This window comes from Thermosynechococcus sp. QKsg1, assembly GCF_031586415.1.
In the GTDB taxonomy this organism is placed as follows: domain Bacteria; phylum Cyanobacteriota; class Cyanobacteriia; order Thermosynechococcales; family Thermosynechococcaceae; genus Thermosynechococcus.
Window position 1 is genome coordinate 683,208 of record NZ_CP134200.1, and the last position, 54,888, is coordinate 738,095.

The 54,888-nt window shown below is 54.3% G+C and carries 65 protein-coding genes (2 of these 65 running past the window's edge); 37 read left to right on the forward strand and 28 right to left on the reverse strand.

The window, feature by feature from the left end; all coding sequences use genetic code 11:
* The 10 genes from RHP47_RS03415 to RHP47_RS03460 all read right to left on the reverse strand — a co-directional run.
* Positions 1–711: the 5' portion of a M23 family metallopeptidase gene (locus RHP47_RS03415; RefSeq protein ID WP_310841045.1), read on the reverse strand. 144 nt of this gene lie to the left of the window's left edge; only the first 711 of its 855 coding nucleotides appear in the window; it begins with the start codon at positions 709–711; its stop codon lies off the left edge, out of view.
* Positions 712–842: 131 nt separating this feature from the next.
* Entirely contained in the window at positions 843–1,598 is a 756-nt protein-coding gene (locus tag RHP47_RS03420; protein ID WP_310841047.1) for a phycobilisome rod-core linker polypeptide, read from the reverse strand.
* Positions 1,599–1,631: 33 nt separating this feature from the next.
* The gene (locus RHP47_RS03425; protein WP_149818191.1) at positions 1,632–2,372 is read right to left on the reverse strand and encodes a phycobilisome rod-core linker polypeptide; all 741 of its coding nucleotides are present in this window, start codon (positions 2,370–2,372) and stop codon (positions 1,632–1,634) included.
* Positions 2,373–2,375: 3 nt separating this feature from the next.
* Complete coding sequence (locus tag RHP47_RS03430) at positions 2,376–3,209, reverse strand: phycobilisome rod-core linker polypeptide (RefSeq protein ID WP_149818193.1); 834 nt, start codon at positions 3,207–3,209, stop codon at positions 2,376–2,378.
* Between the two features lie 15 nt (positions 3,210–3,224).
* Positions 3,225–3,866 carry a HEAT repeat domain-containing protein gene (locus RHP47_RS03435; RefSeq protein WP_225901515.1) on the reverse strand — a complete coding sequence of 214 codons (642 nt, stop codon included), beginning with the start codon at positions 3,864–3,866 and terminating at the stop codon, positions 3,225–3,227.
* Positions 3,863–4,693, reverse strand: a complete 831-nt coding sequence (locus tag RHP47_RS03440) for a HEAT repeat domain-containing protein (RefSeq protein WP_149818197.1) — start codon at positions 4,691–4,693, stop codon at positions 3,863–3,865. Before RHP47_RS03440 ends, RHP47_RS03435 begins: the two co-directional genes overlap by 4 nt.
* 7 nt (positions 4,694–4,700) lie before the next feature.
* Positions 4,701–4,937 carry a phycobilisome linker polypeptide gene (locus RHP47_RS03445; protein WP_149818199.1) on the reverse strand — a complete coding sequence of 79 codons (237 nt, stop codon included), beginning with the start codon at positions 4,935–4,937 and terminating at the stop codon, positions 4,701–4,703.
* Positions 4,938–4,980: 43 nt separating this feature from the next.
* Positions 4,981–5,844 carry a phycobilisome linker polypeptide gene (locus RHP47_RS03450; protein WP_149818201.1) on the reverse strand — a complete coding sequence of 288 codons (864 nt, stop codon included), beginning with the start codon at positions 5,842–5,844 and terminating at the stop codon, positions 4,981–4,983.
* A 113-nt stretch (positions 5,845–5,957) separates the two neighbouring features.
* Positions 5,958–6,446, reverse strand: coding sequence for a phycocyanin subunit alpha (cpcA, locus tag RHP47_RS03455; protein WP_149818203.1), 489 nt, complete (start codon positions 6,444–6,446; stop codon positions 5,958–5,960).
* Between the two features lie 68 nt (positions 6,447–6,514).
* The gene (locus RHP47_RS03460) at positions 6,515–7,033 is read right to left on the reverse strand and encodes a phycocyanin subunit beta (protein WP_011057792.1); all 519 of its coding nucleotides are present in this window, start codon (positions 7,031–7,033) and stop codon (positions 6,515–6,517) included.
* 433 nt (positions 7,034–7,466) lie between these two features.
* Here RHP47_RS03460 and RHP47_RS03465 point away from each other — a divergent pair, with 433 nt between their 5' ends.
* The gene (locus RHP47_RS03465; protein WP_149818205.1) at positions 7,467–8,174 is read left to right on the forward strand and encodes a uracil-DNA glycosylase family protein; all 708 of its coding nucleotides are present in this window, start codon (positions 7,467–7,469) and stop codon (positions 8,172–8,174) included.
* A gap of 1 nt (position 8,175) precedes the next feature.
* Here the strand turns inward: RHP47_RS03465 and RHP47_RS03470 are convergent, their stop codons facing one another.
* From RHP47_RS03470 to RHP47_RS03510, 9 genes are all read right to left on the reverse strand, one after another.
* The gene (locus tag RHP47_RS03470; protein ID WP_149818207.1) at positions 8,176–8,535 is read right to left on the reverse strand and encodes a PadR family transcriptional regulator; all 360 of its coding nucleotides are present in this window, start codon (positions 8,533–8,535) and stop codon (positions 8,176–8,178) included.
* Positions 8,536–8,926: 391 nt separating this feature from the next.
* Complete coding sequence (locus RHP47_RS03475; RefSeq protein ID WP_286626599.1) at positions 8,927–9,487, reverse strand: 2'-5' RNA ligase family protein; 561 nt, start codon at positions 9,485–9,487, stop codon at positions 8,927–8,929.
* A complete protein-coding gene (locus RHP47_RS03480; protein WP_149818211.1) occupies positions 9,487–10,143 on the reverse strand; it encodes a class I SAM-dependent methyltransferase in 657 nt (218 codons plus the stop codon). Before RHP47_RS03480 ends, RHP47_RS03475 begins: the two co-directional genes overlap by 1 nt.
* Positions 10,144–10,146: 3 nt before the next feature.
* Entirely contained in the window at positions 10,147–10,737 is a 591-nt protein-coding gene (locus tag RHP47_RS03485; protein WP_149818213.1) for a DUF3177 family protein, read from the reverse strand.
* 63 nt (positions 10,738–10,800) lie between these two features.
* Complete coding sequence (gene yvcK / locus RHP47_RS03490; RefSeq protein WP_190278196.1) at positions 10,801–12,150, reverse strand: gluconeogenesis factor YvcK family protein; 1,350 nt, start codon at positions 12,148–12,150, stop codon at positions 10,801–10,803.
* Complete coding sequence (locus RHP47_RS03495; protein ID WP_149818217.1) at positions 12,134–12,544, reverse strand: hypothetical protein; 411 nt, start codon at positions 12,542–12,544, stop codon at positions 12,134–12,136. The genes yvcK and RHP47_RS03495 overlap by 17 nt, the downstream gene beginning before the upstream one ends.
* A 73-nt stretch (positions 12,545–12,617) precedes the next feature.
* Entirely contained in the window at positions 12,618–13,559 is a 942-nt protein-coding gene (locus RHP47_RS03500; protein ID WP_149818219.1) for a folate-binding protein YgfZ, read from the reverse strand.
* Positions 13,556–14,746: a bifunctional 2-polyprenyl-6-hydroxyphenol methylase/3-demethylubiquinol 3-O-methyltransferase UbiG gene (locus RHP47_RS03505; protein WP_149818221.1), complete on the reverse strand. Its 1,191-nt coding sequence runs from the start codon at positions 14,744–14,746 to the stop codon at positions 13,556–13,558. The genes RHP47_RS03500 and RHP47_RS03505 overlap by 4 nt, the downstream gene beginning before the upstream one ends.
* A complete protein-coding gene (locus RHP47_RS03510) occupies positions 14,743–15,798 on the reverse strand; it encodes a thiamine phosphate synthase (protein WP_310841049.1) in 1,056 nt (351 codons plus the stop codon). Before RHP47_RS03510 ends, RHP47_RS03505 begins: the two co-directional genes overlap by 4 nt.
* Positions 15,799–15,882: 84 nt before the next feature.
* Here RHP47_RS03510 and RHP47_RS03515 point away from each other — a divergent pair, with 84 nt between their 5' ends.
* From RHP47_RS03515 to bioA, 11 genes are all read left to right on the forward strand, one after another.
* Positions 15,883–16,440 carry an SPOR domain-containing protein gene (locus tag RHP47_RS03515; protein ID WP_190278198.1) on the forward strand — a complete coding sequence of 186 codons (558 nt, stop codon included), beginning with the start codon at positions 15,883–15,885 and terminating at the stop codon, positions 16,438–16,440.
* Between the two features lie 141 nt (positions 16,441–16,581).
* Positions 16,582–17,898: a DNA methyltransferase gene (locus tag RHP47_RS03520; RefSeq protein WP_310841050.1), complete on the forward strand. Its 1,317-nt coding sequence runs from the start codon at positions 16,582–16,584 to the stop codon at positions 17,896–17,898.
* 74 nt (positions 17,899–17,972) lie between these two features.
* The gene (locus RHP47_RS03525) at positions 17,973–18,689 is read left to right on the forward strand and encodes a hypothetical protein (protein WP_310841052.1); all 717 of its coding nucleotides are present in this window, start codon (positions 17,973–17,975) and stop codon (positions 18,687–18,689) included.
* On the forward strand, positions 18,679–19,287 hold the full coding sequence (locus RHP47_RS03530) for a DUF4033 domain-containing protein (RefSeq protein WP_226972039.1): 609 nt from the start codon (positions 18,679–18,681) through the stop codon (positions 19,285–19,287). The genes RHP47_RS03525 and RHP47_RS03530 overlap by 11 nt, the downstream gene beginning before the upstream one ends.
* Before the next feature lie 87 nt (positions 19,288–19,374).
* Positions 19,375–20,385, forward strand: coding sequence for an ArsJ-associated glyceraldehyde-3-phosphate dehydrogenase (locus RHP47_RS03535; protein WP_286649883.1), 1,011 nt, complete (start codon positions 19,375–19,377; stop codon positions 20,383–20,385).
* Positions 20,386–20,395: 10 nt separating this feature from the next.
* Entirely contained in the window at positions 20,396–21,649 is a 1,254-nt protein-coding gene (gene arsJ, locus RHP47_RS03540) for an organoarsenical effux MFS transporter ArsJ (protein WP_149818233.1), read from the forward strand.
* Between the two features lie 161 nt (positions 21,650–21,810).
* Positions 21,811–22,110, forward strand: coding sequence for a hypothetical protein (locus tag RHP47_RS03545; protein ID WP_310841054.1), 300 nt, complete (start codon positions 21,811–21,813; stop codon positions 22,108–22,110).
* A 215-nt stretch (positions 22,111–22,325) separates the two neighbouring features.
* Positions 22,326–22,787 carry a ribosome maturation factor RimP gene (rimP, locus tag RHP47_RS03550; RefSeq protein ID WP_310841056.1) on the forward strand — a complete coding sequence of 154 codons (462 nt, stop codon included), beginning with the start codon at positions 22,326–22,328 and terminating at the stop codon, positions 22,785–22,787.
* Between the two features lie 40 nt (positions 22,788–22,827).
* Complete coding sequence (gene nusA, locus RHP47_RS03555) at positions 22,828–24,015, forward strand: transcription termination factor NusA (RefSeq protein ID WP_149818240.1); 1,188 nt, start codon at positions 22,828–22,830, stop codon at positions 24,013–24,015.
* A gap of 2 nt (positions 24,016–24,017) precedes the next feature.
* Complete coding sequence (locus RHP47_RS03560) at positions 24,018–24,284, forward strand: YlxR family protein (RefSeq protein WP_286626612.1); 267 nt, start codon at positions 24,018–24,020, stop codon at positions 24,282–24,284.
* The gene (gene bioA, locus RHP47_RS03565; protein WP_310841057.1) at positions 24,277–25,587 is read left to right on the forward strand and encodes an adenosylmethionine--8-amino-7-oxononanoate transaminase; all 1,311 of its coding nucleotides are present in this window, start codon (positions 24,277–24,279) and stop codon (positions 25,585–25,587) included. The genes RHP47_RS03560 and bioA overlap by 8 nt, the downstream gene beginning before the upstream one ends.
* Here the strand turns inward: bioA and RHP47_RS03570 are convergent.
* Positions 25,563–25,955, reverse strand: a complete 393-nt coding sequence (locus tag RHP47_RS03570) for a DUF1823 family protein (RefSeq protein WP_149818246.1) — start codon at positions 25,953–25,955, stop codon at positions 25,563–25,565. The two genes, bioA and RHP47_RS03570, sit on opposite strands and share 25 nt — an antisense overlap.
* 75 nt (positions 25,956–26,030) lie before the next feature.
* On the opposite strand from RHP47_RS03570, the gene lepB reads away from it, so the two are divergent.
* Positions 26,031–26,600: a signal peptidase I gene (gene lepB / locus RHP47_RS03575; RefSeq protein ID WP_286626616.1), complete on the forward strand. Its 570-nt coding sequence runs from the start codon at positions 26,031–26,033 to the stop codon at positions 26,598–26,600.
* On the opposite strand, the gene RHP47_RS03580 is transcribed toward lepB, so the two are convergent.
* Positions 26,597–26,911, reverse strand: coding sequence for a hypothetical protein (locus tag RHP47_RS03580; RefSeq protein ID WP_302679847.1), 315 nt, complete (start codon positions 26,909–26,911; stop codon positions 26,597–26,599). The genes lepB and RHP47_RS03580 overlap by 4 nt on opposite strands.
* Positions 26,912–27,328: 417 nt before the next feature.
* Here RHP47_RS03580 and RHP47_RS03585 point away from each other — a divergent pair, with 417 nt between their 5' ends.
* From RHP47_RS03585 to cruF, 8 genes are all read left to right on the forward strand, one after another.
* The gene (locus RHP47_RS03585) at positions 27,329–28,162 is read left to right on the forward strand and encodes a DUF975 family protein (protein WP_149818252.1); all 834 of its coding nucleotides are present in this window, start codon (positions 27,329–27,331) and stop codon (positions 28,160–28,162) included.
* Between the two features lie 4 nt (positions 28,163–28,166).
* Positions 28,167–29,492, forward strand: a complete 1,326-nt coding sequence (locus tag RHP47_RS03590; protein WP_310841058.1) for an aspartate aminotransferase family protein — start codon at positions 28,167–28,169, stop codon at positions 29,490–29,492.
* Positions 29,493–29,540: 48 nt separating this feature from the next.
* A complete protein-coding gene (locus RHP47_RS03595; protein WP_310841060.1) occupies positions 29,541–29,849 on the forward strand; it encodes a hypothetical protein in 309 nt (102 codons plus the stop codon).
* A gap of 109 nt (positions 29,850–29,958) precedes the next feature.
* Entirely contained in the window at positions 29,959–30,426 is a 468-nt protein-coding gene (locus tag RHP47_RS03600) for a VOC family protein (protein ID WP_286626621.1), read from the forward strand.
* On the forward strand, positions 30,423–30,701 hold the full coding sequence (locus RHP47_RS03605) for a glutaredoxin family protein (protein WP_286626622.1): 279 nt from the start codon (positions 30,423–30,425) through the stop codon (positions 30,699–30,701). The genes RHP47_RS03600 and RHP47_RS03605 overlap by 4 nt, the downstream gene beginning before the upstream one ends.
* Positions 30,702–30,840: 139 nt before the next feature.
* Complete coding sequence (locus RHP47_RS03610) at positions 30,841–31,554, forward strand: TrkA family potassium uptake protein (protein WP_149818262.1); 714 nt, start codon at positions 30,841–30,843, stop codon at positions 31,552–31,554.
* Between the two features lie 10 nt (positions 31,555–31,564).
* Entirely contained in the window at positions 31,565–32,251 is a 687-nt protein-coding gene (locus RHP47_RS03615) for an energy-coupling factor transporter transmembrane component T (RefSeq protein ID WP_310841061.1), read from the forward strand.
* Between the two features lie 79 nt (positions 32,252–32,330).
* Entirely contained in the window at positions 32,331–33,245 is a 915-nt protein-coding gene (gene cruF / locus RHP47_RS03620) for a gamma-carotene 1'-hydroxylase CruF (protein WP_286626625.1), read from the forward strand.
* Here the strand turns inward: cruF and priA are convergent.
* A complete protein-coding gene (priA, locus tag RHP47_RS03625; RefSeq protein WP_310841063.1) occupies positions 33,201–35,627 on the reverse strand; it encodes a primosomal protein N' in 2,427 nt (808 codons plus the stop codon). The genes cruF and priA overlap by 45 nt on opposite strands.
* A gap of 128 nt (positions 35,628–35,755) precedes the next feature.
* Between priA and RHP47_RS03630 the strand changes: the two genes are divergently transcribed.
* From RHP47_RS03630 to RHP47_RS03640, 3 genes are all read left to right on the forward strand, one after another.
* On the forward strand, positions 35,756–35,935 hold the full coding sequence (locus RHP47_RS03630) for a hypothetical protein (RefSeq protein WP_149818268.1): 180 nt from the start codon (positions 35,756–35,758) through the stop codon (positions 35,933–35,935).
* 77 nt (positions 35,936–36,012) lie between these two features.
* Positions 36,013–38,955 carry an L-glutamate gamma-semialdehyde dehydrogenase gene (gene pruA, locus RHP47_RS03635; protein WP_286626629.1) on the forward strand — a complete coding sequence of 981 codons (2,943 nt, stop codon included), beginning with the start codon at positions 36,013–36,015 and terminating at the stop codon, positions 38,953–38,955.
* Positions 38,955–40,118 carry a class I SAM-dependent methyltransferase gene (locus RHP47_RS03640; RefSeq protein ID WP_310841064.1) on the forward strand — a complete coding sequence of 388 codons (1,164 nt, stop codon included), beginning with the start codon at positions 38,955–38,957 and terminating at the stop codon, positions 40,116–40,118. The genes pruA and RHP47_RS03640 overlap by 1 nt, the downstream gene beginning before the upstream one ends.
* On the opposite strand, the gene RHP47_RS03645 is transcribed toward RHP47_RS03640, so the two are convergent.
* Positions 40,115–41,254 carry a glycosyltransferase family 1 protein gene (locus RHP47_RS03645; RefSeq protein ID WP_310841065.1) on the reverse strand — a complete coding sequence of 380 codons (1,140 nt, stop codon included), beginning with the start codon at positions 41,252–41,254 and terminating at the stop codon, positions 40,115–40,117. The genes RHP47_RS03640 and RHP47_RS03645 overlap by 4 nt on opposite strands.
* A gap of 105 nt (positions 41,255–41,359) precedes the next feature.
* Between RHP47_RS03645 and RHP47_RS03650 the strand changes: the two genes are divergently transcribed.
* The 3 genes from RHP47_RS03650 (at position 41,360) to RHP47_RS03660 (ending at position 43,651) form a co-directional block, all read left to right on the forward strand.
* On the forward strand, positions 41,360–41,941 hold the full coding sequence (locus RHP47_RS03650; RefSeq protein ID WP_302679857.1) for a PAP/fibrillin family protein: 582 nt from the start codon (positions 41,360–41,362) through the stop codon (positions 41,939–41,941).
* 104 nt (positions 41,942–42,045) lie between these two features.
* Positions 42,046–43,041, forward strand: coding sequence for a hypothetical protein (locus RHP47_RS03655; RefSeq protein WP_286668943.1), 996 nt, complete (start codon positions 42,046–42,048; stop codon positions 43,039–43,041).
* 61 nt (positions 43,042–43,102) lie between these two features.
* Positions 43,103–43,651, forward strand: coding sequence for an NADPH-dependent FMN reductase (locus RHP47_RS03660; RefSeq protein ID WP_149818280.1), 549 nt, complete (start codon positions 43,103–43,105; stop codon positions 43,649–43,651).
* On the opposite strand, the gene hemB is transcribed toward RHP47_RS03660, so the two are convergent.
* The 5 genes from hemB to RHP47_RS03685 all read right to left on the reverse strand — a co-directional run bounded on the left by hemB (position 43,648) and on the right by RHP47_RS03685 (position 48,021).
* Complete coding sequence (gene hemB, locus RHP47_RS03665) at positions 43,648–44,634, reverse strand: porphobilinogen synthase (RefSeq protein ID WP_149818282.1); 987 nt, start codon at positions 44,632–44,634, stop codon at positions 43,648–43,650. The genes RHP47_RS03660 and hemB overlap by 4 nt on opposite strands.
* 154 nt (positions 44,635–44,788) lie before the next feature.
* A complete protein-coding gene (locus RHP47_RS03670) occupies positions 44,789–45,337 on the reverse strand; it encodes an NUDIX hydrolase (RefSeq protein ID WP_149818284.1) in 549 nt (182 codons plus the stop codon).
* Positions 45,338–45,342: 5 nt separating this feature from the next.
* Positions 45,343–46,167 (reverse strand): type I methionyl aminopeptidase, encoded by an 825-nt coding sequence (map, locus tag RHP47_RS03675; protein ID WP_149818287.1) that lies wholly within the window; start codon positions 46,165–46,167, stop codon positions 45,343–45,345.
* Between the two features lie 72 nt (positions 46,168–46,239).
* The gene (locus RHP47_RS03680; protein WP_149818290.1) at positions 46,240–47,682 is read right to left on the reverse strand and encodes a deoxyribodipyrimidine photo-lyase, 8-HDF type; all 1,443 of its coding nucleotides are present in this window, start codon (positions 47,680–47,682) and stop codon (positions 46,240–46,242) included.
* A 21-nt stretch (positions 47,683–47,703) separates the two neighbouring features.
* On the reverse strand, positions 47,704–48,021 hold the full coding sequence (locus tag RHP47_RS03685) for a hypothetical protein (RefSeq protein WP_286626640.1): 318 nt from the start codon (positions 48,019–48,021) through the stop codon (positions 47,704–47,706).
* A 128-nt stretch (positions 48,022–48,149) separates the two neighbouring features.
* On the opposite strand from RHP47_RS03685, the gene RHP47_RS03690 reads away from it, so the two are divergent.
* From RHP47_RS03690 to RHP47_RS03735, 10 genes are all read left to right on the forward strand, one after another.
* The gene (locus tag RHP47_RS03690; protein WP_226972000.1) at positions 48,150–48,560 is read left to right on the forward strand and encodes an STAS domain-containing protein; all 411 of its coding nucleotides are present in this window, start codon (positions 48,150–48,152) and stop codon (positions 48,558–48,560) included.
* Between the two features lie 54 nt (positions 48,561–48,614).
* Positions 48,615–49,070, forward strand: a complete 456-nt coding sequence (locus RHP47_RS03695; protein WP_149818294.1) for a Mini-ribonuclease 3 — start codon at positions 48,615–48,617, stop codon at positions 49,068–49,070.
* A 15-nt stretch (positions 49,071–49,085) separates the two neighbouring features.
* Positions 49,086–49,556 (forward strand): ATP synthase subunit I, encoded by a 471-nt coding sequence (locus RHP47_RS03700; protein WP_286626642.1) that lies wholly within the window; start codon positions 49,086–49,088, stop codon positions 49,554–49,556.
* 41 nt (positions 49,557–49,597) lie between these two features.
* The gene (gene atpB / locus RHP47_RS03705; RefSeq protein ID WP_149818298.1) at positions 49,598–50,356 is read left to right on the forward strand and encodes a F0F1 ATP synthase subunit A; all 759 of its coding nucleotides are present in this window, start codon (positions 49,598–49,600) and stop codon (positions 50,354–50,356) included.
* A gap of 73 nt (positions 50,357–50,429) precedes the next feature.
* Positions 50,430–50,678 (forward strand): ATP synthase F0 subunit C, encoded by a 249-nt coding sequence (gene atpE / locus RHP47_RS03710; RefSeq protein WP_009767951.1) that lies wholly within the window; start codon positions 50,430–50,432, stop codon positions 50,676–50,678.
* A 61-nt stretch (positions 50,679–50,739) separates the two neighbouring features.
* The gene (locus RHP47_RS03715) at positions 50,740–51,156 is read left to right on the forward strand and encodes a F0F1 ATP synthase subunit B' (protein WP_206199672.1); all 417 of its coding nucleotides are present in this window, start codon (positions 50,740–50,742) and stop codon (positions 51,154–51,156) included.
* Between the two features lie 11 nt (positions 51,157–51,167).
* Positions 51,168–51,698, forward strand: a complete 531-nt coding sequence (locus RHP47_RS03720; RefSeq protein ID WP_302679860.1) for a F0F1 ATP synthase subunit B — start codon at positions 51,168–51,170, stop codon at positions 51,696–51,698.
* Positions 51,695–52,252, forward strand: coding sequence for an ATP synthase F1 subunit delta (gene atpH, locus RHP47_RS03725; RefSeq protein WP_302679861.1), 558 nt, complete (start codon positions 51,695–51,697; stop codon positions 52,250–52,252). Before RHP47_RS03720 ends, atpH begins: the two co-directional genes overlap by 4 nt.
* 40 nt (positions 52,253–52,292) lie before the next feature.
* Entirely contained in the window at positions 52,293–53,804 is a 1,512-nt protein-coding gene (gene atpA, locus RHP47_RS03730; protein WP_149818305.1) for a F0F1 ATP synthase subunit alpha, read from the forward strand.
* 175 nt (positions 53,805–53,979) lie between these two features.
* A protein-coding gene (locus tag RHP47_RS03735; protein ID WP_310841067.1) for a mannose-1-phosphate guanyltransferase crosses the window boundary here: on the forward strand, positions 53,980–54,888 show its 5' portion. 1,623 nt of this gene lie beyond the right edge of the window; 909 of the gene's 2,532 nt are visible here — the first part of the coding sequence; the start codon lies at positions 53,980–53,982; its stop codon lies off the right edge, out of view.

Genomic DNA, 54,888 nt, shown 5'->3' on the forward strand with positions numbered 1-54,888 from the left:
TTGAACGCGGATTTGATCGAGGTGCAGGTAAATCGTCAGCACCCCCTGCCCATGATCAATACCGATTGTGTTGCCATGGATGAGAAATCCTTGGGATTCTCGCCCCACTAAGGCCACTCGCCCCCGCTGCGCCGCTACTACGGGTGATCCCTTGGGGCCTGCATAGTCCAAACCACGATGGAAGTAGTCCTTGGCAAAAACCCCGTTGTAGTACCGCCGCACGCCGTAGGGTGTGGTCACAGGGCCACTGTTGGGGCGGCGAAAGGCACCTTGCCAGAGTCTTTCGGGGGTGACCAGTGCCTTAAAAGCATCCACGCGATCAAATTCCAAATCCGTTCCTGAGGCGTCTTTGCCCGGTGGGAGCCAAATACTTTGCACAGGAAAGGAGCGATCGCCCACCCACAGCAACAGATTGCGGGTTTCATTTCCTGAGCGAACCACCAATGAACGGCGGCCGGGGGTCTGTAGTGGTGTTGTGGCCACAAACGCACGCCATTGCTGTGGCCCAATGGAGAAGACCGGCAGGGCTTTGCCCGCCACCTCGACTGTGGGTTGTTCTGAAGCGTTGACCACAATGGCCAGCGTATCTCCCAAAACAGCGCGACCGGGACTGACGGTGACCGTAATTGGAATCGTAACTTGACTACTGGCGGGCAGAATGGTGGTAGTGATAATGGCAGGTACTAGCCACGGGAGAAGGCGATCGCGCATAGCGGCAAGAAACAATGAGCCTCTAGATTGGACACGCAAAAATGCACTGGGGTTCCAAGCAGGAACGAATGAGAAAAAGCCGCCAGTAAATTTACCGACGGCCAGATGATTAAAGCATCGTTGAGCGTAATTTAACGCCGGCGGGGCACCTTGGCCAAGTAGTCAATATCAGCGGCACGCAACTGCTGGGCATAGCGAGTCTTGGGCGCGATCGCTGCTGCCAAATTGCGGTATTTGCGGGGGTCGCCCTCCGGTAGCCGCCGCTCTTGGAACTTGCGATCGTAGAATTTCTCCAGCGTAAACCGCCAATCCGTGGTAGTGGTGCCGACTTTGTCGCGGTATTCAAAGCCATAGCGCGGCGTCACGAGGTTAAAGGGACGTCCCTCCATCCGCTTGCGCTGGTAGGGCACCGTAAAGTCACCAAAGGCATTGGTGTATTCCTCACTGTCGAGGAGGGCATCGACAAAGCCATAGAAGCCAAGAGTGCCGATTTTAATTGACCAAGCAATTTTTTCCTCTTCGTTGTAGGCACTGCGCCCCAAGAACCGCCGCAGGCAAACATCCACCAAACGGTAGTTGTCGTTCACAGCCACCACCGTATTGTAGAAGCGCTCTGATTTGGCCAGACCGCGAATGAAGTCCCGCACCGTAATCACTCGGTTCACTAATTGGGATTCCAAGGTGATTTGACGGTTAAAGGCCAAGGTGGCATGCTCACTAAACACCTGCCGATAGCAGGCCCAAATCACCTCGCGGATTTCCGCGTAGGAGGCCGCATCCTCAAGACGATAGATATAGGGGGTATCTTCGTTTTGATCGGCAGTTCCAAAGCTAGCGACGCGGTGGTTTTGAGTCGTGGGTTTGTAGGCGAGTAGAGGTAAGTCCATGGATCTCTCCCAAGTCAAAGAGTGAAACAATAGCTAGCGCAGCGGAAAGGTCGCCGTCGGGTTGATCGACGCCGGTACAGTCGGGCGATCGCGCCGCGTGGTATCGGGGATTTGCACATTGGCCGTGGACACTGGCTTGAACTGCACAGGCGTCACCTTGACCGATCGTGCCATCTCCAAGAAGTTGCGAATGTCGCCCCACTTGTAGCGACTGTTCTCTAACTTATCGCGCCAGTAGTCACCATAGCGAGGGGTCACCAGATTAAAGGGGCGATCTTTATAGCGACGACGCTGGTAGGGCACGGTGTTATCGCCAAAGTTTTGCGTATATTCGTCACTATCCACAAGGGTATCGACAAATTTCTGCCAACCGTCGGTGGCAATGCGAATGGACCACGCCAGTTCTTCATCTTTGTTGTAAGGGGCACGCCCAAGGAGCCGCTTCAGGGCAATTTCCACCAAGCGATAGTTGGAGTTCGTCTCCACCACCAAGCGACGGAATGTCTCCGATTTGGCCAAGCCGCGAATAAAATCCCGTACCGAAATGGCACGATTGGCTAGTTGGGACTCCAAATGGGGCTGGCGGGTACTCTTGAGGACAACGTGTTCACTAAACACTTGGCGATAGGCTGCCCAAATCAGTTCATCAATATCCGACTGATCCACTGCATCCTCAAGGGAATAGCGCCAAGGGGTGTCTTCATTGGGCACTTCATAGCCCGGTACCCGCTGATTTTGGGAACTAGGGGCATAGCTCAGCAAGGGAATCGTCATGGCTTACACCTTTGGTTGAGAGGGCAAATAACGATAGGGCAACGCAACGGGCACAGGTTTGACCGGTGTCGGCGGCAGATCCCGCTCTTGGGCGGTGTTGGGAACCGTCACCAAACTGGAGGTGGCCCGTGCCACATGGCGTTGAGTATCGAGGGTAGGCACCACAATTGAACGCGCCATAGAGAGGAAGTTGGCTGGAATTGCGCCGCGGATAATTTGCTTGTCCAGTGGCCCTGCGGTGTAGTAGCGCACTTGATAGTAAGAACGGCCACTCAGGGACATTTCCTTGTTGCGCCAGTAGTCGCTGTAGCGGGGATTAACGAGGTTAAAAGGACGCGCCATGCGCCGCCGCCGTTGGTAGGGGACAATATCGGCACCAAAGTTTTGCTGGTACTCGTCGCTGTCCACCAAGGCATCAATAAATCCTTCTAGGCCACGGGTGGCTAAAATAATTGACCAAGCAATCTGCTCCTGCTGGCCATAGGTGGGGCGGCCAAGGAATCGCTTGAAGGAGACATCCACAAGGCGGTAATTGGAATTGACGGCTGCCACTTGCTCGCGATAGACCTCGGACTTACCCAAGCCACGGATAAAATCCTGTACGGAAATGGCACGATTGCGCAGTTGGGATTCTAGGAAGGGCTGACGGTAGGAGGCCAAAATCAGGTGCTCGCTGAAAATTTGGCGATAGGCTGCCCAAATCAGGGCATCGACGTCTGCGGCATCGGTGGCATCGGTGAGGCGGTAGATGACGGGATCATCCTCGGCGGGGACTTCATAACTGACCACCCGCTGGTCAAGGGTTCTGGGCTTCACAGCCAGCAAGGGTAACGACATAACTTTCCAATCCTTTTAGGTGTGCATGGACAGAGAGTCCCTCTGGAGGGCAAGTTGACAACGGGAACGCACAACAATGTCGGGGTCGCGATCGCTCAAATGATTGAGGAGGAAACGCACCGCTTCCCGAAGGGCACGAGCAGCCGCCTGCTGATGCAGATGATCGAGGGCAACACCCACGGCATAGCGAACCGCCCAATCCGCTGCTTCACTGTTGCGTTGAAGAACTGTGAGTGCTTCCCTTAATTGAGCCTCTCTTGCCGTCTCTTCAGGGATTAACTGCCAGCGGAGCGTTCCTAAGGCCTTTGTGGCGGCGCGACGAACACTGGGGGCAAAATCCGACTGCGCGGCAGCCAATAAGACCCGTAGGGCGGCAGGATGACCAATGCTTCCCAAAACTCGCACCCCATAGGCACGGGCACCGTAGTTGTATCCATCCAACTGTGCCAACAGCGGCTCCACGACAGCATCCCCAAGGGCAATGAGGCCTGCCACAGCGGCTTGGGCAGCAGCGGGGTTGTTGTACCCCAAAACCGCAATCAGCGTGGGAATGGCAGCGGTGTCTTTTTGCTGGGCAAGCTGAACCACCGCCTCGCATAGGGCAGGAGCAGAGGTGGCGGTCTCAACGGCATGGATATAGGGATGGAGATCACTCACAGCAGTTGATCCAATCCTTGAAAGAGGGAGAGGGTCTGTTCGGCTGGGGCGGCCTGCCGCAGTTGCTGGCTGAGGATGCCGTGGAGGGCAATGAGCTTGAAGCTCGCTTCAACACCCGCCTGCAAAATAGCCTCTGCTGCGGGTAGATAGCCCATCGCTCCCAAATCCAGAAGCGCTGTCCGCCGCAGTTGCACATCCTCACTGTTGAGAGCCGCTAGCAGGCGATCGCCATACTCGGCCGCTCCCGTGAGCTGAAAAAGTGCCCGCGCGGCGGCAAATTGGACTCGCGGCATCTCATGGGCCAAGAATGGCTCAATCAGGGCAATGGCTTCAGTGGCACCGAGCTGACCCAAGCTTTCAATCACAGCTTCCACCGGCTGCACTAAATGCGGGCGCCCGGGGACGAGCCGCGCCATTGCCACACCCCCTTCTAGGAGCGCTTGTAGGGGCGCGATCGCTTGGGGATCTCCCAACTGACCAAGGGCAATGGCCGCCGCCTCACGGACATAAAAATCCTCGCAGCGCAAGCACTCAATTAACGCCGGTACGGCTTGGCGATCGCCCAACTTGCCCAAGGCACGGGCGGCATTCCGCCGCAGAGGGTAGCCCCCCAATTCTGTGCGATCGGCCTCATCGGCTAAAGCCATCATCAAAGCGCTGACAATGGCCTGCCGCTCCGCTGCCGTTGCCGTTTCTAGGCCAAACTTCCCCAGCCACCACGCCGCATAGTAGCGGAGACTGGTATCCGTCCCCTGAAGCTGCGCCAGCATTTGGGGAACCGTCAGTTGTACCGGTTCAGAGACCGCCGTCATTCCCTCTCCAGACATCAGCCAATTAGGAGGCGACGACGGGGGTAATGGAAACGATTTTGCCCCCCATGCGGGTAATGCGCTGCATCTCTTCATTCATGCGGTTGTAGGGCACCGTAATAAAGGTGCTACCGCTGCGCCGAATCGGAAACCCCATTTTGTCAGTTTCTTCGTTTTGACGCAGACCCACAACCTCGTAGCGGAAAACGCGAGCGCCGGAGGGGCTAAGGGCAGCACTTCCAGACGCAGTTTGACCAAACATGACACCTGACTCCCAATCTCAAAAGGACGCTAAACAAACATTCCTAGGCAGGATTGACACTGACAATGCGAGCACCCGTGCGCTGAAGCTGCTGCATTTTGCTCGACAGTTGCTCATAGGGCACCAAGAAGGCGGTACTGCTGCGGCGCACCCCTGGATAGCCCGGTTGGCGAATGCCCGCCACTTCAATGCGATAGACGCGGCCACTTTCACCAAAGGAACCACCCAAGCAAGCCCGTGGGGGAACATCGGCACTGGGGGTGTAGTAGGCAAAGGCTGTATCGCTACTCGAAGGCGGCACCACCGTATTGGGACTGTTGGTGGCCAGATCCCGCGCTAAACGGGACATGCTGCCTTCTGCTTGGGCGCGATCGCTATTGGCATAGCCACGATAGAGACGGAACATGCGGTTAAAGCCCACTGTTTTCTGACCCGGCTGGCTATTAAAGCCACGGTAATAGGGCACGACCCAATCCCCAAAGCTATCGGTGTATTCGGGGGAATCAATGTAGGAGTCAATGTCGGCATCAAAGCCCTCATTTTCGTAGAGATCCAAATGGAAGATTACTTCCGACTCGTCGTAGGGTGCCCGCCCCAACAAATGCTTATAGTTCAGTTCAATGACACGGGTTTGAAAATTGCCGTAGAGAAACTTCTCTTTGTATAGTTCCGACTTGGCCACTGCGCGCACAAACTCCCGCACGGTAATTTTGCCATTGCGCAACAGTGACTCCGCACTCACCAAACGCTCCGATGCCATGACATAGTCATTGCCCAAGACCTGACGGTAAACGGCACGGATGACAGTCTCTAGATCTTCCTCGCTCCAGTTGGCACGCAGCTCCACCCGCGGAGCATCACTGAAGGCGGAGGTACCCAAGCGCGAAGCAGCAGCAGTAATAGCCACGGTACAAACTCCTAAATATCGAGGGTACAAACAAGCCCGGTGCTGTAAACAAAGGGTCAGCCCAACGCCGACAACATCTGCTTACCTCACCGGGCAACGAAGGGAAACGCCTATTAGCTGAGGGCGTTAATGGCGTAGTCGATGTAGGCGTTGGCTTCCACCGCAGCTTGGCCCGTCAAGCCATGATTGGCTTTGATGTATTTCAGAGCTTCCACATACCAGCTTGGGGAGAGATCAAACGTGCTGTTGATTTCAGACAAGCCAGCGATGAGGTACTCATCCATCGGACCAGTGCCACCGGCAACGAGGCAGTAGGTCACCATCCGCAGGTAGTAGCCGATGTCACGGGCGCACTTGGCTTTGCCTTCGGGGGTCGAGGCATATTGAGAGCCTTGCATGGTGGTGGTGTAGGGGAATTTTTGGTACACCGCTTGGGCTGCGCCGTCAATCAGGCTCTGAGCATTGTTGGTCAGGGCGCGAGCAGCTTCCATGCTGGCCACAGCGCGCTTGAAGCGACCGTCAACCGCTTGCAGCTCGGTGTTGCTAAGGAAACGACCTTGGGTATCAGCGGCGGCAATAGCTTCAGTAATCGGCGTTTTCATGGATAAAATATCTCCCTAAAAAATGTGCGTGTTCAGAACGGTCAAAGTTACAAGACGGTAGCTGTGTCTTAGGCAACAGCGGCAGCGGCACGATCAAAGTAGCCAGCAATCTCAGACATCAGGGCACTGCAATCGCCAGGGGTGATGCCATTGGGATCATTGGCGATCGCGATCGCGGCATCTTTCATTTTTTGGATAGCCACAGCCACGGAGGAGCCGGGGGTACCAAGGGCTTGGTAGGTTTCCCGCAGACCGTTCAAGCAGCGATCATCGAGCACGCTGGAGTCACCGGCCAAAATGGCGTAGGTCACATAGCGCAAGATGATTTCCATGTCGCGCAGGCAAGCAGCCATACGACGGTTGGTGTAAGCATTCCCACCGGGTTGGATCAGTTGGGGTTGCTCTGCAAAGAGGGCACGAGCAGCGTTAGCAACGATCGTGGAGGCATTGCTGGTGATGCGGTTGACGGCATCCAGACGCTTGTTGCCTTCTTTCACCAAGTTGGACAGGGCATCGAACTGGGCGTTGGTGAGGAATTCACCGCGGGCATCGGCCTGAGCGACAACTTTGGCAAATGCATCTAGCATGGATCAATTCTCCTTAAAGGTTGTTAAAGAAGTTAGAACTTCTTGACATTCCTGCCCCTAGCGGGATTGCAGGATTTTTATGGTGTTTTTGTGTCAACCCATAAAGGCTGTGTCAAGCAACCTTAGAGCGACCAAGCTGATCCTTGGTGTGGATATGTCAGGTCACGAACACCACAGTGGTGGGTGCCGGAAAGGTCGAATAACAGCCTGTGTTTCCCTAGGTGAGGTCAACAACCGTGCTGTTAAACCCTTCAGGTATTTCTTATACAATGCAGTGGGAAACCTGTTTCGCCGTAGTTATTAATTTGTAAAATACTTTTGTGAGATAAATTAAGCTTCCCGCGATCGCCATAAAATTGGTGCGATTTGTCCTAAGTTTTTCCTAAGTTTCGTGAAGTTTCTTTAACATTATTCTCAGGAAGTTACGATCCACATGAGTGAACCGTTGCAATTTAGCTTATTTGACACCCCCACCGAGGCCGAACCTGCACCAGCGACGCCCCTTGATGCTGCCACCTACGATCAAATTCCACTGCGGGCTGAGGTGCCCATTCCCGCCGGTACCTACCGCGACTTGGAGGCGCTTGCGGCGCATTGTCAGCAGTGTCAACGCTGTGGCTTAGCGGCCACCCGTACCCATGTGGTGGTCAGCCGTGGTAATCCCGCCGCCAAGCTGATGATTATTGGGGAAGGACCGGGTCAAGCGGAGGATGAAACAGGTCGCCCCTTTGTTGGCAAGGCAGGGCAGCTCCTCGATAAAATCCTTGCTTCGGTCAATCTCGATAGTGAACGGGATGCCTATATCTGCAACATTGTGAAGTGCCGCCCCCCCGGCAACCGCGTCCCAACACCCGTTGAAGCAGCAGCCTGTTTGCCCTACCTCCTAGAGCAGATTCGCTTGGTGAATCCCCGCATTATTTTGCTGGCGGGGGCAACGGCTGTCTCTGGATTGCTGAAAGATAATCGCGGCATTACCAAAATTCGTGGCCAGTGGATTGAATGGCAGGGACGCTGGTGTATGCCGATTTTTCATCCTGCTTATCTGTTGCGAAATAACTCGCGGGAGCCGGGCAGTCCCAAGTGGCTAACGTGGCAGGATATGCAAGCCGTGCGCGATCGCCTGCGCCAACTCGATGCTTAGATTACTCCTGACGGTGGGGATGTTCCTGCAAATAGCGTAGCCAAAGCTCCGAAAGTTCCCGCGCCTGTTGCTCCTTTTCGCCAACAATGTGGTACATTCGCCGCGGCCGACCGCGACCTTCCACCTTCTTCCAATAACCATCAATAATTCCCTCATCCTCGAGGAATTTGAGGGCGCTGTAAAGAACCGTATCAGAAAGGCGGTAAAGAGGATATTCGTTTTCAATGGCTTGAATCAGCGCCGTGCCATAGGAGTCCCCCTTTTCCACAAGGGTATAGAGCACATAGCACACCGCAACTTCCTTGCTCAGGTAAACGGGCGGTGGCTGGCGGAAAAAGGTGTAGATATCTTCCAGTTTCATAACCTTATCCTCAGCAATGGGCTACTGCTGATCCATTGACTCCCCAAAATTCCTCAGATCATGGAAGCGTCTGAATTCAACTCTGTTGCTCCAAATGATAGAAAACACAAATACTCCCCCCTTAATGTCAGCACTTGCCTCTAGCCTCATATAGCGCATGAAAGTCACTAAGTATTTATCACTACCAAGACTACAATATTGTTTTACAACCCTTTCCTGATATATAGGAGAAACAGTCTTCTCCCGTATCGGCTTTCACGATTTTAAGCGTGGGCCATCCTTGTGCAAAGGGCTATACTTCTGATTTTAGGAAGTCTGAGAGAAAAGTGTTCCTTGCATCATAATTCCGCAGTTGGCAAAAATCAAGTCATTGGCTTGTTGCAAATTGATTTCAAGGGGCATCAGGGGCAAGATTTCTTAACAAAAATTCACGATAAATCTGCCAGCGGCGGCCATTGTGCACCAGCAGTGTGAGGTGGGATACCCAACAGCGAGCCGCAAAGGATTGTGCTTGAAAGTCTGCCCAAGCGTGGCGAAAGTTGTCCTTGGTTAAATCACGAAAGGCGATCGTCATGTGGGGGGTAAAAGGGTGCCGCCGGGTGAAGGGAAGGTTCAAGGGTTGAGCTACGCTCTTAACTAAGTTGGCTTGGAGCATTTTCAGATCTGGGGTGGCGGCAACATGAATGTAAATGACCCGCGGCGGAAAGGCAGCAAAGCCATTGAGAATCAATTCCACTGGAGCAGCTTGGCGGGAAAAGGTTTCTAGGGCTTGCTCTAGATCTGCTACTGCTACATGTGGCCACCAAAAGGGGGGATAGAGGGTGACGTGGGGTGGGGAGCGTAGTGCTGCTTGGGTTTGGTAGCGATCGCAACAATACTGCTTGAGGCGGGTGACTTCAGCCTGAATGTCAGCATTGGGCAACAAAGCAATAAAGTAATGCCGCCGGTTCATTAGCGCTGTGCCACAACGGTCCAATGGCGATCGGAGGTGAGGGTGGCTTGCCACTGCTGCGGCGGCTGCGGCAAGGTTTTGAACAGATCCCTCATTTCCGTTAAGGTCAGTGCCGCATGGAGCGAATCGGCAAACAGTTGCCGTTGTTGGGGCGTGTCTTGACCCGCATATTGGTCAACCAAGGCTTGCAGTTCTGCCCGCGTTTGCGGACGACAGAGATCGCGGATAAACAGGGTGCCTTGGGGACGGAGCACCCGCAGCATTTCCCCTAGGGCAGGCTGGGGATCGGCTAAGTGATGGACAAGGCTATTGCTGATAACGACATCAAAACTCGCTGCGGCAAAGGGCAAGGCTTTGGCATCCCCTTGCATAAAGTTTAATTGGGGACTGTGGTGCCGGGCGATCGCCAGCATGGCTGGACTGAGGTCAATCCCTGTTAGTTGCCAATGGGGATAGCGTTGATGCAGCATTTGCAGAATCCGCCCGTTCCCTGTACCCACATCTAAAACTTTTAGAGGTTGCTCAACACTGGCTAAGACTGCGGCTAAATCTTCACAGAAGACGGCATTAACGGCAGTAAAATCCATGGCGTCATAGGCGGCAGCCGTTTCTGGCGTCTCCATGACCTCAGGTTCAAGAATGCGTTGCAGCGGCATAGGCTATAGACCCGTGGCCGATCGCCCCTGCTTGGGTAAGCGCACAAACACAAAGTAGCTCAGGTAGAGCAGATAAATCACCAGTGCAACCGCCGCAAAGAAGCCAAGGGTGCCAGCGCGGGCTTGGGCATGGAAAATATCTTTGAACATCAGGGGCGGCTCGAGCCAGACTTGGCAACTGGGGGTCTGAACGGCACCAGCGACAAACGCACAGGGCAAATAAAAGGCCTGACCAATGGCGGCAAGGGTACAGTAGAGCGTGATTGCCCAGCGCCAGCTACTAAAGACTTGACCAATCAAATCTTGGCGATCGCTAATTTCTTCATTGAGATCGACCCAGAACCAGAGGCTAATGGGAATCAGTACCAAGGCCATAAATCCCGTGACGTAGGCCACTGGCCACTGGGGCATCATCAGATATACCGTAATTGCCAATAGACTGGACACCCGCCAATAGATAATCAGCAGTTGAGTAATGGCTGGCACATTCTGAATCGTTGACCACAAGAGCAGGATCAAGGGAATAACGACTGTAAACAGTACCGCCAAGCGGTAGTCCATCCACACGAGCGAGCGCAGAAGTTCCAAGGACATGGCAGGCCACAGACCCAAGTGCAACGGTTCTATTATTAGGGATCGCCTTCCCAAGGCACAAGGCTAGAGCGATCGCACGCGTTCATACCAACGCATCAGAATGGCTGCTAACTTTTGCGAATCATGGCGCACGGTTGGCGTGGATTCGTCCATCACATCAGCAAGGATCAGCCGACAGTTTTGGCGGGTCAGGGCTTCCCGATCAATAGCCACAGCGGTACTTCCCTGCTGCGCATAGCGTTCAAGGTGAGCAGCACTGGGGGGATATTTTTGCACCAGCACTGCATCAAACAGGCGATCGCCCGTGACCGCATCAAGAGCACGCACATGATCACTCACAGCATAGCCATCGGTTTCCCCCGGCTGCGTCATAATGTTGCAGACGTAAACACAGGGGCACTGCCGCTCCGCTAGGGCTTGGGCAATCTCAGGCACCAAAAGATTGGGAATGATACTCGTATAGAGACTGCCGGGGCCAAGGATAATGTAGTCGGCTTCATGGAGAGCTTGAATGGCGCGGGGTAGGGCTTTGGGGGCAGGGGGAGAGCAACCAATTTCGACAATTTTGCCGCGGGCGGCTGTAATGTTGGACTCCCCATGAATGAGGCGACCATCGGCAAGGCGTGCCCAAAGGGTCATATCTGTTAGGGTGGCTGGCAACACTTGACCACGAATGGCCAAGACCGCTGAACTGGTGGCGATCGCTCGCTCCAGATCCCCCGTGATATTTGTCATCGCCGTCAGAAACAAATTGCCAAAACTGTGCCCCGCCAAGCCATCGCCCGCCTCAAAGCGGTACTGAAAGAGTTCGGTGACGATTTTCTCCTCATCCGCTAGCGCCGCCAAGCAGTTGCGAATATCCCCCGGTGGCAGCACCCCAATTTCTCGCCGCAGTCGTCCGGATGAGCCGCCATCATCGGCCATCGTCACAATGGCAGTGATATTGGAACTATAGAGCTTGAGTCCCCGCAAGAGGGTTGACAGCCCCGTACCGCCCCCAATGGCCACAATTTTCGGGCCTCGCCCCAAGCGCCGATGGGTGAGGAGTCGCTCCACAAGCGCCTTATCGTCCTCTGGCAGTAGGACTTCCGTAATGGAACCAAGGGTACGGGCATAGCCCCAAGCAATCAGTGCCAACCCCCCAAGCAGCAGTAAAGGGCCACTGATGTAGCTGGGCACAAAACGGGCAATACTTTGAACAAACTGCTCTAGAAATTGCAGGAAGTAAAAAATGGGGGTGAGGTTGATGCTAATGGCAAAGCCCAGACTAGCCAGCAAAACGCCAACTGCACTAATTAGGAGCCATCGTTTCACCAGTAGCCCAGGGAGCAACCATTGGGACCACAAACGGATTTTACGACGGGCTGGACGCAGTCTTGCTGAGAGTTGTTGAGCCTTATTCGCTCTCCTCATCCGCACCAATACCCAAATAGGTTTTACCGAGGTAGCGGGCGAGGCGCTGGAGTGGATTGGTCACTTGGGTTTGGTGTTCAGCGTGGTCACTATTCACAGGAACGCCTAAAATGCCTGAAAATTCGTCATCACTGATTTCCCCCGCCTGATGTTGGGCAAAGGAATCCACCACCTGCACCAGTTCATCGGTGGAAAACTCAAAACCATGCTGACTGGCAAAATCCACCACTTTCGGTGCCATTTTTCCCCGCAGCGCGGCCAGTTCCTCGGCATCGAGTTCGGCAGCCCCGCTGATATTGCCATCCCCTACCCCCAGAAGGTTTTCCAATTCATCCCGCAGTTTGGCATCCTCAGCGGTTTTTTGCATGAACGCTAATACCTGTGCCGTGGCCATAGGCTTCCTTCCTTCGGTCAGTAAACGTCTGCACGAACCGATTGGATTATAACATTCTCTAATGAGAGTATTTTTAGGCAACAGTTCTTAAGAAGGGTACCTCGACCACTTGGGCAGTCACGCCCTCTGGGGTGTGCAACGTCAACCCAGCACCGCCCACTTTTGTGCGCACATAGCCGAGGCCAAAGGCACCCTTCTCTAGGGGAGTACAACTGGTGAGCAGACCCACTTTTTCACCGGCTAGGAGTAAGGGGGTGGGGGGTGTCACTACGGCACTTAAGTCCAGTCCCCAGAGATGTTGTTTGACCCCTTGGTAGGTGTTGAGGCGAGCGATCGTTTCTTGGCCAATGTAGCAGCCCTTATTGAAAGAAATCGTATGCCCCAGTCGGGCTTCGAGGGGGTTATAGTCTTCGGTGAGTTCAGCCTCGGCAGCCGGACGGCCTTGGCGGATGCGTAGGTGCTCCCAGTCGGCATCACTCAGTTGGGGATAGGGATGAAGTAAATCGCTGAGGGGGCGATCGCTCCAAAGGGTGAAACCCGGAATTGCTAGGCCACTGGTGGCAGCAAGGGTTAAGGGAACACCTTCGTGGGTGACAGTGACATGATCATAGGGATGCGCTAATCCTTCAAGACCAAATTGAGCGCTGATCTTCTCAGCAACACTCCCAAAAACTCGATAGCAGTAGCTCTCAGCAGTGCGATCGCTCACCTGCACATCGTCGCCAAAGAAGATGTACTTATCGAGCCATTTCAAGAGAAACTCGCGGCGCTGCGGTGACACCAGTAGATCCACCCACTCCCTATGAACAAGTAGGGTGACAAGATCAAGGGTGCGCGCCGTCGAGGTCAGAAAAACCGTATCTGCCCCTTGGCCGGGTTGCAGGACAAGGCAATTATTGGAGCTTTGATTGTGCAAAAACTTCAGGCGATCGCCCCCCGTAAGGCGTAGACGTCCCCAATGACTGCAATCATAGACTGCCCCACTGGCAGAGACTATTTCCAGTAGATCCGTCATTCTTTTACTCCTAAGAGAAGTAAGTCCCGCTCAAGGAGCGATCGCACCCCTGCAAGATTGAAGCCCGGTTGCTCAGCTAATACCTCAGCCACGTTTTTTTGACCCGTCGCAGCCGTCAGGAATTGCTGCTCAGCCTGATTGAGCTGAATCACATCATAGTGACAGTTAAAGACACAGGCTCCTGGCCAGCCATCTAAGCAGGGGTGTCGCCACGGAATGGCCACCAGCAGAGCCGCATCCTCAGACCAATCGTGACGGGGCAGCGGCGGCTTGGCCAAAAAGAACTCAAAGTGGGTCATTGCCTCAGGGTCAAGGCATTCAATGAGTTGATATTGCTGGATCGGATCTAAGTGCTGTGCCCGGTGCAAAAGTTCTGGCTGCGTGCCCAACAGCCGCTCCAACCGCCAAACTTGGGGATTGGAAAAGCCAACGAATTCTAGGCCAGAGGCAGCAATGAGATCAAAGAGGCTGGCGATCGTGTAGTCAATTTCTTGGGGATGCACATACATATCAGCAAAGCATTCATCCCGCTGATTTTCGAGGCTCCAGCGCTCCTGCTCGCGCTTTTTCAGGCGGTTGTTCTGCGGCAATGCGGCAAAGAGTTGTCGTCCAATGGCCACCCCCTCGCGATAGTTGTGGCGATCGCTCCCTAGAAGGAGGGCAATGGCCTGCTGCATCAGTTTAATTTCCCAGCGACCGTAGGCTCCATAAACAAAGATGTGCAAAATGCCGCCGGGGGCAAGAACATCGGCGAGAGCTTGAATACCCCGCTGCGGATCCGGCAGATGGTGCAGCACGCCCACACAGTTAATCATCTGGAACCTTTGCCCCAGTTGTGCCACATCCTCTAGGCTTAGGTGGTGAAATTCGACATTGGTGGCGCCCGATCGCCGGCAGCGTTCGCGGGCAATCTCCAAAGCACCCTCACTGAGATCCAACGCGGTAATCTTTGCCTGCGGATTCAAATGGGCGAGATATTCCGTTCCTACACCAGTGCCACAACCGGCATCGAGAATGGCAACCTCTAACTGGGAGGGATAGCGTCCTGTGCAAAAGCTATAGGCCGCCGGCCAAGACCAGCGCCAGTTGTACCCCGGTGGTGGCTCATCAAGGAGCGGTTCCGGCGGAAAAGGATAGGTATTGTACAGTTGCCGCACAGCAGCAGTAATCTCAGCCGCCGAGGTCATGATGGTTCCCTTTGAGATAAGCGTCGTAATAATTCTCGGGTGGTTGCCTCTGGGTCAGCCGCATCCATAATGGCGCGGACAACGGCCACCTGAGTCGCCCCGGCCTTGACCACCTCATCAATGTTACTGAGATCAATGCCGCCAATGGCAAACTGCGGCATCGGGGCGTGTTTGCGGGCGTATTGGAGATAGTCAAAGCCCACAGCCGCTTTACCGGGCTTGGTAGGAGTCGCAAAAATCGGCCCAACACCCACATAATCGGCACCTTCAGCAATGGCGCGCTCCAGTTCTTGGGGATTGGTGGTCGAGCGTCCCACGAGGCGATCGCGCCCTAAAATTTGCCGAGCCAGTTCCATGGGAATATCCGTCTGTCCGAGGTGGACACCATCGGCATTGGCACCAACGGCAATATCCACGCGATCGTTGACCAAAAACAGGGCGCCGTAGCGTTGGCACAGCGCTTGTAACTGGCGAGCCGTGGTTAGACGGGTGTGATCATCACTGGTTTTGTCGCGGTATTGCACAAGGGGCAGTCCCCCCTTCAAAGCAGCTTCGACGGTTTCCAGCAGGCGATCGCTGGGGGCAGTCACCAGATAGAGCTTTGCCCCTTGCAGGCGTTGCGCTCGAGCGTGGCGCGGGTTGAGGATCAGGGCTTGCTCGAGAATGTAAACGCGATAGCGGAGGGCTTTGGCGGTGTCACTCAGCTCAGTGTCCGTCAATTTCGCGTATTCTTCAATCACCCGCAGGGCTTCTTGGACACGGGCAAAGTTAGCGGTGAGCACCTCGCTGAGGGTCTGGCGATCGCGCTCTTGGGGATGACTCAAAGCAGTCCCCGGATCCTGATCCGTTTGTCGTGCCGCCCGCAACTCTGGGGTATGGTAGCGGCCAAGGGTTTGGCGCAAATCTTTACATTCTGCACTCAGGGCAGCATCTTCGCGGCCAAAGCGGCACCATTCCTCAATCACCCGCAGACCTTCGCGGGCACGGTCAAGGTTGGCATCGAGAATCCGCCGGATGCGTTGCCCCTCAAATCCGGGAGCTAAATTTTGCATAGCACGTCCGATCCCCACAGAAAAGAATCAACACAGTTCTGTTCACCGTTCATCGGCATTGTTGATAGCGCAATGAAGTTTTTGATGAGCCGTTTCAGCATTCACTCCCAGCCGTGGTTGAGTCACCTATGTTTGATCCTAATGGGTTGGGGGACGCCCGTATTGGCGGCAGAACCGATTCCCATCCCCGTGCCACCGCCAGAGGTGAATACCGTCATCCCGATTCCCGTGCCTGCCCCAGAGGTGAGTACCGCGCCAATTCCCACCCCACCGCCGCAGCAGCTTGACAACTCCCTCGAACGATTGCCGGTGCCTAGTGGCCCGATTCCGATGGGATTTGTGGGTCGCGATCGCGCGATGAATCAATTGCCGCCCCCACCAGACATTTCTGATGCAAACTTGGCAACACTAGCTCCCGTAGCCCCCAGAACGCGGTTTCGAGTCATTGTTTTGGATTTGCGGGAGGATGATCTGGCCAATCAAGAACGCCTGCGATCGCTCGTTCCCGAAGTGATACCCATTACCTTGGGTCAGCGCCGCGCCCTACAAGTGGGAAGTTTCCAAAACGAGGCCAATGCCACCGAAATGCGCGCCTTTATGGAGGTCAATGGCTTCCGCGCTGAGATTCAACGTCTGCCCTAAACGACCTCAATTGGATCAAGAACGCTGCAAAGAGGCCTAAAGAATGCCCGCTTTTTGAGGCAGTGAAGTGAACCCCCTGCCAATGCAGTCAATTTTTCATAGACTTTAGAGGATTAGGAGCAAATCGCCACAGGAGTTGAGTTGCTAAAACATTCTGAGGATACAACCGTTCCCAAAGACAATGGCAATATCAACAAGATAGATGAGCAAGACCGCGCCTTTCATGACTGGTATCGGTTTGTGCTCTCTTATCCGCCCCATCTTGTGAGGGATTATATAGAAGACTTTGGCTTGAATGCAGAGAGTGTCATCCTCGACCCCTTTTGCGGCACAGGCACAACGCTGGTTGAGTCGAAGCTGCGTGGAATCCCCTCATTGGGTACCGAAGCCAATCCATTTGCCCATTTTGCGACGTGTGTTAAGACGGATTGGGATGTTGATCCGGATTTACTCTACCGTCACTCCTGTGAGATCGCAGAATTTGCCCTTGACATCCTGCGGCAGCAAGGGATAGAGGACTCGCTGCCTTTTGAGGGGAATATTGCGGATCTACCGTTACGCCAACTCTCGCCAGAGCAACATAAACTCATCCTTACGGGGTCGATCAGCCCGATTCCCTTGCACAAGGTCTTGGTACTCCTTGACTGCTTAGAGAAATACAGAATAGAACAGGTCTATCGGCATCAACTGCTAGCGATCGCCAACATACTGGTTTTTGCCGTGAGTAATTTGCGCTTTGGCCCTGAAGTGGGTGTTGGCAAGCCTAAAGTTGATGCACCAGTGATTAGTGCTTGGCTCGCCAAAATTGATGAAATGGTGGAGGATTTGCGGCAGGTCAAAAATCAAAATGATGCCCCTGCCCACGTCTATCTGGCGGATGCAAGGTGTCCTGACCGAGTATTGCCGCCGCAGTCCGTTGATGCGGTAATCACGTCGCCCCCGTATCCCAACGAAAAGGACTACACCAGAACAACTCGCCTTGAATTGGTACTCCTAGGTTTCATCAAAACCAAGGCGGATTTACAGGCTTTGAAAAAGAGTCTACTGCGTTCCAATACCCGCAATGTGTATAAGGCCGATGACGACGATCGCTGGGTTCAAAATCATCCCGAAATTCAGAGGATAGCAGCTGAAATTGAACGCCGCAGAATTGAGCTGGGTAAAACGTCTGGCTTTGAAAGGCGCTACAGCAAAGTAACAAGGCTTTATTTCGGCGGTATGGCGCGCCACTTGGCTGCCCTGCGATCGCGGTTGCGTCCCAATGCCCAATTGGCCTACGTCGTGGGTGATCAAGCCTCCTATTTGCGGGTGATGATTCGCACAGGTCAGTTATTGGCTGACATTGCCCAAGCCCTTGGCTATGAGGTTGTGCGCACAGATCTCTTCCGAACACGGTTTGCCAGTGCCACTAAGGAGCAACTGCGCGAAGAAGTGGTGATCCTACACTGGAAAGGATAGTCGAGTCAGTCCAGATGGGCTGCACCTTAAGAATTACTGTAAAATAAGGCATCAACTGGCAGTACACCCACCCTATGGTTACCTCTTGGGCAAAATGGTCATTGCCGCAACCTCAACGGCACTCAACTCCGCTGCACCACAGGCAATTGCCCAAAGGGCACGCGACGCGATCGCAACGGCTGCGCTGGAAATCCTTTGTTTTTAATCTGCTGTCTGAGCGTCTTTTGCTGGTCATCGGCGGACTGGGGGCCGGCCTTCTCCTGTGGCAAACCGATGGCCCCTTGATGGTGGCCACCCTGAGCGGTGTGGGTACGATTTTTCTCCTCAGTCGCTGGCAATGCCGACTGTTGACCCTATGGCAAGACCTGCGCCAACAGATGTCCCAATGGCTACACCATCCCTTCGCCTTTACGGTGGTCGGGGGTTTGCTGGCCTGTTTGGGTACCTATACCCTTTTGCATTTGGGTCAACACACCGCAGATCCATGGCTCGTGGTGGCGCTTGTGATCCTCGGCATCCTTTTAGTGGCCGTCATTGCCCTGCTTGGGACGCTCATGGGGCAACTGCAACAGCAGCATCAGACCCAACAGGTGTCCCAGTGGTTTGCTGACCTCACCCATCCGCAACCCCTGCATCGGCTAGTGGCTATTCGCCAATTAGCTCGCATCTCTAAGGGGGCAGAGCGTCGCCAAGTGCAGGAAGCCCTATATCTGCTACTGGGACAGGAAACGGATCCAATCGTTCGCCGTGCTGCCCTTGAGGTGCTCGATCAGCTTGACGATGCCGCCTGAGTCCCTCAACTGGCTAGAGCGATGGTGCTTGGCTCGGTTGATTCGAGCGATCGCTAGTGTCATTGGGGTTGAGCCACAGCGATTCGACTACGTTGGCTTTGTTGAAATCACACGGCAAGTGAAGCAGGGGCGATCGCCCGTGCAGCAGCAGGCTATCGTGGCCACCGTCTTTGATCGGTTAGTCCCCCCTGTCATCAGCACCTTGGTGCGCACACTCTTTCGCCCGACCCGTTGGGTCTGTGAGTGGAATGCGTGGTTTGCCACCCGCCTCACGGGCTGGTTAGTGGGAGCCAGCGATCGCTACTGGGTCGAGGTCATTCCCCCCGATCAACCCCGCCAATGGCAACACAGTGGCGTGCGCATTCAAAAATGCCGCTATCTTGCTGAATCTCAATGCGTGGCACTCTGTATCAACCTGTGCAAAAAGCCCACAGAGCAATTCTTTCGGCAGCGATTTGGCATTCCCTTGACGATGACGCCCAACTTTAGCGACTACAGTTGCGAAATGGTTTTTGGTACCCCTGCCCAGCCGATTCCTGAGCCGACGCTGCCGCCGTGTTGGGAAGATCCGAGTCAACCCCCCTGCTCCCACGTTTAAGAGCATTCCTTTCAGAAAGAATTTTTGCTGATTGACAATTCAAGATTATTTGAAATAACGTAGGGATGTCCCGCTGGAGCAGCAACGATGGGCGTTGGCATCGGCATTAATGGCTTTGGCCGCATTGGTCGCTTGGTTTTGCGTGCCGCGTGGGGTTGGCCTGAACTCGACTTTCGCCACATTAACGAGATTAAAGGAGGCACAACCGCTGCCGCCCATTTACTAGAGTTTGACTCGGTGCATGGCCGCTGGCCCCAAGCCATTCAGGCCAAAGAGGGGGCGATCGCCATCAACGATCAGATCCTGACCTTTTCGGAAGCAAAAACCCCAGCAGAGGTACCTTGGCAAGAGCGCGCGGTGGACATTGTCCTAGAGTGCTCCGGTAAATTCCGTACCGCTGAGCAACTGGCGGCCTACTTTGCAGTTGGGGTGAAAAAAGTGATTGTTGCCGCCCCCGTCAAAGAACAGGCTCTCAACATTGTCATGGGCGTCAATGACCATCTCTACAATCCCCAAGAACACCACTTACTCACCGCCGCCTCCTGTACGACAAATTGCCTTGCCCCCGTCGTTAAGGTCATTCACGAAACCCTTGGCATTCGCCACGGCTTGATCACCACGATCCACGATGTCACCAATACGCAAACAGTGGTGGATACCCCCCACAAGGACTTGCGCCGTGCCCGCTCTAGTCTAATGTCTCTTGTGCCGACAACCACGGGTTCAGCCACTGCTATTGGGCTGATTTATCCAGAACTCCAAGGCAAACTCAATGGCTTAGCCGTGCGGGTACCGCTGTTGAATGCGTCCCTCACCGACTGTGTTTTTGAAGTCAGCCGCCCCACTAGTGTAACAGAGGTGAATGCAGCCCTGAAAGCGGCGGCAAACGGTCAGCTCAAGGGAATTCTCGGTTATGAGGAGCGCCCTCTTGTTTCCATTGACTATTGCAACGACCCCCGTTCAAGTATTGTCGATGCCCTCTCCACAATGGTTGTGGATGAAACGCAGGTAAAAATTCTCGCGTGGTACGACAACGAATGGGGCTACAGCAATCGCATGGCCGAATTAGCTCGTCACGTCGCCACTACTTTGCCCTAGGGAGTCTGCTATGGCTGTGTCCACCAGTGTCCGCAACTATATGATTGTTACCCTCGCCTACTGGGGGTTCACGATTACCGATGGCGCACTGCGGATGCTAGTGCTGCTCTACTTTAACCAAATTGGTTACACACCGCTGCAAATTGCCTTCCTCTTTCTCTTCTATGAAATTTTTGGCATTGTCACCAACTTTCTCGGTGGCTGGATTGGTTCCCGTTTAGGGCTGAATGTCACCCTCTACGCGGGCATTGGTTTACAGGTGATCTCGCTGATCATGCTCACGCCCTTAACGCAAGAATGGCCCTTGTGGTTTGCGGTGCCCTATGTGATGGCGGCACAGGCGATGTCGGGGGTGGCCAAAGACCTGACAAAGATGAGTTCTAAGAGCGCCATTCGCTTAGTGGTGCCCCAAGAGGCGGAGTCACGGCTCTTTAAGTGGGTGGCGATTCTGACGGGTTCTAAAAATGCCCTCAAGGGGGTGGGTTTCTTTGTTGGCAGTGTGTTGCTGACATTGGCGGGCTATAGAGCGTCCCTGTGGATTATGGCGATCGCGCTTATCTTGATCCTGTTCAGCGGTTTGTTATTGCCACGGGGGATGGGGCAGATCAAAAAGAAAATCAAATTTCGCCAACTCTTTTCCAAGAGCAAGGAGATCAATATTCTTTCTGCCGCTCGCTTTTTCCTCTTTGGTGCGCGGGATGTCTGGTTTGTGGTGGGTTTGCCCGTCTATCTCCAAAGTGTTCTCAACTGGTCATTTTATGAAGTGGGGGGCTTTCTCGCCCTGTGGGTCATTGGCTATGGGGGTGTTCAGTCCTCGGCACCCCTGCTGTTGAAATACCTCAATCGCGGTCGCCCTCCCCAAGCCGCCACTATTCAGTTTTGGACGTTTACACTGACGATTGTGCCAGCAGTCATTGCCTTGGGCTTGATGAGCCACTGGAATCCCAATGCCGTCATTATTGGCGGCTTGCTCCTTTTTGGCTTGATTTTTGCCATGAATTCGGCAGTCCACTCCTACTTGGTGCTGGCCTACACCGATGATGAAAAGGTGGCCTTGAATGTTGGCTTTTACTACATGGCCAATTCCGGCGGGCGACTAGCAGGAACGGTTCTCTCTGGCCTCATCTATCAAATTTGGGGCATTGTCGGCTGTCTGTGGGTTTCGATGGTCTTTGTCCTCTGTGCTGGACTTATTTCCCTAAAGCTCGAGGATCCGAAACGGCAGCAGCCCTACCCCTCGTTGGCGATGGGCGATGGTGAGTAACTGCAACATTTCCTCAGATCGGCTACAACTGAATAGAATTAAGGTAAGGTACAGTTCTTTTCCTAAGGATGAGATATCCTCAACACGGTAAAAGCACACGTGAGACAGGGTAGTACTTCCAGAAAAGGGCTGTAGGAGAGGTTCCCCGAGGAATTGCCATTATGATGCTCCCCCAAGAAATCATCGGCCAAAAAGTATGGTTGGAAGTGGAGCCCGAAGATGCCTACTATGCGGGTGAGAAGATTCGGGTACAGGCGGAAATTAGCCAGCCCACTGCTCCCCCATGGTACTATGCTCGCTACATCAACCCACCCCGCTGGTTCCGCACCCAAGGCCAGTGGCTCACCCACCATGAGGCGGAGATGGCAGTGCTCTTGAATCCTGTCTTGGAGGATTTGGAGCTAGAAGAAGAGGACTACGACGGTGATGAGCTGACGAATGGCGATTTTAGCGATCGCTAGGAGCGTCTCGGGTCTGTTGGTCAGGGTGGCGATCGCCCACTGTTAGCTGCTATACTAAGTGCTACGAAGAGTGGTGTATTGGCAGCACCCATGAACGTTCTGTTGTGAACGGTTCAAAAGTCTCCTTCCCCTAGGGAAGTGGGGTTGTCATTTTCTGAGATTGTTTGGGTGTGGTGGGCAATGTCCCGCCTTTTTTATTTCCTATGCAGATACAGATGCTTTTGCCTGTGGTGCAAACCCTTGCCCAGCAGGTTGCCGACCAAGAACACCTTGATCTGGTGAGTGTGCAGTGGCTGACCCATCAATCGCCCCCGATTTTACGGGTGGAGGTGCGCCATCCTGAGAATGACACCAGCTTAGAGGATTGCGAACGGCTGAGTCGGGCACTGGAGATGGCTTTGGATGGGCTGCCAGAGTTGGAGTTTGCCTACGTTCTCGAGGTGTCGAGTCCCGGCCTGTCGGATTACTTGAGTAGCGATCGCGACTTTGATGCCTTTCGTGGCTTTCCTGTACGGGTCACGACCACCGCACCCCATCGGGGCAAAACCCTTTGGGAGGGCAACCTGATTCGCCGTGACGCGGTGAATGTCTATCTCAATCAACGGGGGCGATCGCTGGCGATTCCCCGCTCACTCATTGCCAGTGTCCAACTGTACACCCCCAGCAGTGAGTCTTAGCAGCAGTTGATCTACTCAATGAACGAGGTTGTAACAGACGATGACCATCTATCGCTTACCCGGCCTACGGGCCATGATCAATGAAATCAGTCAAGAGCGGAATTTGCCCAAGCACGCAGTGCATCAAGCCCTCAAGGAAGCACTGCTCAAGGGATACGAACGCTATCGCCGCAGTCTGCGCCCGGATCATAGTCACTTTGAAGAAGACCACTTTGCCAACTTTGAAGTGGAACTAGACACCGAGCAGGAGGGCTTCCGCGTTTTGGCCACCAAAACGATTACGGAAACAGTGGCGAACCCCGATCGCGAAATTGCCCTTGCCGATGTGATTGAGGTGGTGCAGGATGCCCGTGTCGGCGATACGGTGCTGTTGGATGTGACCCCTGACCATCAGGAATTTGGTCGCATGGCCGCCATGCAAACCAAGCAAGTGCTGGCGCAGAAATTGCGAGATCAACAGCGTCGCCTCGTCCAAGAGGAATTCAAAGACCTCGAGGGCACCGTACTCATGGGGCGCGTCCTGCGGTTTGAGCGGCGATCGGTGATTATGGCTGTGCGCAGCGATGCTAGCCAACCGGAAGTGGAGGCCGAACTGCCGAAACGGGAACAACTTCCCAACGACAACTATCGCGCTAACTCCACATTCAAGGTGTATCTCAAGCGCGTCAAAGAGGGACCTCAGCGCGGCCCCCAATTGGAGGTTTCCCGTGCGGATGCTGGCTTGGTGGTCTATCTCTTTGCCAATGAGGTGCCAGAAATTGAGGATGAAGTGGTGCGGATTGTGGCCATTGCCCGCGAAGCCAATCCCCCGAATCATAAAGTCGGCCCCCGCACCAAAATTGCCGTGGATACCTTAGAGCGGGATGTCGATCCGGTGGGTGCCTGTATTGGGGCACGGGGATCCCGCATTCAAGCAGTGGTGAATGAACTGCGGGGGGAAAAAATTGATGTGATCCGCTGGTCGCCGGATCCAGCCACCTATATTGCCAATTCCCTCAGTCCCGCCCCGGTAGAGGATGTGCGGCTAATCAACCCCGAAGCCCGCATTGCCCATGTCCTTGTGGCACCGGATAAGGTCTCCCAAGCCATTGGTAAGGAAGGCCAAAATGTGCGCTTGGCAACTCGCCTAACGGGCTGGAAAATTGAGGTGCGCGATAGCTCCCAATACAACTATGAAGAGGAGGATCGCTTGGCCATGGCCGCCCTCGAAGAACAAGTTGCCAGTTAGGGATGATGGCTGTCCCCCAACGCCGCTGTGTGTCCTGTGGCCGCTTGGCCGATCGCTCGGACTTTTGGCGAATCGTGCGCTGCTGGCCCGATCAAAAGGTGCAGTTGGATCGGGGGATGGGGCGATCGGCCTATCTGTGTCCCACTGCCGAGTGTCTCAAGGTGGCCAAACAAAAAAAACGCTTGGCGCGATCGCTCCGCTGTCCCATTCCCGAGGATATTTTTACGACCCTTGCTGCTCGCTTAGATGCCCATCGCAACTATGACTGACTCCCCCATTTGGCAGCCCTTTACGCAAATGAAAACGGCGGCTCCGCCCCTGAAGGTGGTGCGTGCCCAGGGTGCTCGCCTTGAACTGAGCGATGGCCGTCAGATTATTGATGCCATTTCCAGTTGGTGGGTGACGCTCCATGGCCATAGCCATCCTGTGCTGGCTAAAGCGCTCTATGAGCAGGCACAAACCCTTGAGCACGTCATTTTTGCCGGCTTTACCCATGAGCCAGCGGAGCAGCTTGCCCAACTGCTGTGTGCCCACACGCCAGCGGGGTTACAACGGGTCTTTTTTTCCGACAATGGCTCAACCGCCGTGGAAGTGGCGCTGAAGATGGCCTACCAGTATTGGCAGCGGCGAGATCAACCCCAGCGATCGCGCTTCATTGGCTTTGCCGGCGGGTACCATGGCGATACCCTTGGGGCAATGGCTGTCGGCCAAAGTTCCCCGTGGTGGCAACCCTTTCAACCGCTGCTCCCCCCCTTAACAATCCTGCCCTACCCAGCAACCTATGCGGGGGATCCAGAGGTGGAGACCAAGGAAGCACAGGCGATCGCTCAACTGGAGGATACCCTGAAGGCAGACCCCGATGCCTATGCCGCTCTCTTCATTGAGCCACTCGTACAGGGGGCAGGGGGAATGCGCATGTGTCGTCCCTCGTTTTTGCAAGCCCTTTCTGCGATCGCCAAGGCCTATGGGGTGTTAGTCGTCTATGACGAGGTGATGACGGGGTTTGGCCGCACAGGTGCCCTCTTTGCCTGTGAGAAAGCGGGGACACAACCCGATCTCCTTTGTCTCTCTAAGGGGTTATCGGGAGGCTGCTTGCCCATTGCCGTCACATTGGCCACTGAGGACATTTACCAAGCCTTTTATGCCGATGATCCGGCGCGCGCCTTTTTCCACAGCCATTCCTATACCGGCAATCCCTTGGCCTGTGCGGTGAGTGTGGCTTCATTTCAATTGCTGCTTGCGGAACCTGAAGCCTACCAAGGCCTAGAGGCGCGCCATTGGCAGTGTTACCAGCAGTATCTTGCCGATGTCAGCAATCTCAAGCAATTTCGCACCTGTGGCACGATCGCGGCCATGGAATTGGCGACGGCGGCCTCCTACTTTAGTGACCTTGTGCCCCAACTGCGCCGCCGCTTTATTGAGTTGGGTGTGCTGCTGCGACCTTTGGGCAATACGCTCTATATCCTGCCCCCCTACTGCATTAGTGATGAAGAACTGGCCGCAGTCTATCGCGCCATCCGCCAAGTGGCGATCGAGGTGGCCGCAGGTTATTTCACCGCAGCCTCGGCTTGAGTGGCCATGTAGCTGAGGAGCCAATTGACCGCAGTGGCACGGCGCGTACGGCGGGGGTTGAGTTCCTTGATTTCATAGCCAGCAAAGCCCAACTGTTCCTTGAGAAGTTGCTTGTGGGCAGGGGGAATAGAGCGGGTAAGCTTGACGATGGCGGGGCGGCTGCCAATGAAGTCGGGGGGTTGGGGATAGTCTTGTCGCCATTCTGGAGGCACGCGATCGCTCTGCCAAGTTTGACTGTGGGCGTCATAGCGATAGCCCAAGCAGTGCCACAGGAGCTGATTGACCGTAGCATCATCCAATTCATCATTGAGAATTTGCCACAATGTGGCTTCTGTGAGAGGGGGGAGTGGCGAATCAGAGCTATCCATTCACACTCTTTGTAATCAGTCGGTCTACTGAAACCGGTACCATAAAAAGGGTGGTTTCTCTAAATCTGCCCTTATATGTCTGCTTCGGCAACGAATTCCCCTTCCCGCTGGCGATCGCTACGCAATAATGCCCTGTTGATTGGGGTGGCTGTGCTGATCACGCTACTGATTCGTATTTTTGTGGCGGAGTCGCGCTTTATTCCCTCAGAATCTATGGAGCCAACGCTTTGGCCGGGCGATCGCATTGTGGTGGAAAAGATCACCTATCGCCAGCGATCGCCTCAACCGGGGGATATTGTTGTCTTCTATACCCCACCCCTCTTGCAGACCCTTGGTTATCGCGCCGATCAAGCCCTCATTAAACGAGTGATTGCCACCGCCGGGGATACGGTTGCCGTGCATGATGGTCAAGTTTGGGTCAACGATCGCCCCCTTGAAGAACCCTACATTGCTGAGCCACCCTTTTATACGCTCTCCCCAGTGACAGTGCCAGAGAATATGCTCTTTGTTATGGGAGATAACCGCAACCACAGCAATGACTCCCATATCTGGGGATTTTTGCCCCTTGAGAATGTCATTGGTCGGGCGATCGCCTGCTATTGGCCCCTCAACCATGCGGGTAAAATTTCGTCCCCCGCTGCTTAATAGGTGACTAGCCGCATCAGTGTGGGGTTAGCATCCTCCACCAGTCCCCATTCAACTGGTAACGGTACCACTTGTCCCACAGGAGTTGTTTGCGTTGCTTGGAGACAATCAGTCTGCAAACTGTAGTTGCCATTGCGCAGGCTTGACGGTTGGGCAGGGCGGCTGACTTGACAGGTTTTAATGACCGTCGCTCCCACCTGTAGCGTGCTATGGGTTTGGCTGTGAGCCAAAGGTGTCCAAGAAAACACGGCTAACAAACTCAAGGCGATCGTGGCGACAAGAGACTGCCACCAAAACTGCATGCTGAACATAATTCCCCCGCCTTCAAGTCATTGATGAAATCACTTGTAACAGTTCCTTAGATTCCTTCCCCCGCTTTTGCAAACATGAGGCTTTGAGTCTTGAACAGTGAATACTAAAGGTATTAACTGCAAAAAAGTAATAAGAAAATGTGAGGAGCTGTTTAGAGTTGTAGGGGACTCCGTCGCTTTCCCTACACTTCTATTGTAGGCTTTATAGCCAAACCTAGTTACGATCCTGTACAAAAGTTCATGATTGAGTCTTAAATACAAGTCTTGTCCCATGGATTGAACACACTCAACATTTTGAAAATGATTACAGGAAAGACTTATATCCGATGTTTTAGAAAGGTGAAGAAGTGACACATTGACAATTGGCGCAGCCCCAAGCGATCGCTAGGCTAGAGGCAACCCCTTGGAACCGCCATTATGTACAGTGAGTCAGAACATACTCCCCAAGCGATCGCCAACCGCCCCTATCAAGTACGGATTGGTCAATACCTCAATGAGGGCTGGCAAATTTTCAGCACTCAACCCGCTGCCTACATTGGTTTTCTCATTCTGACAACCATTATCAATGGTGTGCTCAACAATATTCCGGGGGCTGGCCCAATTGTTAGCACGATTTTGGCAGGCCTCTTCGCCGCAGGCTACTACTTTTTCAGCTTTCGCATTGCCCGCAACCAAAGAACCGAATTTAGCGACTTTTTTAATGCGTTCAAAAACAACTACTTTCTGCCCATCTTCTTGACGAACTTGATCATCGGTTTGATTACGAATGTGTTTGTGATCAGTGCCAGCATTCTATTTGTGATTGCGGGGTTGCCCTTCTTGCAAAGCATATTAGAGCAGGCGGCGGCTGAAGCAACGGAACCCGATGCCGACTTAGAACAACTGCTAGCGTTACTGGAGCAGCTTCCCTCTGTGCCGCATGCCCTGAACCCCGTTTTCATCTTGGTGGGTGCCATCCTGCTGCTGCCCGGGGTTTACTTTGGGGTAGCCTATATGTTTGCTGTGCCTTTGGTGGTGGAACACCGGTTTGATGTGTGGCCGGCACTAGAAACCAGCCGCCGCTTAGTTTCCCGCGATTGGTGGAGCTTCTTTTTTCTCAGCGTGTCAATCATTTTCTTCAATATCTTGGGCTTTTGCCTCTGCTGTGTGGGGATGCTGGTGACTATTCCTTGGAGTAGTTGTGTCATTGTGGCGGCTTACCGCGATATTATTGGCCTCATGCCCACCACTGACAATAGTAACCAGTTTTAGTCCGATGACGCTGCCCACCCTTGCAGATCTGAATCTCGACCCCTTTTGGATGCCCTTTACGGCCAATCGCCAGTTTAAGCAAAGTCCTCGGCTCCTTGTTTCGGCAGCAGGGATGTACTACAGGAGCATTGATGGCCGTGAGATTCTCGATGGCACCGCCGGGTTGTGGTGTGTCAATGCCGGCCACTGCCGTCCAGAAATTGTGAGGGCGATCGCCCAACAGGCAGCAACACTGGATTTTGCCCCCACATTTCAGATGGGACATCCGGGGCCATTTCGGGTGGCCGATCGCCTGCGCACGATGACCCCTGACCCCCTCAACCATGTCTTTTTTGCCAACTCTGGCTCTGAGGCCGTGGATACAGCCTTGAAAATTGCCCTTGCCTACCATCGGCTGCGGGGAGAGGGGACACGGCAACGGCTCATTGGTCGCGAGCGGGGCTATCACGGGGTCGGCTTTGGTGGAATTTCAGTGGGGGGAATTGCTGCCAATCGCAAGTTCTTTGGTTCTCTCTTGGCAGGGGTGGATCATCTGCCCCACACCCACAACCTTGAGCACAATGCCTTCAGCAAGGGACAACCCACTTGGGGAGCACATTTAGCCGACGAGCTAGAACGCTTAGTGGCGCTGCATGATGCATCGACGATCGCAGCGGTAATTGTTGAACCCCTTGCGGGTTCGACGGGGGTATTGATTCCGCCCCAGGGGTACTTGGAACGCCTGCGTGCCATTTGCGATCGCCACGGCATTTTGCTGATCTTTGATGAGGTAATTACGGGTTTTGGCCGTCTCGGTGCCCCCTTTGCCAGTCAGTACTTTGGTGTGACTCCAGACCTCATCACGGTTGCCAAGGGTCTAACCAATGCCGCTGTACCCATGGGAGCGGTGATTGTCCGCGATGAGATTTACGACACCTTCATGCAAGGCCCCGCGGGGCAAATTGAGTTTTTCCATGGCTACACCTATTCGGGACATCCCCTTGCCTGTGCGGCCGCCTTGGCAACCCTAGAGATCTACGAGAAAGAAGCCCTATTTGAGCGGGCGGCTTCCCTTGCGCCCTATTGGCAGGAGGCCATCCACAGCCTACGGGGTCTGCCCCATGTCATTGATATTCGCAACTTGGGCTTGGTGGCAGGGATTGAATTGGCGCCACGGGAGGGGCAAGGAGGGGCACGGGGCTATGATGCCCTCTGTCGTGCCTTTGAAGCGGGACTACTGATTCGTGTCACGGGGGATATTATTGCCCTCTCACCACCGCTGATTGTGGAGCAATCGCACATTGATCAAATGGTGGATATTTTGAGTCGTGTTCTACGGGAACTTCCCTAGGCACCGCAGCGTCGGAATCAGAGGATCACTCTCTCCTTGGAGGCTTCTATGTTACGCTTCCTGCCGTTGGCCATCAGTAGCTTAGCTACGCTGGTGGCGATCGCTCCCCCCAGTCGTGCCGCCTATCCTCTCTTTCCTAATCAGCCGGGAGTTGATGTCTTCTTCCCAGGGCTAGAGTCCTTTGGGCGGCCGCGGACACCGCAGTACAGTCCCTACAATCCTGTCATTTACCGTCCGCCGGGGCAATCTCAAACGTACATTATTGTGCCAGTGCCCTATCCACCTCGCCCCGTAATTTACCCGCCCCCCTACTACCCCTATTACCCCTACCCGTGCTACCCATTCCGTTGCCGATAAACAACAATACTGGGGATTGATACTTGACTCGACTTGGGAAGCAGACCGAGAGCCGGTTCTCCTGCTAAAATAGCGGCTAATTTAGCCATTTTCAGTTCGAGAGAAATCTATGGCTCAGTTGGCGATCGCTCCCGTTTTATTTCACCTTGCCTTTCCTGTCAGTAATTTGGCGGACACCAAGGCCTACTACATTGATGGGTTGGGCTGTGAACCGGGGCGCGAAAATCCCCACTGCCTGATCATGAAGCTCTATGGCCATCAACTGGTGGCTCACGTCACGGATGAACCCTTAACCCCACCCAAGAGCATTTATCCGCGCCACTTTGGCTTGATTTTCTTGGCCCAGGCCGATTGGCAAAACCTCTGCGATCGCGTGATCAAGAAGGGACTTGACTTTTACCAGCCACCGCGTACCCGCTTTGCCAATACCCCCCTAGAGCACCAAACGTTCTTTCTCGCAGACCCCTTCCACAACCTGATTGAGATTAAGCACTACCGCCATGCAGAAGCCATTTTTGGCCTGCGGGATCACCGTCATATTGGCGATACCCCCCTCGTTTCTGCACCGCAACCGTGACCCATCTGATTCTCTATAGCAAGCCCGGCTGTCACCTCTGTGAAGGACTACAAGAGAAGCTGGCCACTCTGAAGGAATTTACCCTTGAGGTACGCGACATCACCAGCCGCGATGATTGGTGGCAAGCCTATCAATACGAGATTCCTGTTCTCTACCTAGTGATTGGAACGCAAGTGCTTCCCGTACCGCGCTTTTCTCCCCGTGCCAGTGCTGCACACATTCGTCAGCGACTCCAAGAACTGACCCATTCAGGCGGCTCAGCGTCCACTCCTTAAGGGCATTATCAATTACAGCCCTTTTCACAGCGATCGAATACGGCCAAAAATTTAATTGCTAGATTGCATCCCCCCTATGTATCCCATATGTTAGAAAAGGGTCGTCATCGGCATCGCAAAGCCAATAGGAAACTCAGGAATGGTGGATTTTGGAGCAATGCTCTTTCGCGGGCGGGGGGTCAAGATCTCGCAGCAGTATGCAGTGATTGGCCTAGGGCGGTTTGGCCGGGGGGTGTGCGAGACCCTGCACGGCATGGGCTATGAGGTGCTCGGCAGTGATAACCAAGAGCGATTGGTGAATCAAGTGCTTCAGGATCACATTGTGGATCATGCGATTCAACTGGATTCCACGGATCCCCAAGCCCTGAAGGAGGCGGGTCTCTTTGAGTTTGAAACGGTAATTGTGGCCATTGGCAACCATCTCGACGCCAGTATTATCACCACATTGAACCTAAAGGAGGCAGGCGTGCCCAATGTCATTGCCAAGGCTTCCTCAGAGATTCATAAAAAACTCCTAGAGCGAGTGGGGGCAGATCGGGTGATCTTTCCAGAGTATGAGGCGGGTTGTGAACTGGCGCGATCGCTCACCCGCCCAGCGATTCTCGATTGGTTCGACCTTGACCCCGAAAAAAGTATTGTCGAAGTCAAAGTGCCTGAGGCATTTCACAATCGCACAGTTGCCGAGGTGGAACTGCGCAGTCGCTATGGCCTCAATTTAATTGCCCTGCGCTTTGATGATAAGTTTGAGATCAATCCCAGTCCCAACCAGAAGCTCAATAAAGGGGACATTATGGTGGTGATTGGTGCTAATAACGATATTGATCGCTTTTTGCGGAGTCAACACATTAACTAGGGCATAACCCTTGAGCTTTCACTGCTGGTCGCCACCGGCACGGGTGATGGCGATTCTCCTGTGGATTTTTTGCATTAGTAGCTTGCGGCGGTGGGAAAGTCTGGCGATCGCGACCTTGCTTGTGGCGCTCCTCTATCTCCTGAGCCATGTCCCTTGGCAGCGCTTGGGCAAACGTCTGCAGCAGATGGGGCTCTTTTTTCTGGGACTGTGGTTACTGTTGGCGGTTACTGCGTGGCCGATCGCACTGCTCCTCACATGGCGCTTGGTCTTGTGTCTTGCCCTTGGCGTGGTGTTGCTAGAAAGCTTGACGTTTAGCGAATGGGTGCAGGTCTGTCGCTGGTGGGGGCTACCGCCCTTGTTGGTGGATACGTTGGCTTTGACCCATCGCTATCTCTTTGAGCTAGAGAGTCAGTTGACACAAATGCAGCAGGCACTCTTTCTGCGGGGATTTCGCTTGAGTTGGCGCCGCCTTCGCCCGTGGGCACAGGTGATTGGTATCTTTCTCATTCGCGCCGAGGAACGGGCACAGCAGATCTATCTGGCAATGCGCTTACGGGGCTATGGGCAAGTGCTTCAGCGTCATCCGCAATTTTCTGAAGGGGCGGTTTGGAGTTGGGGGCTAACGCTGAGTGCTGGCTTGGGGGCAGGATTGTTGGCAATCTATGATGCCCTTGGTGAAATCCAACTGCCTTTTTGAGGTGGATAGACGACAGTGGGAACAGTGGTACATTAACATATTAACATTTGTAAAGGATTGCCCCTTTGAGATTGCCCCTATGAAACCCAAGAACGCGCTTTTCGTTGCGGAGCAGGTGTGCCTAGTTGGCCACATTGTGGCGATGGCCTTTGGCTTAGCGGGGTTGCTCCTCGTCGTACCCCATCCCGAGTTTATTCTGGCATTGCCCGCCTGGGGTCAGCAGCTTTTTCAATGGAGCATGGGGAGTGGGGGTGTCGTTTATATTGTCCTCGGTGCACTGGCGATCGCCCTTCACACCTATCGCAACTTTGGCCTTGGCAAACTCCTTGGCTTTTTACTGCCAGCGGTGGGCATTTCCCTTACCAGTGAACTGTTGGGGACGAGTACCGGCTTTCCCTTTGGCCATTATGGTTACCTCAGTGGTTTGGGGTACAAAATTGCTGGGCTGGTGCCCTTCACGATTCCCCTCTCCTGGTTTTATATGGGGCTAGTTACGTTTCTTTTGGCCTACAGTGGCTTCATCAGTCGTCCGCTGCGGGAAGGCAAAGGCGTGGGCTGGGGGGCAGCCCTGATCACCGTGGGCTTGGGAGCAATCTTTTTAACCGCTTGGGATTTTGTCCTTGATCCGGCCATGAGTCAAACTGCCATTCCTTTTTGGCAATTTCAGGATGTCGGTGAATTCTTTGGTATGCCCTACCGCAACATTCTGGGATGGACGGGCACAGGAGCCGTGTTTATGGGGCTGGCGATGATCACTTGGTGGCCAAAGCCAATGGTGGTGAACCGTGGGCAACTCATTACCCCCTTGGTGGTGTATCTGGTGAATTTTGCCTTTGGAGCGATGATTACCCTCACGTCCTTGGATCAACGTTTTTGGATTCCGGCAACCTTGGGATTTGTTTTGGGGGTCGTGCCGGTCACAGCACTGTGGTGGTTTACTGAAGCCCCCCTAGAGAAAGTTCAGGGGGTCAACATCAATACTGAGGCGGGTTGAGCGGGGACACTGCGCCTTGAGGTGCATGAGGGCTGGGCTGAGGTTAGAAACTCGTTCTAGTTTGCCCTTGAGTAAAATTTGCCAGCGGTAGCGGCCAGCAATTTTGGCAATCGCCGCGGGGGCGGGGCCAAGCACTTCCCATTCTCCCTGAGAAACTGGGGCTAACGTTTGGAGCTGTTGGGCGATCGCCTGAGCCGTTGCGGCCACGTCCTCAGGATCGGGACTACTCAAGCGCAGAAGGATGAGTTGGGCATAGGGGGGATAGCCCAAGGGGGCACGGCTACTTAGCTCCTGTGTGGCAAAGGTGTCCCAGTCATAGGCTTTGACCGCTGTAATCACGGGGTGTTCGGGTACATAGGTTTGAAGAATAACTTTACCGGCGTGGGCACCCCGCCCCGATCGTCCGGCCACTTGGGTGAGGAGTTGAAAGGTTCGTTCTGCCGCCTGATAATCCGGTAAGTGCAGGAGGCTATCGGCTGCCAGAATGCCCACCAGCGCCACCTGGGGTAGATCAATGCCCTTCGTCAGCATTTGCGTCCCCACCATCACATCGGCTGCGCCGGCGGCAAATTGAGTCAATAACTGGCGATGGGCGCCCTTGCGTTGGGTGGTATCACTGTCAAAACGCAGTACTCGCAGCTGTGGAAAGAGGCGATTCAGTTCACTCACCACCCGCTGCGTCCCGCCACCAAAGGGCTTGAGATAGGGAGAGCCACAATTAGGGCAGCGTTCGGGCACAGCTTGGGTGTAGTTGCAATAATGACAACGCAGCACTTCCATTTTATCGTTAAAGAGGTGCCCAGTGAGAGACACGCTGCAATGGGGACAGTACATCACTGTGCCACAACTGCGGCAGGAAAAAAAGGTGCTGTGACCGCGCCGCGGCACAAAGAGAATTGCCTGCCGGCTCTGTAGGTTGCCAAGGGCCTCCTGGAGAAGGTAACTGAGCATGGAACGGTTGCCCCGGTGTAATTCTTGGCGCATATCCACGATGGTGATGGGGGGTAGGGGGGTGGCATGAATGCGCTGGGGTAAAGAAAGAAGCTGAATCTGTCCTGTTTGGGCGGCTTGCCAAGTGCTGAGGGCAGGGGTAGCAGTGCCCAAAATCAGGGGACACCGTTGCTGGCGCGATCGCCATTGGGCAACGGTACGGGCATGGTAACAAGGCTGAGGTTGATCCTGTTTGTAACCACTGTCGTGCTCTTCATCGAGAATGATCAAACCCAAGCCCACCAAAGGCAGCAGAACCGCCGATCGCGTGCCAATGATTACCCGTGGCTGCGGCATCAGCGTCAGTCGCCAAGTATCGTAGCGCTCCCCCTCACTGAGACCACTGTGATACACCAGCAAGCGTTCACCAAAGCGTGCTCGCACTCGATCCGTTAATTGCGGTGTCAAGCCAATCTCCGGTACCAGCAGTAGGGCCGATCGCCCTCGCCCTAGGCACTCAGCAATTGCTTGCAGATAGACTTCCGTTTTGCCAGACCCAGTGACCCCGTGCAGGAGAAAGGTTTGGGCACAGTCTAGGTGTTCGGAAATGGCTTGCAGGGCAGTGGCTTGGGCAGGGGTGAGGGCTTTTGGCCGATCCGATGTCACCGTTACCCCCTGTTCAATGCGGCAATGCTGCTGCTCGACAATGGCAATGTATCCCTTGGCAGCAAGGCGATGGAGCGTTTGGGCGGTGGTGCCAGTAGCCTTGAGTACCTCTTGCAGCCAGCAATCGCGACCCTGTTGCTGCAAATAGCGGAGGATTTGGCGCTGCCGCTGGGTTAAGGTCTCCCCTTCACTATTGAGGAGTACCACCGCCTGTTGCTGTTTTGGCTGTTGACTGGCGGGTGCCGCTAAGTAGGTTTCCACCCAGCCAAGGCGTTCGAGTTCTTTGAGGGCACGCTGAGCCTTGGGAAGCTGTTGCTGGAGGTAGCGCACACTGTAGTCCCCACTCCCTTTGGTCTGGAGAAAGCGCAGCAGATGTTGCCCTTGTTCTGACAGGGGGGGAATCCCCTGTTGTGGCCGCAGGCGCACCCGCCGTTGCGATCGCCCCAAGACCCCTGGCGGTAGAGCAGTGCGCACCACTTGAATTAAAGGCGTGCAGTAGTAGGTGGCAATTTGTTCTAACAACGCCCAATAGTCCTTGGGAAAAAGCTGCTGGTCAACAATTTCAAGGAGCGATCGCAAGCGTTGTGGCTCAACTGATGGCGGTACAGTTTCCAGTACCTCGAGGACAATCCCCCGCACCACTTGGGAGCCAAAGGGTACTTCCACCACCTCGCCCCCTTGAAGACACCAACCCGCAGGAACTTGGTAAGTGTAAGCCTCGCTTGCCGCCGGACAGTCCACAAGCACACTGGCGTAGAGAGAGGGTTGTTGAGGTGCTAAGGCCATCAGATGGTTTGATTGGTTTTCACTCAGACAGGCAGATAAAAACGTCCCCAACCACTGTACATACTTCTTCTTTAGATTTTCGCTATTCCACAACGCAGATTTGCTCGCTAGGCTGGGAGCTGGCGATTATGCGCTGGCCGGTGGTGCGCCGCTTTCCCACAGGCACTGTTTTAAGAGCCAATATCACACCCGCAGGCTTTGCCACGATTACCGATAGTCGCGGTTTGCCTTGGCTGAAGGTCTCCATTGGTGACGAGGATCGCATTTGCTTGGTGCGAGCCAACCGCCGATTTATTCGTCCGCGCTGAGAATTTAGTTGTTTACTTTAGTTTGCTTGAGAGGGCGTGGGAAAATAGGGAAGACTGCTCCTCACCCAAGATTCTTCATGACTGGTCTTTACGAAGCACAAACGATCGCGATCGCCCGTCAACTGTGGGCGGCTAGTCAAGAGTCCCGCAACTTTTTCAGTCAACTGCGGGAGCAAATGCGCATTGAAGATAAACTCCTCAGCTGGGCGATGGAACATCCGGGGCTACGGGTGCAACTCTTTCGCCTCATTGACTGCCTGCCGAGTCTGCGCAGTAAAGCCGAGGTGGCACGCCACTTGCAGGAGTACCTCAGTGACCCCAGTGTGGAGTTGCCGGAAGGCCTAAAAAAACTCTTGAACTTTGCTCAGCCGGATTCCCTGCCCGCCCAAGCAGCGGCAACCACCTTCACAACAGCCGTTCAAGCCCTTGCCCACAAGTACATTGCTGGTGAAACTACCGAGCAGGTGCTGAAAACCATTGGCCGCCTACGCAAGCAGGGCATGTTGGTGACGATGGATATTCTTGGGGAGGCGGTGATTACGGAGGCAGAGGCACAGCAGTATTGCGATCGCTACCTTGACTTGATGCAGCAACTCAGCCCCTTGGGTCAGCGGGAAGGGGTGAATCCAGTCCAAGTCTCCGTGAAGCTGACGGCCTTCTACTCGCAGTTTGATCCTTTGGATGTGTCTGGCTGCCGTGCCAAGGTAGGGGAACCGATTCGGCGGTTGTTGCATCGTGCCCAAGAATTGGGGGTGGCGGTGCACTTTGACATGGAGCAGTACGCCTACAAAGACATTACCCTCGCAATCTTGAAGGACATTTTGCTAGAGCCAGAGTTTCGCGATCGCGCCGATGTCGGGCTGACACTACAAGCCTATTTGCGGGATAGCTACCAAGATGCCCAAGACCTGATTACTTGGGTGCAACAGCGGGGGACACCAATCACGGTGCGGGTGGTCAAGGGCGCCTACTGGGATCAAGAACTCATTAAGGCGGTACAAAATGACTGGCCATTGCCCGTCTATCAACACAAGCAAGATACCGATGCCAACTTTGAGCGGGTGATTGAACTGCTCCTGAGTCACCACACGCTTTTGCGCACAGCAGTTGCGAGTCATAATGTTCGTTCCCAAGCGCGGGCGATCGCGATCGCCCAACATCAGCACATTCCGCCCACGGCCATGGAATGCCAAGTTCTCTATGGTATGGCCGATAAACTTGCCAAGGCTCTTGTGGAAGCGGGGCAGACGGTGCGGGTCTATTGTCCCTACGGTGAGCTGATTCCGGGGATGGCCTACCTGATTCGGCGGCTCTTGGAAAATACGGCCAATAGTTCCTTTTTGCGCCAACAATTGGGAGCGGTAAATATTGACGCACTCTTGGCACCGCCAGAACCAACGGCAGACTTTAGGGCAGTGAACGTTCATCTGACCACGGGCAAGACCTCAACCTTTCTCAATGCTGCCAATAGCGACTATGCCCGCGCCAGCCAGCGGGAAGCGATTCAAGCGGCCTTAATTCATGTCCATCGCCAACTAGGGCAAACCTATACCCCCATCATCAATAGCGATCGCGTCAATACCCTCGAATACAGTGAGTCCCTCAACCCCTCACAGCCCGAAGAAGTTGTCGGTCGCGTTGGCTTGGCCACCATTGAGGATGCCGAGCATGCAATCCGGGCTGCCAAAGCTGCTCAAGCGCAGTGGCAACAGACTCCCGTAGCCGAACGGGCCATCCTGCTCCGGCGGGCAGCGGATCTCCTCGAGGCACAACGCCATGAACTGGTGGCTTGGATGTGCTACGAAGTGGGCAAGGTGGTGGCGGAAGGGGATGCTGAAGTCTCCGAAGCTGTTGATTTTTGCCGCTACTACGCTGATGAAATGGAGCGCCTCAGCAGCGGCTATGACCGCAACTTTCCCGGCGAAACCAACCATTACCACTACCAAGGTCGCGGCATTGCAGTCGTCATTTCCCCTTGGAACTTTCCCCTAGCGATTCCCACCGGTATGACCGTGGCCGCCTTAGTCACAGGCAACTGTACCATCCTCAAGCCCGCGGATCCGGCGGCTGTGGTTGCAGCGAAGCTGGCTGAAATTCTCATTGCCGCTGGTTTTCCCCGCGGGGTGTTTCAGTTTCTCCCCGGCCGTGGCTCCGTGATTGGCCCCTACCTCACCAAACATCCCGATGTGCATCTCATTGCCTTTACTGGCTCCCAAGAGGTGGGCTGCCGCATTATTGCTGAGGCAGCGGTGTTGCAGCGGGGACAAACCCACATCAAACGGGTGATTGCCGAGATGGGGGGCAAAAACGCCATTATCATTGACGAAAGTGCCGACTTAGATCAGGCAGTGGCGGGGGTGGTGCAATCAGCCTTTGGCTACAGCGGCCAAAAATGCTCCGCCTGTTCACGGGTGATTGTCCTCGAGTCCATCTATCAACCCTTTGTGCAGCGCTTAGTGGAGGCCACCAAGTCCCTCAATATTGGGCCTGCCCATTTGCCCAGTACCCGTGTCGGACCGGTGGTGACCGCAGCCGCCCGCGATCGCATTCAGGAATACATTGCCAAGGGACAGCGGGAAGCGGAACTGACCTTGAGTGTACCGGTACCGGAGGTGGGGTATTTTGTCTCTCCTACCATCTTTACCAACGTCCCCCCCACCGCCACGATCGCCCAAGAGGAAATTTTTGGCCCGGTGCTAGCGGTACTGCGGGCAGAAACCTTCAGCCAAGCCCTTGAAATTGCCAATGCCACGGCCTATGCCCTGACGGGGGGGCTCTATTCGCGGACGCCGTCCCATATTCAGCAGGCCAAAGCCCAATTTGCCGTAGGGAACCTGTACATCAACCGTGGGATTACGGGGGCGATCGTGGATCGGCAGCCCTTTGGTGGCTTTAAGCTCTCAGGGATTGGTTCCAAAGCGGGTGGCCGCGATTACCTGCTGCAATTTCTGGAACCGCGTGTCATTACCGAGAATGTGCAGCGCCAAGGGTTTGCCCCCATTGCCGGAGTGGATGATTGATGCCAAAGGGCACTCAGCTATTGGCCGACCTTCAGGAACGCATCAGGGCAGCGGGCGCCATTTCCTTCTGTGAGTTTATGGCCTTAGCTCTCTATGCACCGCAGTGGGGCTACTACAACCGTCCGCAAATGCAGATTGGTCGGCGCGGCGACTTTATCACGTCCAGTAGTCTGACGAGGGATTTTGCGGAACTGCTCACTGAGGCTTTTGTGCAGATGTGGCACGCCTTGGAGCGACCGCAGCGGTTTACCCTGTTGGAGATGGGGGCGGGTGAAGGCCAATTTGCGGCTGGGGTCTTGGGCTATAGCCAAGCGACCTACCCCGATTTCTTTGCCACCTTGGAGTACCAGATTCAGGAGCAGTCCCCCACTTTACGGGAACGCCAACGGCAACGCTTGGCTCCTTGGGGCGATCGCCTGCACTGGCTGGATTCTAGCACAGCGGCTGAACCCATCGTTGGCTGTATTTTTAGCAATGAACTCGTGGATGCATTCCCAGTGCATCGGCTGCAATGGCAGGGGAGCAATTGGCAGGAAATTTACGTCAGCCTCAATGCCCAAGGGGAGTTTCAAGAGGTTTTGCGTCCCTTGAGTGGCGATCGCCTTCATACCATTAATGATTACTTTGCCACCGTTGGCATTAATCCGCAGCAGCAGGGCTACAGCGACGGCTACCGTACCGAGGTTAATTTGAACCTCATCCCCTGGCTCAAGGATCTGAGTCAGCACCTAGAGCGGGGCTTTGTTCTCACCATTGACTATGGTTATCCCGCCCAGCAATACTATCATCCCGCCCGCTGTGAGGGTACCTTGCAGTGCTACTATCAACACCGCTGCCACGACAATCCCTACTGTTTTGTTGGCGAGCAAGACATTACGGCTCATGTGGATGTGACGGCCTTGACGCGCTATGGGGAGCACTTTGGCCTTGAAACCCTCTATGTCACCCGCCAGAGTTTATTTCTCATGGCCTTGGGTTTGGGCGATCGCCTACTGGCGCAACAGCAGAGGAATGGCAGTCTCCTCCAAGCCCTGAACCGCCATCAATCACTGCACCAACTCATTGACCCCCTTGGCCTCGGTGGCTTTTACGTCGTTCTCCAAGGGAAGCAAGCCACCCTCGATCTGCCGCAACTCAGGGAAGCGGATCAGGGATTCAGTTAATGACTAAGAGCCACATCCCGCTGGGGGACTGGCAAAACTGATCGGTAGTACTGCTCTAGTTGCTGGGTGGCCGCCGCCCAACTCCAGCGTTCAGCTTCTTGGCGGGCATTTTGGCGTAGGGTCTCGCGATCGCCCGGCGAGTCAAAAAGGCGCTGACAAGCCGTAATCGCTCCTGTAGAATCCGCTGGGTCAAACAAAAACCCATTCACCCCATCAGTGACAATATCCGGAATCCCCCCACTGTTGGCAGCCACCACAGGACAGCCTGCGGCCATCGCTTCTAAAAGAACCAAGCCAAGGGTTTCCGTGCGCGAGGGAAAGACAAAGACATCCGCCGAGGCAAAGGCCGCTGCCAAGCGTTCCCCCCGCAGATAGCCCACAAAATGGGTGGGGGTACCGGCAAAGTGCTGTTCAAGGGCTTCCCGATGCGGACCATTGCCCACGAGTGCCAGTCGCGCCTGAGGAATCTGCTCCAGAATGGGTTTAATCTGCTCAATTTCCTTTTCCGCAGAGAGGCGACCGACGTAAAGCAGTAGGGGCGCTTCTGGATGCCCTTGGCTGAGAAAGTAACGCATTTCTTGACTTTGGCGCTGCGGATGAAACAACTCCACATCTACCCCCCGCTGCCAGAGATCCAGATGGCGAATCCCGTGCGCTTTCAGTTCTGCCACCATGGCCGTTGAGGTACACAAGTTGAGTTGAGCACGGTTATGGGCCAACCGCAGCAGCGACCAGAGCACCTCTTCAAGAAACCCCAAGCCATAGTACTTCAGGTATTGCGGCAAATGGGTGTGGTAGGAAGCGACCAAAGGTAAGTGGAATTTCTGCGCATAGTACAGACCCGCTACCCCCAAGACCGCTGGGTTCGCCACATGGATCAGATCGGGTGCAAAGGCCTCTAGGGCTTGACCAATGGCGGGTCGTGGCAGGGCTAATTTGAGTTCAGGATACAATGGGAGGGGAAAACCGGAGACACCATAGATCTGCGCACCTTCATAATGGTCTAGCCCGCCCTCGGGAGCCACCACCAACACCTGATGGCCATTCCGTTGCAGATGTCGGACGGTTTGACACAAACGGGTCACAATGCCATCAATCTTGGGAAGAAAGGTCTCGGTAAATAGCGCGATCCGCATTTCGCTAACCTGAATGGGAGGGGGATTTTTCCCATTCTCGAATTAGGGGGGTCTTGACGCAACCCATTGGGGCGAAAAAGTTTCTTGCACAAGGAGGGGTAAACTGTGGCAAAAGCAGAGTTATTGATGGCGATCGCTGGCCTGAATCGAGGCATTCTAGCCACACCGCGCGATCGCAAACAGGTGGCCGCCCTTGCCGCTTCCCTTGAAACCATGAATCCCACCCCCGATCCCCTCAATGCCCTCGAAAAACTTGCCGGGGATTGGCGACTCATCTACACCAGTAGTCAGGCGCTGCTTGCTCTAGATCGCTCCCCAATTGTCAAGCTGGGGCAAATTTATCAGTGCATTCGTCCGCAGCAGCAGCGCATCTACAATATTGCTGAACTCTACGGCTTGCCCTTCCTAGAGGGGATTATCAGTGTCTTGGCGCGCTTTGAACCCTTGACCCAACAGCGGGTACAGGTGTACTTTGAACGCTCCATTGTTGGCCTGCGTCAGTGGCTCAATTACTATTCTCCCTCCCAGTTCATTCCCCAACTCCACAGCCGTCAACCCCTGATTGCTCTGGATGTGCCCCTCAACAGCAATGATCAACAGGGCTGGCTGGAGATTACCTACCTAGATGAAGACCTGCGAATTGCCCGCGGCAATGAGGGGAGCCTTTTTGTCTTGAGCCGGGTTTAGGGACAATTCCCTGTACCGTTAAACTAGGGAAGAGTGGCACGATTCTCACCCCTGCTGCAATGGAAGCACAGCTGCCCCAGCAACTCAGTTTTCCATGGAATCCGATGCCTTCTGAACCGCTGGCTGAAGGTTCCCTAGCGGCTACTCCTGTTGCAGGGAGTGATAGTAGCCAAGAGCGCATCCGTTATTTAGAGCAGGCTATTGACCAATGCGAACACTATATTAACGAGCTGAAGCAGCAACTGCGCAATCAGGCCTTTTTGGAAGACTTACTTGCTCGCACTGAGGAAACCGCTCAGATTCAACAACAGGCGATCGTTGCCCTCCAAGAACAATTGCGCTCCCAAGCCACCTGTGCCCACGAGTTGGCCGAAATGAGCCACCATCGCCAATCCTTGGAAACGATTCTTCAGCAATCGCAAACGGAAATTGAGCACCTGCATCAGGAGGTGGATCGGCTCCTCAAGGCTCAAGATGCCCTCGAGGCTAAATTGGTGAATAGCCATCGCCTCCTGCGGCAACGGGAACAGGAATATCAACTCCTTGAATCCCAACTGCGCCAAGTCCAAGAGGAAAAAGCGCTGCTGCAAACTCGCCTTGAACAAGCCCGCTCAGAGTTGAGCGATCGCCAAACCCAACTGGATGATCTCAACCGTCGCCTCACCCAAGCCAACCATTTAATTGAAACCCAAGAACGGATCATCACTGCACTGCAACAGGCGCAAGGATCAGAGGCCAGCAAAAACAGTGTTATTCAGGGACTGAGTAAAACCCTGCTAAAAACCCAAACCAAGTTACAGGAATTGGAACGGGACTATCAGCAGCAGCGCCTGCAATATATGACCACCCAGCACTACAACCAAGAGCTGGAGGCGCGCACTAGTCAACAACAGGAACGCCTACAACACCTAGAAGCCCAAATTGCCGAACTCCAAGAGCAAATTCTCCATCAGGCACAGCAGGCACGGGAGCAGGAAACCGCTGTTCAACACTGGAAGGATCGCTACACCGAGGCCGAGCGATCGCTAGCGCAGTTACAACGCGTCATTGCCCAAATGGCCACGGGTGGTTCCATTTCCCTGAGTGAGGTTCCTTCTTAGGGAGGATGTTTGAACAAACCTAAATTTTGTATAATAAGCCATAGTCATTACGAGTTTGTTTATGGTCAAATTCATTGGTTGGGCAGGGAGTCTGCGGGATGGCTCCTACTCTCAAAGCGCCCTAGATGTTGCCATTGCCAAAGCCGCCGCCCAAGGGGTTACCGTTGAACGTCTGGATTTACGGCAAATGACGCTCCCCTTTTGTACCGGTGCTGAGAGCTACCCCGACTACCCCGATGTCGCCATCTTTCAAACCAAGGTCAAGGAAGCCGATGGTATTTTGCTGGTGACCCCGGAGTACCACGGCAGCGTTAGCGGTGTGCTCAAGAACTCCCTTGATCTCCTCAGCTTTGAACACCTCAGCGGCAAAGTGGTCGCCATGATGAGTGTCCTCGGCGGCCAAACCAACAGCAATGCCCTCAACGATCTACGGGTGATTCTGCGCTGGGTGCATGCTTGGGTGATTCCAGAGCAGGTAGCCATTGGTCAGGCGTGGCAAGCCTTCACACCCGAAGGGCAATTGAGGGATTCCAAGCTGGATGAGCGAGTGGACAAAATGATTGCCAGTTGGATTCAGACCACCCGTCAACTACGAGAAGCAAGCGCCTAATTCAATCCCTCTTGCAGCCACTGCGCCACCTGCTTAGCATGGTAGGTGAGAATGACATCAGCACCTGCCCGCTTAAAGCCAAGGAGAGTTTCCAGCACCACTTTTTTCTCATCAATCCAGCCATTGCGGGCGGCGGCTTTCACCATTGCGTATTCCCCGGAAACGTTGTAGGCGGCCACCGGAACATCGCTCACCTGCTTGAGTTGGGCAATGACATCCATGTAGGCAAGGGCAGGTTTCACCATCACCAGATCGGCGCCCTCCTCAATATCCAAGCTGACCTCCCGCACTGCTTCGCGGACATTGGCGGGATCCATTTGGTAGGTTTTTTTATCACCAAACTTCGGTGCCGAATCTAAAGCATCGCGAAAAGGGCCATAGTAGGCGGAGGCGTATTTCGCAGAGTAGGCGAGAATCCCCACGTGGGTATAGCCTGCGGCATCTAGACCCGCCCGAATGGCACCGACACGGCCATCCATCATATCTGACGGAGCAACAAAATCAGCGCCCGCAGCCGCTTGACTCACTGCCTGTTTGACCAGCACCTCTACGGTTTCGTCATTGAGAATTTCGCCATCTTTGACAATGCCATCGTGGCCTTCGCTGCTGTAGGGATCAAGGGCGACATCGGTAAAGATCAGCAGATCCGGTAAGACGGCCTTAATGGCGCGTACCGATCGCTGGACAAGACCCTCAGGATTGTAGCTTTCAGTACCTGCATTGTCCTTGAGGTGCTCAGGAACGAGGGGAAATAGCGCGATCGCCCCAATTCCCAAGGCATAGACCTCCTTCAGCTCTAAAATCAGGCGATCCAGCGTATAGCGATAGCAGTCGGGCATTGAGGGGACTTCCTGCACCTGATCTTCCCCCTCCATGACAAAGACCGGATAGATCAAATCGCCCGTGGTTAGGGTATGCTCGCGCACCAAGCGACGAATTTGAGCCGTGCGGCGTAAACGGCGAGGCCGATGGGTTAGCTCCATAATTCAACAATCAAAAACTCAGTAATGTCCCAGTTCAAACAGCTGTGAATCAGCACGTACAACCTTTGGATTATTTCCGCATTATCTCACCTTGAGGGATCAAAACTGTGGGCGGTGCAGGATGCTTACAAACGTTTACGAACAACTTCAGTGTTCAAGCGGGTTGCAGATAGGGCAAGGCCAGATAGAAACTGGTGACGGTCTTGGCATCTTTCACTTGACCACTATGAATCGCAGCGGCCAAGTCAGCTAGAGAAAACTCCACAATTTCAATGTGCTCGTCGGTGTCCTGAGGCGGGGGTGTCTCTAGTTTTTCCAGCTCAGTGGCCAAGTAGGCGTAGATCACTTCATCAGAATAGCCGGGGGCAATGTAAAACTCTCCCAGTTTTTGCCAATGGTGGGCGCGGTAGCCCGTTTCCTCTTCAATTTCCCGCTCAATGGTGGCAAAAGGCTTTTCGTGATCCTCAACGGTGCCCGCTGGGAACTCCAGCAGATATTCCTCAGTGGCAAAGCGGTATTGTTTGACAAGGATCAGGTTGCCCTCTGGGGTCACCGGCACAGCTAATGCCCCCCCTGGATGCCGCACAGTTCCCAAGATCGAGACAGACCCATGGGGCAAGCGATATTGATTGACCTCAAATGTAAATTTACGACTGCGGCAAAAGCAGTGGCGTTCGAGGACTTCGGGGGGGATTTTCGTCATAGGGGTTAGACAAGGGTGCGATCGGTGAGAATTTCGTAGCCCGTTTTGGTGACCAAGACCGTGTGCTCAAATTGGGCAGAGAGGGAATTATCAACCGTAACCGCTGTCCAGCGATCGCGCAAAATCCGCACCTGCTTTGACCCCGCATTGACAATGGGTTCGATAGCTAGGGTCATCCCTGCCCGCAGCCGCACATTCTTGAGTTCAGTGGTGCGAAAGTTAAACACCGAGGGTTCCTCGTGGAGATTGCGACCCACACCATGCCCTGTGAAGTCCTCCACCACCACAAAGCCATTGGCTTCGACATAATCTTGAATGGCACCCGCCAAATCCATGAGGTAGTTGCCTTCTTTGACCTGCTCAATGCCGCGGTAGAGGGCTTCTTCGGCAACTTTTACAAGCTTGGCCGCCTCCTCAGAGATCTCCCCCACCGGAATCGTAATGCAAGAGTCGCCATGGAAGCCGTTGTAGTAGGCACCGGTGTCAATCTTAACGATGTCGCCATTGCGAATCACTTTGCGGGGGCTGGGAATGCCATGAACCACTTCATTATTGATGCAGGCGCAAATGGAGGCCGGAAAACCCTGATAGCCTTTGAAGCTTGGTGTTGCCCCCATTTCGCGGATGCGTTTCTCAGCATAGGCATCGAGATCCGCCGTCGTCATGCCCGGCTCAATCATTTGGGAGATTTCCTTGAGCACCGTCGCGACAATCCGCGAGGCCTGCCGCATAATCTCAATTTCTCGCTTAGATTTAATTTCAATGCCACGGCGGGGGCGAGTTTGGACAGGGGTGGTGGGGGGAGTGAGCAGACTGCCAAGGATATTCATGGGCGCGATGCAACCGCAAAAATCGTTCTTTTTCAGGATAACGCTGTTGCGCTGATCAGGGGAATGTCAATTTTATCCTTGAGGGATGGGTGAACGAAAATGCGCTTGATAGAGCTGCTTAAATCGCCGCTGTTGCTGCCCGTGATCCACAATTGGCAAGGGATAACCGCAGCGATGCCGCTCTAGGGGAGAAATATTTCCCGTCACCAAATCTGCCGTGTCTAGGGATTTCAATTCCGGCAGCCAACGGCGAATGTACTCCGCCTCAGGATCAAATTTTTGCGCTTGACTGGCTGGGTTAAAAATCCGCAGCGGCTTTGGATCCATCCCACTAGAGGCACTCCACTGCCAACCGCCATTATTAGCTGCCAAGTCGCCATCAATCAGTTTTTGCATAAAGTACTGCTCACCCCATTGGGGATTGATGATTAAGTCCTTGGTGAGGAAACTGGCCACAATCATGCGGCAGCGGTTGTGCATCCAACCCGTTTCATCGAGTTGGCGCATGGCGGCATCCACAATTGGGTAACCGGTGCGCCCCTCACACCAAGCCGCAAAGTGTTCTGCGTGATTCAGCCAAGGAAAAGTGGCAAATCCTTCACGATGGGGACGCTCCGCCAAGTGGGGAAACCAATAGAGGGCGTGCTGATAAAACTCCCGCCACGCCAATTCCTGCTGCCACGTGCGAATACTCGTTTGTGCCTCTTCACTGCGGGCTGAGGCCATAGCGGCCTGACTGGCTGCCCAGACACGACGAATACCAATGACACCGAACTTGAGGGCAGGGCTTAAGAGGGAGGTTCCAGGTTGCGCTGGATAGTTGCGCTGCTCACCATAGTCTTGAATGTGCTGGTCAATAAAGGTCTCCAGTTGTGCTTGGGCAGCGGCTTCACCGGGAGCAAGGATCAGTTCTCCTGACCAGTGAAATCCCAAGTCCTTGGCAGTGGGCAGCGGTATCGCCCCTAGGGCTGTGGCTGTCGCTTGTTCAGCTTCTGTCAGAGGTTCGAGGCGTTGGGGAGTGGGAGCTGGCTGCGGTTTGGCAAGGCTCGACCAGTTGCGCCAAAAGGGGGAATAGACGGTGTAAGGCTGCCCCTGTTTTGTTTGTACGGCCTCTGGGGGATGTAGGAGTTGATCCCATGTGGTTTCGACGGCAATGCCTTTTTCCTTGAGGGCAGCAGCCACAGCGCGATCGCGATCGCGACCGTAGGGTTCCACATCCTCATGCCAATGCACCGCCACCGCCCCTAAGCCACCGGCCACTTGGGGCAGAATTTGACGCGGGTCACCATGAAAAATTAAAAAGCTCCCCCCAAGTCGCTGATAGGCTTCTTGCAAGGCCTGTAGGCAACCCATGAGGTATGTCACCCGCACCGCCGCAATGTCCGAGGCACTGAGAATCGCCGGGTCAAAGCAAAAAATGCCAACCACTTTGGGAGTTTGGGTGTAGGCAGCCGCCAACCCCACACTGTCACTGAGGCGCAGATCGCGACGATGCCAAAACAGGCGCAGGCTCATCGCCCGTCCATCCTAGGCGCCCTAGAAAATAGCGCCAATACATTCATTGGTTGCGGCTTTAACTTCCGGGGGTTCATTGTCGGCAGTCATTTTCTGAAATTCCTCATAGCTCATTTTTTGTTGGAGGCGGTTTATCAGGCAAGTGCAATAGCGATCGCCGCGATCGCCAAAGCCGGGAGGCGCTTGCGCCGCAAATTTGGTTTGACACTCCTGCATAAAGACCGCGATCGCCTCTGGGGGATAAGTCGCCGCTGGCATTTCTTGGGCGAAAATAGATAAACTCAGCAATCCCAGACCGCTACTGCTGAGAAGGCTCATCACGAGTTTGGAGAATTTCATTGGGGCGGTACCTGATCCGATTCTGGCAAAGAGCTTCCTGCGGTTGCTGCACTTCCAAACTTTTGTTGAGTTAGCGATCAAGTCATAGACAAGAATGCCACGTTTATCTATACTTGTTTTCTATCGTTTTGTGTGTCCAGTTATCGGCAAAGGAGGCTCTCATTTCTGAACCACTTGCCCTCACCCAAAGCCTAAGGGGTACCCGTGAGATTCGCGATAACTATCAAGTGTTTCGCCTGACGGGTCTCATTGATGCGTTCTCCGAGTCGGCCTTTCGCAAGGTCATTAGTAAGTGTTTTGACGATGGGCCTGCCAACGTCATCTTAGACCTTTCAAAAATTGAGTTTATTGACAGCTCTGGCCTCGGCATTTTGGTACAACTCGCCAAAAAAGCCCAAGAGCATCAGGGTCAACTGCAAATTGTCACCAATCCCCGCATCACCCAAACGGTCAAACTCGTGCGTTTAGAAAACTTTTTGCCCCTTCAGCCGGATCTGGCGACGGCGATCGCCCAAATTACTGGCGAAACCCATTCCTAAACATTCTGTTCCTGTGGCAGTAAAACCAAGGGGGGTCTCTTTAGCTGAAACGTCATGCTGGACTCTGCTGGATTATTGCCCCTTGTCCCCCCCAAAATTCCCGCCCATCAACTGCCACCGGCGGCTTTGGCCTACTTTGGCGACGCCGTTTATGAACTCTTTATCCGCTGGCTTTTTCTAACCCCGCCCCAACGCATCAATACCTACCACCGCCAAGTGGTGGCGCATGTGCGTGCTGAAAGTCAAGCCCGTTATATGGACTTCCTTTGGCAGCATTGCACCGAAACCGAACGCTCGATTTTTCGTCAGGGTCGCAATGCGGCTGCCGATGGCCCAAAGCGAGTTGCCGCAAAAATTTACCGCCAAGCTACTGGCTTTGAAGCCCTACTGGGATACCTCTACCTCACCAATCCTCAACGTCTACAGGAGATTTTTCAACTGCTTGAGCGGCACATTCGCAATGAAATGAACAGCAATATCGACGAAGCAGAATCCCGTAATGAAATGTAACCACTGCGTGATAGGATGCTTAGTGGCCAGTTCAAGGCATCCTCGGATGCTCCCTATTCTGCTGTGACTGTTCCCGATTCTGCTTCAGCACCCTCTGCGCCATCAACCATTGCCAATTCCCCAAAGAAGGGCGGCTCGATGGCCGAGTTTTATCAACTCTGTCGCGAATTATTCACGACAAGCCTCGTGCTGATGGCGATCGCCTTTGGAGCGGTTTGGCTGATTCACGGCCTGAACACAGCGTTGAACTACCTTTTGGGGGCAAGTGCGAGCCTAATTTATCTGCGGCTCCTCGCCCGCAGTGTGGAGCGCCTAGGAAACGACCAGAAAAAGCTGGGGAAAACGCAGCTCCTTGTCGTCGTGGTTGTGATTATTTTGGCAGCCCGTTGGCAAGAGCTACATATTATTCCAGTGTTCTTGGGGTTCTTAACCTACAAAGCCGCCATTCTGGTCTATATGTTTCGTACGGTTTTGCCGTCCCCTTAACGCTGGCTCACTGTAGTGCTTAGACAACCGAGCGCGGAGGCATGATGCCTTTGATACACCTTTGGACAGCTCTTCCCCTTGCCAAGTTGGAGGTGGGGCACCATTTCTACTGGCATATTGGCAACCTAAAAGTTCACGGTCAAGTCTTCATCACCACTTGGTTTGTGATGGCCATTCTGATTGCGGCGGCCTTTGCAGCCTCGCGGAATATCCAACGGGTGCCCAGTGGTATTCAAAACTTGATGGAATACGCGCTGGAATTCATCCGCGATTTGACCAAGAGCCAAATGGGTGAGCACGAGTACCGAGCTTGGGTTCCCTTTGTGGGGACACTGTTCCTGTTCATTTTTGTTTGTAACTGGTCAGGCGCACTGGTACCGTGGAAACTCATCGAACTACCAGAAGGGGAGCTAGCAGCACCCACCAATGACATCAATACCACCGTGGCCTTGGCTTTACTGGTCTCCTTGGCCTATTTCTACGCCGGGCTACGCAAGCGGGGGCTGAAGTATTTCACCAAGTACATCGAGCCAACGCCCGTCTTACTTCCCATTGCCATCTTGGAAGATTTTACAAAACCGCTTTCCCTGAGCTTCCGTCTTTTTGGCAACATCTTGGCGGATGAATTGGTGGTGGGGGTCTTGGTGTTGCTGGTGCCCTTGTTTGTGCCCTTGCCCGTGATGGCCTTGGGACTCTTTACCAGTGCCATTCAAGCCCTTGTGTTTGCCACCCTCGCAGCCACCTACATTGGGGAGGCCATGGAGGGGCATGGCGGCGAGCACGAAGAGGCTCACTCCTAAAAGGGGTACATACCCTGCTATTGTTATCTCTGGAAATTTTGTTTCGTCCTACTACGTCTCGAGGAAATCAACTATGGATCCGTTAGTCGCTTCTGCTTCTGTTTTGGCTGCTGCTCTGGCAATTGGTTTGGCATCGCTTGGGCCTGGGATTGGTCAAGGGAATGCCTCTGGTCAAGCCGTGGAAGGGATTGCGCGGCAACCGGAAGCGGAAGGTAAAATTCGGGGTACCTTGCTGCTGACACTCGCATTCATGGAGTCCCTGACCATCTACGGTCTGGTGATTGCGCTGGTGCTCCTGTTTGCCAACCCCTTTGCATCCTAATTAACCCCAGTGGGGGAGGCTTGGATGAGCTTTCCCCCGATCCCCCATTCTGGAGAGGCTGATGTTTGATTTTGATGCCACCCTACCCCTGATGGCTGTGCAATTCTTAATCTTGACCGTCATTTTGAATGCGCTGCTGTACAAGCCCTTGGGTCAGGCGCTGGACAATCGGGATGAATATATCCGAACCAACTTGCAGCAGGCCAAGGAGCGGTTGCAACAGGCAACTGAACTGGCTCAGCAGTATGAGCAGGAATTGGCCAGTACCCGTCGCCAAGCCCAAGCCTTGATTGAAGAGGCCAGAGCCGAGGCACAAAAAATTGCCACCGCCGAAATTGCTGAAGCACAGCAGGCCGTGCAGGCAGAGTTACTCAAGATTCAAGCAGAAATTGATCAGCAAAAGCAGGCGACACTGCAAGCGCTTGAGGGTCAAGTTGCCAGCTTGAGTGAACAGTTATTAGCGAAGTTACTGGCCTAGGAGTGTGGGTCATGGACGCAGTATTTTTATTGGCAACGGAAGAAGCGGGGCATTTTGGCATTAACACCAATTTGCTCGAAACCAATGTGATCAACCTTGCCATCATTATTGGGGTATTGGTGTATTTTGGGCGGGGCGTACTTGGCAAAACCTTGGGCGATCGCCAGCAACAAATTGCCACAGCCATTGCGGAAGCCGAAGAACGCCAGAAAGTGGCCGCTGCCCGCCTCGCCGAAGAGCAGCAAAAACTGGCTCAGGCCAAGCAGGAGGCACAACGCATTCGCGAAGACGCCCTTGCCCGTGCCAAGGCTGCAAAGGAAGAACTCATTGCCCAAGCCAAGCGAGAAATTGATCGCTTGAAGGAAACCGCTTCCCAAGATACCAGTGCCGCCACTGAGCGGGCGATCGCCGAAATTCGTGAGCGGATTGCTGCTATGGCACTTGCCGAGGCCGAAAACCAACTCAAAGCGCGTTTGAGCCAAAATCCAGACCTTCAACGCACCCTTGTTGATCGCAGTATTGCCCTACTAGGAGGCAAATGATGCAGACCACTGTCCGTGGTGAACTTGTTGAACCCTATGCCGAGGCGCTGCTGTCGTTGGCGCAAACCCACAACCTCATTGATCAGTTTCAGCAGGACACGCAGTTAATTCTGGAACTCCTTGCCAGCTCCAGTGAACTGCAACAGTTTCTTGCCAATCCCCTGATCAAGCCTGAGGCCAAAAAGAATGTGCTGCGGCAGTTGACAGTGGATAAGGTGCACGGCTACTTCCTCAACTTCTTAATGTTGCTCGTGGATCGGCGGCGAATTAACTTTCTTGGCCCTATTTGTGAGCAGTATCGTGCCCTTGTGCGCAAACTCCGCAATGTGGTCTTGGCGGAAGTCACCAGTGCTGTCGAACTCAATGACGATCAACGCCGTGCCGTGGTCGAAAAGGTCAAAGCCATGACCGGTGCTGCCGATGTGGAGCTTGTCACTGCCTGCGATCCCGAACTGATTGGTGGCGTGGTGATTAAAGTTGGCTCCCAAGTCTTTGATGCTAGTCTGCGGGGTCAACTCCGCCGCCTCAGTCTCACCTTGGCGCAAGCCGCTTAACGTCCCTTTGTAAACTGTTCAACCCTTGAGAGCGACTTCTATGGTAAGTATCCGACCCGACGAAATCAGTAGCATTATTCGCCAGCAAATCGAGCAGTACGAACAGTCGATCAAAGTCGATAATGTCGGTACTGTATTGCAGGTGGGCGATGGCATTGCCCGTGTCTATGGCCTCGACAAAGTGATGGCCTCAGAATTGGTGGAATTTGAAGACGGCACCGTGGGGATTGCCCTTAACCTCGAAGAGGATAACGTAGGGGTGGTGCTGATGGGCGATGGCCTCGGTATCGAAGAAGGCAGTACGGTGCGGGCCACCGGTAGAATTGCTTCCGTGCCTGTGGGTGAAGCGGTCATTGGTCGGGTCGTGGATGCGCTGATGCGCCCCATTGACGGCAAAGGGGAGATCCACACGACGGCAACCCGCCTGATTGAATCCCCTGCCCCCGGTATTGTCCAGCGCAAATCTGTGTGTGAGCCGTTGCAAACGGGGATCACCGCCATTGACGCCATGATTCCCATTGGTCGTGGTCAGCGGGAACTGATCATTGGCGATCGCCAGACGGGGAAAACGGCCGTTGCCATTGACACGATTCTGAACCAAAAAGGCCAAGATGTGATTTGCGTCTATGTGGCCATTGGTCAAAAAGCGTCCAGTGTGGCTCAAGTGGTGAACGTGCTGCGGGAGCGGGGTGCACTCGATTACACGATTGTGATTGCCGCTAACGCCAGTGATCCAGCCGCTTTGCAGTATCTGGCTCCCTACACCGGTGCCACGATTGCTGAGTACTTCATGTACCAAGGCAAGCACACCCTCGTCATCTATGACGACCTCTCCAAACAAGCGCAAGCCTATCGGCAAATGTCGCTGCTGCTGCGCCGTCCCCCCGGTCGTGAAGCCTATCCAGGGGATGTGTTCTATCTCCACTCCCGCCTGCTGGAGCGTGCCGCCAAACTCAACGATGCCCTCGGCGGTGGCAGCATGACGGCGCTTCCTGTGGTTGAAACCCAAGCCGGTGACGTGTCTGCCTACATTCCCACCAACGTCATTTCCATTACCGACGGTCAAATCTTCCTCTCCTCTGACCTCTTCAACGCTGGCTTGCGTCCTGCCATCAACGCGGGGATTTCCGTGTCGCGGGTGGGTTCCGCTGCTCAAATCAAAGCCATGAAGCAAGTGGCTGGCAAACTGAAGCTAGAATTGGCGCAATTTGATGAACTGCAAGCCTTTGCCCAGTTTGCCTCTGACTTGGATAAAGCCACCCAAAACCAACTGGCGCGGGGTCAACGGCTGCGGGAAATTCTCAAGCAGCCCCAGTACTCACCCATTCCGGTGGAATACCAAGTGGCAACCATTTACGCCGGTACCAATGGCTACCTTGACGACATCCCCGTTGAGGCAGTGGCCAAGTTTGTTGCCGGTCTGCGGGACTACCTGCACACAAGCAAGCCCGAATACGGCGAAATCATCCGCACCACCCAAAAACTGGATGAAAAAGCTGAAGCCTTGCTGAAAGAGGCAATCGCCGAGTACAAAGCCGGCTTTACTGCCTAGGCGCGATCGCGCTATATCATGCTCTGAACCTGCCCTCTACCCAGGGTAGGTTTTTTTATGCCTAGGCTACTCTCAAGTGTCAAAAATCATTGCAGTTTCCTTGAGCCATCCCCCTGAGCCTGCCGTCCTCTCCTACACTGGGATCCTAGGGCGAGGTTTGACAAAGGAGAAAACAGTGCGTGTCGTCCTCATGGCCGGGGGAAGTGGTACTCGGTTGCGTCCCCTCACCTGTGATCTACCCAAGCCAATGGTGCCGGTGGTTAATCGTCCCATTGCCGAGCATATTCTCAATCTCCTACGCCGCCATAGCCTTGATGATGTGGTCATGACATTGCACTATCTCCCCGATGTCGTGCGCGACTATTTTGGCGATGGGAATGAGTTTGGGGTGCACCTAAGCTATGTCGTTGAGGAAGAGCAGCCCCTTGGCACAGCAGGTTCAGTCAAAAACATTGCCAATTTGCTAACGGATCCCTTTTTGGTGGTCAGTGGCGATAGTATTACCGATGTCGATTTAACCGATGCCCTACGTTTTCACCAGCAGCACGGTGCTCCCGTAACCCTGATCCTTGCCCGTGTACCTCAACCGAAGGAGTTTGGCATTGTCTTTACTGATAGCGATGGCCGCGTGCGGCGATTTCTCGAGAAGCCCTCAGCGGGGGAAGTCTTTACGGATACGGTGAATACGGGCATCTACATCCTCAGTCCTGCTGTCATGGACTATCTCAATAGCGGCATCGAGCGGGATTTTTCGCGGGATTTGTTCCCATTGCTGTTGCAGGCGGATGTGCCGATGTATGGTTATATCACCGATGCCTACTGGTGCGATGTCGGCAGTCTGCAAACCTATCAACAGGTGCAACAGGATGCCCTCTATGGCCGCGTGCACTTGGAAATTCAGGGGCACGAAGTTCAGCCGCAAATTTGGGTAGGGCACAACACCACATTGCCGCAAACAGTTCAGCTACAGGCGCCGCTCGTCTTGGGCAATAATTGCCGCTTTGGTGCGGGGGTCACCCTTGGGGCGGGGACGATCTTGGGAGATAACGTGATTGTTGGCAATGGCAGCCGGTTGTGCTCAGTG

Bases quoted from the DNA above. Each gene is read 5' to 3' on its own strand.
- RHP47_RS03660 (WP_149818280.1), top strand. From the start codon at position 43,103: ATGGTCAAATTCATTGGTTGGGCAGGGAGTCTGCGGGATGGCTCCTAC.
- RHP47_RS03545 (WP_310841054.1), top strand. From the start codon at position 21,811: ATGATGCTCCCCCAAGAAATCATCGGCCAAAAAGTATGGTTGGAAGTG.
- RHP47_RS03610 (WP_149818262.1), top strand. From the start codon at position 30,841: ATGGTGGATTTTGGAGCAATGCTCTTTCGCGGGCGGGGGGTCAAGATC.
- RHP47_RS03720 (WP_302679860.1), top strand. From the start codon at position 51,168: ATGGACGCAGTATTTTTATTGGCAACGGAAGAAGCGGGGCATTTTGGC.
- RHP47_RS03425 (WP_149818191.1), bottom strand. From the start codon at position 2,372: ATGACGATTCCCTTGCTGAGCTATGCCCCTAGTTCCCAAAATCAGCGG.
- RHP47_RS03510 (WP_310841049.1), bottom strand. From the start codon at position 15,798: ATGCAAAATTTAGCTCCCGGATTTGAGGGGCAACGCATCCGGCGGATT.
- RHP47_RS03695 (WP_149818294.1), top strand. From the start codon at position 48,615: ATGCTGGACTCTGCTGGATTATTGCCCCTTGTCCCCCCCAAAATTCCC.
- RHP47_RS03505 (WP_149818221.1), bottom strand. From the start codon at position 14,746: ATGACCTCGGCGGCTGAGATTACTGCTGCTGTGCGGCAACTGTACAAT.
- RHP47_RS03595 (WP_310841060.1), top strand. From the start codon at position 29,541: ATGTTACGCTTCCTGCCGTTGGCCATCAGTAGCTTAGCTACGCTGGTG.
- pruA (WP_286626629.1), top strand. From the start codon at position 36,013: ATGACTGGTCTTTACGAAGCACAAACGATCGCGATCGCCCGTCAACTG.
- RHP47_RS03590 (WP_310841058.1), top strand. From the start codon at position 28,167: ATGACGCTGCCCACCCTTGCAGATCTGAATCTCGACCCCTTTTGGATG.
- RHP47_RS03500 (WP_149818219.1), bottom strand. From the start codon at position 13,559: ATGACGGATCTACTGGAAATAGTCTCTGCCAGTGGGGCAGTCTATGAT.
- RHP47_RS03655 (WP_286668943.1), top strand. From the start codon at position 42,046: ATGCCTTCTGAACCGCTGGCTGAAGGTTCCCTAGCGGCTACTCCTGTT.
- RHP47_RS03530 (WP_226972039.1), top strand. From the start codon at position 18,679: ATGCCGCCTGAGTCCCTCAACTGGCTAGAGCGATGGTGCTTGGCTCGG.
- RHP47_RS03475 (WP_286626599.1), bottom strand. From the start codon at position 9,487: ATGAACCGGCGGCATTACTTTATTGCTTTGTTGCCCAATGCTGACATT.
- RHP47_RS03700 (WP_286626642.1), top strand. From the start codon at position 49,086: ATGCTTAGTGGCCAGTTCAAGGCATCCTCGGATGCTCCCTATTCTGCT.
- bioA (WP_310841057.1), top strand. From the start codon at position 24,277: ATGACTGACTCCCCCATTTGGCAGCCCTTTACGCAAATGAAAACGGCG.
- RHP47_RS03485 (WP_149818213.1), bottom strand. From the start codon at position 10,737: ATGTCCTTGGAACTTCTGCGCTCGCTCGTGTGGATGGACTACCGCTTG.
- RHP47_RS03495 (WP_149818217.1), bottom strand. From the start codon at position 12,544: ATGGCCACGGCACAGGTATTAGCGTTCATGCAAAAAACCGCTGAGGAT.
- RHP47_RS03420 (WP_310841047.1), bottom strand. From the start codon at position 1,598: ATGGACTTACCTCTACTCGCCTACAAACCCACGACTCAAAACCACCGC.
- nusA (WP_149818240.1), top strand. From the start codon at position 22,828: ATGACCATCTATCGCTTACCCGGCCTACGGGCCATGATCAATGAAATC.
- RHP47_RS03640 (WP_310841064.1), top strand. From the start codon at position 38,955: ATGCCAAAGGGCACTCAGCTATTGGCCGACCTTCAGGAACGCATCAGG.
- RHP47_RS03680 (WP_149818290.1), bottom strand. From the start codon at position 47,682: ATGAGCCTGCGCCTGTTTTGGCATCGTCGCGATCTGCGCCTCAGTGAC.
- RHP47_RS03580 (WP_302679847.1), bottom strand. From the start codon at position 26,911: ATGTTCAGCATGCAGTTTTGGTGGCAGTCTCTTGTCGCCACGATCGCC.
- RHP47_RS03465 (WP_149818205.1), top strand. From the start codon at position 7,467: ATGAGTGAACCGTTGCAATTTAGCTTATTTGACACCCCCACCGAGGCC.
- RHP47_RS03570 (WP_149818246.1), bottom strand. From the start codon at position 25,955: ATGGATAGCTCTGATTCGCCACTCCCCCCTCTCACAGAAGCCACATTG.
- arsJ (WP_149818233.1), top strand. From the start codon at position 20,396: ATGGCTGTGTCCACCAGTGTCCGCAACTATATGATTGTTACCCTCGCC.
- yvcK (WP_190278196.1), bottom strand. From the start codon at position 12,150: ATGAGGAGAGCGAATAAGGCTCAACAACTCTCAGCAAGACTGCGTCCA.
- RHP47_RS03525 (WP_310841052.1), top strand. From the start codon at position 17,973: ATGGTTACCTCTTGGGCAAAATGGTCATTGCCGCAACCTCAACGGCAC.
- rimP (WP_310841056.1), top strand. From the start codon at position 22,326: ATGCTTTTGCCTGTGGTGCAAACCCTTGCCCAGCAGGTTGCCGACCAA.
- atpA (WP_149818305.1), top strand. From the start codon at position 52,293: ATGGTAAGTATCCGACCCGACGAAATCAGTAGCATTATTCGCCAGCAA.
- atpB (WP_149818298.1), top strand. From the start codon at position 49,598: ATGATGCCTTTGATACACCTTTGGACAGCTCTTCCCCTTGCCAAGTTG.
- atpH (WP_302679861.1), top strand. From the start codon at position 51,695: ATGATGCAGACCACTGTCCGTGGTGAACTTGTTGAACCCTATGCCGAG.
- RHP47_RS03600 (WP_286626621.1), top strand. From the start codon at position 29,959: ATGGCTCAGTTGGCGATCGCTCCCGTTTTATTTCACCTTGCCTTTCCT.
- cruF (WP_286626625.1), top strand. From the start codon at position 32,331: ATGAAACCCAAGAACGCGCTTTTCGTTGCGGAGCAGGTGTGCCTAGTT.
- RHP47_RS03630 (WP_149818268.1), top strand. From the start codon at position 35,756: ATGCGCTGGCCGGTGGTGCGCCGCTTTCCCACAGGCACTGTTTTAAGA.
- priA (WP_310841063.1), bottom strand. From the start codon at position 35,627: ATGGCCTTAGCACCTCAACAACCCTCTCTCTACGCCAGTGTGCTTGTG.
- map (WP_149818287.1), bottom strand. From the start codon at position 46,167: ATGAATATCCTTGGCAGTCTGCTCACTCCCCCCACCACCCCTGTCCAA.
- RHP47_RS03430 (WP_149818193.1), bottom strand. From the start codon at position 3,209: ATGTCGTTACCCTTGCTGGCTGTGAAGCCCAGAACCCTTGACCAGCGG.
- RHP47_RS03685 (WP_286626640.1), bottom strand. From the start codon at position 48,021: ATGAAATTCTCCAAACTCGTGATGAGCCTTCTCAGCAGTAGCGGTCTG.
- RHP47_RS03535 (WP_286649883.1), top strand. From the start codon at position 19,375: ATGGGCGTTGGCATCGGCATTAATGGCTTTGGCCGCATTGGTCGCTTG.
- RHP47_RS03515 (WP_190278198.1), top strand. From the start codon at position 15,883: ATGAGCCGTTTCAGCATTCACTCCCAGCCGTGGTTGAGTCACCTATGT.
- RHP47_RS03560 (WP_286626612.1), top strand. From the start codon at position 24,018: ATGATGGCTGTCCCCCAACGCCGCTGTGTGTCCTGTGGCCGCTTGGCC.
- RHP47_RS03470 (WP_149818207.1), bottom strand. From the start codon at position 8,535: ATGAAACTGGAAGATATCTACACCTTTTTCCGCCAGCCACCGCCCGTT.
- hemB (WP_149818282.1), bottom strand. From the start codon at position 44,634: ATGGAGCTAACCCATCGGCCTCGCCGTTTACGCCGCACGGCTCAAATT.
- lepB (WP_286626616.1), top strand. From the start codon at position 26,031: ATGTCTGCTTCGGCAACGAATTCCCCTTCCCGCTGGCGATCGCTACGC.
- cpcA (WP_149818203.1), bottom strand. From the start codon at position 6,446: ATGAAAACGCCGATTACTGAAGCTATTGCCGCCGCTGATACCCAAGGT.
- RHP47_RS03480 (WP_149818211.1), bottom strand. From the start codon at position 10,143: ATGCCGCTGCAACGCATTCTTGAACCTGAGGTCATGGAGACGCCAGAA.
- RHP47_RS03670 (WP_149818284.1), bottom strand. From the start codon at position 45,337: ATGACGAAAATCCCCCCCGAAGTCCTCGAACGCCACTGCTTTTGCCGC.
- RHP47_RS03440 (WP_149818197.1), bottom strand. From the start codon at position 4,693: ATGTCTGGAGAGGGAATGACGGCGGTCTCTGAACCGGTACAACTGACG.
- RHP47_RS03585 (WP_149818252.1), top strand. From the start codon at position 27,329: ATGTACAGTGAGTCAGAACATACTCCCCAAGCGATCGCCAACCGCCCC.
- RHP47_RS03460 (WP_011057792.1), bottom strand. From the start codon at position 7,033: ATGCTAGATGCATTTGCCAAAGTTGTCGCTCAGGCCGATGCCCGCGGT.
- atpE (WP_009767951.1), top strand. From the start codon at position 50,430: ATGGATCCGTTAGTCGCTTCTGCTTCTGTTTTGGCTGCTGCTCTGGCA.
- RHP47_RS03445 (WP_149818199.1), bottom strand. From the start codon at position 4,937: ATGTTTGGTCAAACTGCGTCTGGAAGTGCTGCCCTTAGCCCCTCCGGC.
- RHP47_RS03715 (WP_206199672.1), top strand. From the start codon at position 50,740: ATGTTTGATTTTGATGCCACCCTACCCCTGATGGCTGTGCAATTCTTA.
- RHP47_RS03645 (WP_310841065.1), bottom strand. From the start codon at position 41,254: ATGCGGATCGCGCTATTTACCGAGACCTTTCTTCCCAAGATTGATGGC.